Source organism: Hymenobacter cheonanensis, assembly GCF_030581075.1.
Taxonomy (GTDB): domain Bacteria; phylum Bacteroidota; class Bacteroidia; order Cytophagales; family Hymenobacteraceae; genus Hymenobacter.
Window position 1 is genome coordinate 1 of record NZ_JAUQSW010000016.1, and the last position, 57,671, is coordinate 57,671.

Genomic DNA, 57,671 nt, shown 5'->3' on the forward strand with positions numbered 1-57,671 from the left:
TCAACAAAGCGGTAGAGATGCTTCGACAAGCTCAGCATGACAAAAATCGTGTTTTTTACAATTCCCAAACACGCTCTAAGAAGGCTTGGCATCGCTACTTCTTCGAGCGGGGAGCAGCCGGCTTGCGGCAGCCGGCCAGCAAGCCGGCTGCTCCGGCCGCGCGCTACAAGCCAAGTTTTTGGGCGGCGTTGTGCTGGCGCACGTTGTCGAGGCGGGTATAGCGCCGAATCATATCCGTCGTCTTGTGTTTGGTCTGGTTCATAACTTCCGCATCATCAGCGCCGTTGAGCTTGGCAATGGTCACAAACGAGGCGCGTAGCGAGTGGGCGGTATAAGGCGCGCCCAGGCGCAGGCGCACAATCTCGTTCAGGCTAAATGCGCTGAGCCGGCGCCGGCTTAGCCGCTGCCCCTTGTGAAAAGACAGGAACAAGGGCCCGCTCGTGCGTTCGTGCTGGCGCAGCACCTCCAGCCAGTCCTTAACGGCGCGCACCGGGCAGCTGCGCCGGTCGGGGGCAAAGAAGATGGCCTTCTCTTCGGCCTCGCCTTTCTGATTGGTTTTGCTTTTCGGCAGCTCCACCACCAGCCCGTCGTCGTCAAAGCGCAGGTGGGCCAGGTCGAGGCCAGCGAGTTCGTCGCGCCGAAACGCCCCGGCCAGCCCCAGCAGTAGCAAGGCCCGGTCGCGCACGCCGGCCGGCCGCGCCGTGTCGATGCCCTGCACCACGCGCTTGAAATACGCCAGGGTGAAAGCCGGCGCCTGCTTCTGCTTAACGCCTTTCTCGCGGCTGATGCCTTCGAGCAGGGTCCGGAGCTGCCGGTCGTCGGTCGGAGTCGGAAAACCGGCCAGTTGGTGGGCCTTGCTCACGGAGGCGCAGTGGCGCCGAATGGTGGCCACCTTTTTACCGGCCTCGGCCAGCGCCGTCATAAAGGCCGCCAGCGTCAGCACCTCGGCGGGCAGCGGCTCGCGCCCGTGGTCCTGGCACCAAGTGGTGAAGCGGCGCCAGTCGCCGGCGTAGGCGCGCTGGGTGTTGGCCGCGCCTTGCTGCCCGGTGCGCACGTAGCGCGCCCCGGCTTCGGCGTAGTCGTCAATATGGCGGGCGGCGCCGATGCCCTGAGCGGCGGCCCGAATGGGGAGCTTTTCCATAGCAGCGCGGGCGGCAGCCGTAAGCTGCCCAAAGTGCGTGGCAAAAGCCAGCGCGTAAAAGTAAGCTAAAATTACCCTCGATAAGTAAGGATTATCAAGGGTAATCACCAGAAAAAGCAATAAAACATATTTTTGTACAATACTACCGTAAAAGTGCTACGCCTGGCCTGTAAAGTTCTATTTTCAAGCCGCGCTAGTAGCTTCGCTTCCCCACCCGGCCCCGCAGCTGATGCTGCTAGTGAACAGAGAGCCGAAACAGCTGGTAGCTTTTACAGTACAAGCCCCCACTAGTAGCGCCGAGATAGTCTGGCTGAGCAGAGCAGCATGGGGCGGCTCTTTTCTGCACAGCGGCAAAGCCTGCTAAGCCTCCTAACTAAGCCGCGGCCTTGTATTGTGCCCGCCTGCTAAAGGCTGCCATTCCGCAGCGCCCGTTTGCTGCACAGCGGCGGCGGGCCCTGGCCGCCGCTGTGCAGCAAACGGGCGGGGCCCGCCCAACGCCGGCTCATCGTTTAGTAAAGCAGTGGCATAATCTGGGTGGGACATGGCCAAGCTTGCCAGGCGCTTGCCTTTTCCCGGCCGTCTCAGCTGTGACGCCCTGGGCCAAAAGGAGCACCGACTGCGCCCGGCACACCGCTCAAAGCCTGGCCACGACGCCCAAAATACCCCTGAGCTTACCGCGAGCCGGCTTCAATTCTGCCAGCTGCCAGGTACAAGCGCCGGCGCCCTGACTGAAAAGTTACCTACTTAACAAGCACATACTATTGATAATAAAATTTTTAGCTCAAAAAATGTTTACAATGGTAACAATTGTTGCTATGGTAACAAAGGAAAGCATTGTTATAATTGGCGGCATTGTGTTTATTTACGCCATGCAAACAATTGTAATGGCTAACCATAAGGGCGGCACTGGGAAGACTACCAGTTGCCTAAACGTGGCCCATGCCCTGCGAGAACAAGGGCACAGCGTATTGCTATTGGATTGCGATAGCCAGTGCAACCTTACCCAGAGCTTCACGCTGCCCGCCCCCGCCGGCAAACGGCTCGACGCAGTGCTGCTAGGCCAGGCAAGTCTCTCGGATGCGGTGCAGGAAGTGGGAGAAGGGCTGTACCTGTTGCCCGGTTCGCCCGACCTGGCGGAGGCCGAGGAGCGCATTGGCAAGAGGCCAGGGGCCGAGTTTGCCCTGAAGGAGCTGCTCGACGAGGTAGAGGCCATCGACTTTTGCCTGATTGATACGCCGGGCGGCCTGGGTAAGCTAACCTACGCGGCCCTGACGGCAGCCACCGCCGTCTTCATCCCGGCGCAGCCGGAATATTACGGAATCGAAGGCCTGGTGGGCCTGCTCGACGTGTGCCAGCAGGTGCAAAAGCGCCTGAACAAAGGCCTGAAGATTGGGGGGCTGTTTTTTACGCAGTACAACCGCAGCGACCGGCGCCGGGCCCAGAAAGACATGGTGACCCTGCTGGAAACCCACCCCGTGTTTGGCCCGCTGGTTATGCACACCACCATTCGCCCCAACGTGTCGCTGGTAGAAGCCCAGATTGAGAAAGAAAGCATCTATGCCTGGGCCGGTCAATCTGCCGGCGCTCACGACTATACTGCCCTTACCGCCGAAATTCTTACCCGTTTATGAGCACTAAACCCACTTTCGGTAAAAAAGTCCTTTCGTCCATCAACGAGCGAATTGAGCCCGCGCCGGAGCCGGCAGCCGGCAACGCAGAAGAGCCAACCGTTTGGGTATCGTTTACTACGGCAGTAACCCGCGAAACGTACCTCAAGCTGAAGCAGGCTGAGTACTGGCTACCCGGCTTTCTGATGAAGGAGCTAACCGAGGCCGCCCTGGTGAAGGAGCTGGCAGCTCATCCCGAAGCCGATAAGCCCCTGCCGGATGCCTTGCTGCAGAAGCTATTGCGCACCAGTAAAAAGCTGCGGTAGCCATGTGCTTTACGAATAGCTATCCCATAGGGCACAGCTAGCCTGCCACCTGATTTATCAATTATCATTCTATGAGCTAGTTAGCTCAAAATTTAAAATAAATTGCAACAATTGTTAGAATGGTTAGTGTGGTAGTAATTCTTATGATTTATGCTACGCTGACTATTCTAACAATTGTTGGAATTTACGAAATTTTTATTCTTCACAAGAAAGGTGATTTTTGAGCAGGCGGTTTATTTACCCGGTATTTTTCCGGCCTGGCTAGGGTGGGGGGTTAGGCTTCCAGCTGCTTTAGCCGTTGCGCTAAGTCCGCAATCTTGCCCTGGACCTCCGCTACAAATGCCGGGCGGGTTTCATCGGTATACAGCAGCGAGGTCTGAAAAAACGACAGGCTGTTGTGGGCATCCTCCAGCTCGCCCTGCAGCTTGCGGCGCTGGCTGTTCAGCGCCTGGCTTGGCCGGGCCCGGGGCTTAGCCTGCTTTTTCTGGTAAGCGGGCAGCAGATAGCCATCGACCAATGCTTTGAACATTGCGCCGCCCGGTTTTTTTATTTTGCCGGCCTCGGCCTGCGCTTGTATTGTTTGCAGCACAAAGTGCACGTACCCTTCGTCGTAGGTGCCGGCGGCTAGCTTCTCGCGTACCGTTTCCAGGCTTTTTGCCGCTACTCCAGCCGCCAAAAGCTCCGTAGCCCAAGCCTCGGGCAGGGGCAGCAGCTCGGGGAGGGTGGCGCCCGTGGGCGTGAACAGAAAGCGGATTTCCGTGATAACGCGCCCTTGCTTGAGCAGCTCGTAGGTGAAGGGCAAATCGGTTTGCGCCAGTTCCTCCTGGGCCGGGTCGAGCACCCGCGTGCGGAAGTGGTCGAACCGGTCGGCGTACTCATCTTTCAGCCCCAGCACGTGGCGCAGCTCCCCGACGCTGACCGTGCGCTTACCAAAGGCTGCGTACTCGCGCAGCAGCCAGTAGATGCGGTGCGAGGCGGGCCGCTTTATTTTGAGTACCTGGCTTAGCTGGGCCTTGGTAAAGTTATTCTTCAGCTCTAGCAGATAGGGCTTCAGGTGCTCATTGAACACGGCTTCCACCACGCCTTCCCGCTTCAAGTAGTCAATCGCCCCCATCAGCGGGCGGTTTTTGATATCCGGCTCTTTCAGGCGCTCGCCGTTGGGGCCCAGCACTTCCAGCAGCAGGAAGCGGCTGGCCATCTTCTCTGTCATGGCCCGCACTTCTGTGTACACGTTTTTGCTGGTGCTGTCTGCGCACAGCTCCCGCACGGGAATCCGGCACACCGGCAGGGCGGTATCCTCCCGGCCGATGCGGCTAATCATGGCCAGGAAACAGCGCATTTCCAGGGCTGACATGGTAAAGCCAGCGTTTACCATCGCGTTGTGTTGCACTACCAGTGGGTTGGTTGTGGTGGTCAGGTCTTTGGTCATGAGCGCATCAGCAGAGGCCTGGCAAATGTACCGCGCCTACGCCATTCCCCCACAACCAATTTCAACCTGTGGGGGAATAACCCCATTTTTGTGGGGGAATAACCCCCTCCTAACCCCATTTTTGTGGGGGAATGACCCCATTTTTGTGGGGGAATGACCCCATTTTTGTGGGGGTATAACCCCATTTTTGTGGGGAAATGCCCTTGCAGCTATTTGGCAATCAAGGCGTTGCGGCACCCGTAAACTTAGTAAACTAGTTAAAAAAAGTAACTACTGTTTCTTGAGTAGTTTTTTTTCTTTCAGGGGTTAGTCCGTTCGCACGGCACCCATTTTGGCTAAGTAGTGGGGAGGGGGCGGGCGACCCCATTTTTGTGGGGGAATGGCTCAAAATGTGGCCCCATTGGCTGGAAACGCCCTTTTCACATTTCTATTCCCCCACAAAAATGGGGTCGTAAGGGGAGTATTCCCCCACAAAAATGGGGTCAGCACGAGCCCTGGTCTTGTGGGACGGAGGCTAGGGGGGCGCTGCCACCCTGGCTGCCCACCTTGGCGACTGCCCAGGCGTTGTGGCGGGGGCAACCCCATTTTTGTGGGGGTAAGGTCGGTTTGGTTGTTGGTGGGTTATTGCTTGTTGGGTACCAATCATTGTTTACTCAATTAGTTCTATTAGTCAAAAATACAGAATGTGCTAATTCGGGAGTTAACCAGCTAACAATCAGATAGTACAAAATGGTATTTCGCGTAAATTTCAGCGCTTGTGCCATTATAAACTGCTAACCGGAAGGCTAGCGCCAGGTGCTACGTGGTTGTACTTGGCGCACATTGCAAAGGGGGCGGGGCAGCGAGTGGGGGCGGGGGCATGGGAACGCGCGGTTGGGCCGGGTAGCTACCGGGCTGAAAGACCGGCAGGGGCAGGGGCTGGAAGGGACCATAAACATCGGGGCCTGCCGGGCCGGGCAAAAGTTTAGTACACTAACCCCGCTTTGCGCAGGACTAAGCCCTGGTAGCAACGCAGCCGGGCGCGGCCGGCCTGTATATTTCGCCCCGCCTTTTCCCGTTTTCCGGTCCTGCCGGCTTGTATGGAACACCTCTACACCTTTCACCCGGCGCTGGTGCTGCGCACCCCCGCGCGGCCGCTGGCCGGGGCCCCCACCACGGCCGCCGACTGGCTGGCCGATGCCGCGTTTAGGGAAGCCCTCTACCTGGCCTCGCCGCCCCTGCTGGCCGAGGCCGAGCGCTGGCAGCGCGGCGAGCTGCGCGATGCCAAAAAGGAAGCCCGGCTGCTCGCGGCCCTGGGCCGCTACCAGGGCCGGATGCGCAGCCGCTGCACGCCGTTTGGGCTGTTTGCCGGCTGCTCGGTGGTGGGGTGGGGCCCCGAAAGCCGCCTGTGCCTCGACCCCGCCGCTACCACCCGGCATACCCGCCTCGACATGCACTACCTGTGCGCGCTGGCCGCCCGGCTAGCCGCCCAGGAGCCGCTGCGCAGCCGCCTGCGCTACAGGCCCAACTCCAGCCTCTACGACCTGGGGCACGAGCTGCGCTACGTCGAGTACAGCTACGGCGAGGGCCGCCCCCCCGAGGGCGAGCACCAGCTGAGTGCCGTGGAGGCCACCGAGCCCCTGCGCCGGGCCCTGGCGGCCAGCGCCGGTGGGCAGCAGCGCCGGGGGCTGGCCCTGGCGCTGCTTGGCCTGGAGGAAGACGCCGCTAGCCCCGTAGCCGATGCCGACCTGGCAGAGGCCCTGGAATTTGTGGATGCGCTGATTGAGGCGCAGCTCCTGGTGAGCGAGCTGGAGCCCACCGTCACGGGAGCCGAGTTTTTGCCCCACCTGCGCCAGGTGCTGGCCCGCCTCGACGACCCCGCCGCGCCCCATGCCGGCCTGGCGGCAGTGCGGAGCGTGGTAGCCGACGTGAGCGCCCGCCTGGCGGCCCTCGACGCCCACCCCGCCGGCCCCAACCCTACCGCCGCCTACACAGCCATTGAGGCGGCGCTGGCGCCGCTGGCGGTGCCCCTGGAAGCGGGCAAGCTTTTCCAGGCCGACCTGCTGCCCGGTGTGCTGGCCGGCAGCACCCTGGCCACCAGCCAGCAGGCCGCCCTGCTGGCGGCCCTGCGGGTGCTGGGCCACCTTACCCCGGCCACCACCCAGGCCCGGCTGGCCGAGTTCAAGCAGCAGTTTGCGGCCCGCTACGAGGCGCGGGCCGTGCCCCTGCTCGAAGCGCTGGACTCGGAAAGCGGCATCAGCTACTCTGACTACGGCCGCCACGCCTACGCCCCGCTGGTCGAAGACCTGATGCTGCCCGGCGCCGCCAGCCCCGCCCCGGCCCCCCTGCTCACGGCGGCCCAGCAGCTGCTGGCCGGCCGGCTGCGCGCCGCCGAGCAGGCCGGAGACTATGCCATCGACCTGACCCTGGCCGAGGTGCAGCACCTGCCCAGCGTGGCCGATGCCCTGCCGCCGTCCTTCTCGGTGCTGTTTCGGGCACTGGCCGGGGGGCAGCTGCTGCTGGAAAGCGCCGGCGGGGCGAGCGCAGCTAACCTGCTAGGGCGCTTTGCCCACGCCTCGCCGGCCATTGCCGGGGTAGTGCACAGCCTGGCTGCCGCCGAGCAGGCCCACAACCCCGGCGTAGTGCTGGCCGAAATCTGCCACCTGCCGGCCAGCCGGCTCGGCAATATTTTGCTGCGGCCCTGCTTCCGCGACTTCGAGCTGCCCTACCTGGCCCATGCCGCCTGCCCGCCCGCGGGCCGCCTGGCCCTCCAGGACCTTACCCTGCGGCTGCACCGGGGCCAGCTGGAGCTGTGGTGCCGCCGCACCGGCCACCGGGTGGTGCCGCGCCTGAGCGCGGCCCACAACTACACCCAGCAGGCGCTGCCCGTGTACCAGCTGCTGTGCGACCTGCAAACCCAGGGCCTGCAAGCCAGCCTGGGCGTGAGCTGGGAGGCCCTGGCCCCCGAGGCGCGCTTCCGGCCCCGGCTCACGCACCAGGGAGTGGTGCTGCTGGCCGCCAGCTGGCAGCTGGCCGCCGCTGACCTGGCTCCGCTGCTGGCCGCCGGCCCGGGCGGGGCCGCCGAGGCCTGGGCGACCTTTCGCCGGCGCTGGCAGCTGCCGCGCTATTTTACCCTGGCCGAGGCCGACCACGAGCTGCTGATTGATGCCGAGGACCCGGCCGGCGTGCGCGACTGGCTGGCCCTGGTGCGGGCCCGGCCCGGCGTGCTGCTCAAAGAGTTTTTGTTTGACCCCGCCACCTGCCTCGTGCGCGACCCGGCGGGCCGGCCCTACACCAACCAGCTTGTGGCCTCGCTGCTGCGCACGGCGCCCTGCTACCCCGCCGCGGGCGGGGCAGCGCCCCGCCCCGGCGCGCCGCCCGCCGCGGTGCCCCGCTCGTTCGAGCCCGGCTCGGAGTGGCTCTACTACAAGCTCTACTGCGGCCCCAAGGTGGCCGACCGCCTGCTGGCCGAGGCCCTGGCGCCCCTCACCGAGGAGCTGCTGGCCCGGGGCTGGGTTGATAAGTGGTTTTTCATTCGCTACACCGACCCCGACCACCACCTGCGCTTGCGCCTGCACCTGCCCGCCCCCGCCGCCGCCCTGGGCCCGGTAATGCAGGCCGTGAGGGCAGCCCTGGCCCCGTACACGGCCAGCGGGAGCCTCTGGAAAACCCAGACCGACACCTACCAGCGCGAGCTGGAGCGCTACGGCAGCCACACCATCGAGCTGGCCGAAAGCCTGTTTTACTACGACAGCCGCCGGCTGCTGGCCCGCCTCGCCGCCCCTCCTCCCGGCCCTGGCCCCACCGGCTGGCTGGGGGCCGCCCGCGGCATCGACGAGCTGCTCGCTGCCTTCGGCTGCGACCTGCCGCGCCGGCTGGCCCTGCTCACGCAGTGGCGCGCGGCCTTTGCCCACGAGTTTGCCGTCGATAAGCCCCTGCGCCTCCAGCTCGATGCCCGCTACCGCCAGCACCGGGCCGCCCTGCACGCTGCCCTGGCCCCGCCGCCCCCCGCCAGGCCCGAGGCCCTGCCGCTGGCCGGCCTGCTGGCCGAGGTGGCGGGCCAGGTGCTGGCCCGCCACGCCCGCGGCCAGCTCGAAGTAGCTCCCGATGCCCTGCTGGGCCACTACGCGCACATGCTCGTTAACCGGGCCGTGAGCGTGCGGCCCCGCCTGCACGAGCTGCTGGTTTATGATTTTCTGGCCCGCTACTATCAGTCGGCAGCGCGGCGGTAAGCCGGGAGGCTGATTGAAATTTTATTGTACTTTACTCGGCAAGGTCTATGCGCCGGCGACCGCGGCTGGCTGCTCCGCAATGCGCGGCGCCCCACGGCCAACCGATGGCGGGACTCTTGAAATTCTCCTCCCTGCGGCTGGCGCTTACCTCCCGCCGCCACAGCTGGCAGAAGTTGTTTCTTGCAGATTTATCATTGTAAATCAAAAGATTATAGCATTGGTCTAAAGGTCGATAACTAGTTTGCAGCTGTAGTAGTCCGGGGTATTATCCAGGTCCAGGGTGTAGCGGCCGGGGTACACCAGGTCGAGGCGCTGGCGGGTGTTGGCCAGGCCAATGCCGGTGCTTTTTTCCTTGGGGCCGAGGCGCTTTTTATTGTGTGTTTCGAAGGTAAGCTTGCTCTCAACCACGGCCAGGCGAATGCGCAGCGGGTGGGCCGCATCGGTGAGCTCGCCGTGCTTGAAGCAGTTTTCGACAAACGTGATGAGCACCAGCGGAATGATGCGCAAAAAATGGGTGCTGCCCTGCTGCGCAAAATCTACCTGGAGCTTGTTATTAAACCGCAGCTGATTGAGGGCAATGTAATTGTGCAGGTGCTTTACCTCCTGGTCCAGCATCACTTTGCCGTGAATTTCTTCGTGCAGAGCGTAGCGCATGGTTTCGGCCAGCAGCAAAATGCCCTGGGCGGCCGGTTCCGAATGCGGGTATACCTGGGCGTAGAGAAAGTTGAGCGAGTTGAAGAGAAAGTGCGGATTAATCTGGTTTTTGAGAAATGCCAGGTTGGCTTCCATCAGGCTGTGCTCGGCCACGCGCAGGGCTTCTTCCTGGCGGCGCTTCTGCACCTGCATCTGCACGGAGCGGCGCGCAAACCAGTAGCCCGTGCTCAGCATCTGGAAGAACGTGCCGCGGTAAAACGACTGCGCCCAGTAGTAGGCAAGCAGCCCGGTGCGGGAGAGGGGCGTGGCCGGGAGCGGCGTGGTGCCTAGCCCCAGGGCCGGCACCAGGTAGAGGTAAAGGGTGCTGCGCACCAGCGAGTAGGTGGCCAGCAGGGCTAGCGCCGCCAGGGCGTAGCGCCCGTAGCGACGCGACTCGTAGAGGCGGGGAAGCAGCACCAGCCCGTTGAGGTAAAACAGGGCAATGTTGAGCAGGTAGTTGAGCAGCACCGACCCCGCGGAGGGCGCGCTCATGCTTGAGAGCAGAAAAACCGCCTGCTCGTACCCGATAAAGCCCAGCCAGGCCAGCCCGTGCGGCAGCAGCTGGCGCCGCAGGGCGCGATAATCGATAGCCATGCGGCGAAAGTACGCGCCGGCTGGGCCGCCCTGGCCGGCGCGTACTTTCGCCGCAGTGGCCAAAAAGCCAGGTTGGTAGCGCCAATAGCCGGGTTGATGTAACAGACTTGCCGCCGGTGGGGGAGGCTAGTACGTTTGTTTCAGGCAACGCCACTACGGGCTGCGCCACTTCCTAACTCCCTCACCCTCTTCCTTTTTTCCTCCATGAAGAACCTCGCTACCCCCGCCAAGTTCACGCTCACCAAAACGACGGTTACCCGTTTTACCAAGGCTCAGCAACCGGCCGGGATTTTCAATACCATCGACACCTCGGTTGTGCCGACCACCAGCGTCTTTTAAGCTGGCGGGCCGCCCCCGGGCCGGGCGGCCCACGGGTTGCTTGCCGCTGGCCGGGCTGGCTCGCCCCGCCCCACTAGCCCGGCGGGCCGCCCCGCCCCCTGCAACACTACTGCCCCGCCAACGCCACAAGCCGGCCCAGCCACGCGCTGGCCCGGCTTGTGGCGTTGGCGGGGCTTTTGCCGGCGCCCGGCCCGGCCCCGGCGGGCCGCCCGCCCAGGGTGGTAAACCGGCCGTTTTGCCCCCTGGCTGAAAGGACAATTCACGCAGCGCGAGCTGCCTGTGCCGGCGCCTGTAGCCTAAGCGCGAGGGTAGTTGCCGGCGGCTCTGCCAAGGCCTGGAAAGCGCCGGGCGGGCGGCGGCTAAAGCACGCCCAATGCCTGGTTTAGTACGGCAAAACAGCTGGTTCGTGTAAGGGAATGGGCCGGCCCAAGCGCTTGCAACACCTTTGGGCCAGGATGATGGCGGGCCGCCGGGCCGCCGGCCAACACCAAGTGCTTTTGCGGAAGGCCGCCCGGCCCGCGGCGCGGCCGGCCGCCACCCCTCCTTCAGGCTATCACTCACTTTCAGCGCGGGACCGCCCTAAAGTTTAATCCGTCTTATCATGGAAGTTTTCGAGCTTATCAGGCAGCTAAAAAAGGCCGACGTTCACCTGTTTGTCGAGGAGCAGGAGCTGAAAGTAAAGGCCCGGCCCGGCGCGCTGCCGCCCGCGCTGCTAGCCCACCTCAAAACGCACAAGCAGGCGCTGCTGCTGCTACTGCAAGGCGGCCCAGCGGCCGAGGCTATTGCACCGGCGCCCCTGGCCGCCGATTATCCGCTCTCCTACGGGCAGCAGAGCATCTGGACCCTGAGCCAGGATGCGCAGGCCTCGCTGGCCTACCACATGCCCGTGGCCATGCAGCTGCCCGAGGCCGCCCAGGCCGGGCAGCTGCAGCAGGCCATTCAGGACCTGGTAGAGCGGCACAGCAGCCTGAGAACCTCGTTTTTTGAGCAGGCCGATGGCTCGGTCAGGCAGCGCGTAGCGCCGGAGACGCAGTTTCGGCTGCAAGTGCGGGAGGTGCCCGCGCTGTCGGCCGCCACCCTGCCCGGCTACCTGCTGGCAGAAAGCAGGGAGGCTTTTTGCCTGGAGCAGGCCCCGCTGCTGCGCGGCACGCTGCTGCGCGGCAGCGGGGCCTGCTACCTGCTGCTGACCGTGCACCACATTATCTGCGACGGGCTGTCGCTGGATGTGTTGCAGCAGGAGCTGCTGCTTTGCTACGAAGCCCGCCAGCAGGGGCAGGCCCCGGCGCTGCCGGCGCTGAGCCGCAGCTACCAGGATTTTGCCGTGTGGCAGCACGCCAGCCAGCAGCAGGGCCTCTGGCAGGCCGAAGAGCAGTATTGGCAAGCGCTGCTGCAACCCCCGCTGCCCGTAATAGAGCTGAAAAACAACCTGAAGCGCCCCGCCGTGAAAACCTTCGCCGGCGAGCGCCTGCGGGTAGAGCTGCCGGGGCCGGTGCGCACCGCCCTGCTGGCCCGCTGCGCGCAGCAGCAGGTGTCGCTGTTTGCGGGGCTGCTAGCCGGCCTGCAAGCGCTCATCTTCCGCTACACCCAGAAAACCGACACGGTTTTGGGTACCGTTACCTCGGGCCGGTCGGTGGAGGCGCTGCAGCACCTGGTGGGCATGTTCATCAACACCCTGCCCCTGCGGCTGCGCTTCGAGCCGGCGGCCACGTTCGAGCAGCTGCTCGCGGCCCAGCAGCAGGCCCTGCAAGATGCCCTGGCCCACCAGGCCCTGCCCTTCCAGAAAATGGTGGAGCTGGCCGGGGGCCAGCGCGACCTGAGCCGCTCCGCCCTTTTCGATATTATGGTGATTTTCAACGAGCACACGCCGGAAAATCAGCCCACGGCGGCGGGCGCCTACCGCTTGCTGCAAGCCGACCTGCGCACGACCAGCCAGTTTGACCTCACTATTGCGTTTGAGGCCCAGCCCAGCGGCCTGGCGGCTACGCTCGAATTCAACACGGCCATCTACGACCGCGCGTTCATCGGCCGCCTGTGGGAGCACTTTGTGCAGCTGCTGGCTACGCTGCTGGCTTCCCCGGGCGACGGCATTGCCAGCTGCAACTACCTGCCGCCCACCGAGCGCCGGCAGCAGCTGCAGGTCTTCAACGACTTGCAGGCCTACTACCAGCCCGAGGTCACGGTTCTCGACCTCATCGAGCAAGCCGCGGCGGCCAACGCCCACAAAATAGCCCTCATTGGCCCGGCCGCGCAGCTCACCTTCCGGCAGGTGTGGCAGGAAGTCGCCACGCTGTCGGCGCACCTGCGCACCCTTGTGGGGCCGGGCCAGGTAGTTGGCGTGCAGCTCACGCGCACCGAGTGGCTGCCCATTGCCCTGCTGGCCGTGCTGCACAGCGGGGCCGCTTACCTGCCCCTCGACCTGGCTTACCCGCAGGAGCGCATCGACTACATTCTGCAAGACAGCGGCTGCGACCTGCTCATTACCGACGCCTGGCTGGCCGCCTACCAGCAGCAGGCGCCCCCGGTGCCCGGCGCGGCGCCCGCGCCCCCGGTGCCCGGCGGGGCAGCCCTGGCCTACATCATCTACACGTCGGGCTCCACGGGCAAGCCCAAAGGCGTGATGATTTCGCACCAGAACATGGCCCTGTTCGTGCAGTGGGCGCTGGATGAGTTTGCCAATTCGCCGTTCGAGCTGGTGTACGCCGTTACGTCGCACTGCTTCGACCTCTCCGTATTCGAATTTTTCTTTAGCCTGGCCGCCGGCAAAACGGTGCGCATACTGCCCTCCGGCCTGCACATTGCCGAGGCCATTGCCGCCGACCGGGGCGTGCTCCTCAATACCGTGCCGTCGGTGGTGCAGCACCTGCTCAAGGACGCCACCTTTCCCTGGCAGCACGTGGCCGTGCTCAACATGGCCGGGGAGGCCGTGCCCCAGCACTTCAAGAACGCGCTGGATTACCGCGCCATCGAGGTGCGCAACCTGTACGGGCCTTCCGAAACCACCACCTACAGCACCTGCTACCGCTTCTCCGACCAGGAGGAAAGCATCACCATCGGCCGGCCCATTCGCAACACGCGGGTGTACGTGCTCGACGAGTTTCAGCAGCTCGTGCCCACCGGCCTCGACGGGGAGCTTTACATTGCCGGGGCCGGCGTGACGCTGGGCTACAAGGGCAAGGCCGCCCTGACGCAGGAGCGCTACCTGCCCGATTTGCTTCAGCCGGGGCAGAAAATGTACAAGACCGGCGACCTGGGCCACTGGAACTCGGCTGGCCAGCTCGTGTACACCGGGCGCAAGGATGACCAGGTGAAGCTCCGCGGCTTCCGCATCGAGCTGGGCGAGATTGAAAACGCGCTGGAGCGGGTAGCCGGGGTAAGCAAAGCCGTGGTGCAGGTGCGCCAGGCGGCCGGCCAGGAGGCCCGGCTGGTGGCCTACGTGGCCACAACCCAGGCCATTGCCGAGGAGCACCTGCGGCACCAGCTCGGGCAGCACCTGCCCGCCTACATGCTGCCCGATGCCTACGTGGCCCTGCCGGCGCTGCCCCTCACACCTAATGGCAAGGTAGACAAAGCCGCCCTGCCCTGGGAGGAAAGCTACCTGGCGCCCGCCCGGCCGGCCGCCGTGGCCCCGCGCACCCCCCCCGAAGCGCAGCTCCACGCCTTGTGGCGCGAAGTGCTAGGGGAGGAGCGCCCGTTTGGAGTGGCCGACAATTTCTTCGAGATAGGCGGCAACAGCCTCCACGCGGCCCGGCTGTACTCGCTGCTGAAGCAGCGCCTGGGCCTGCAAACGGGCATTCGGTTTGTACTGGAAAACACCACGATTGCCGCGCAGGCGGCCCGGCTCGCCGACTACGCGCCGCACCAGGAAGCGGCCATTCCGCTAGCCCCGGCCCAGCCTACGTACGCGGTAAGCAGCTTCCAGGCGCACCTGTGGCTGCTGAGCAAAAACGCGGAAGCCGCCCAGGCCTACCACGTGCCGGGGGGCATGCACCTGCTGGGCCCGCTGGATGTGCCGGCGCTGCGCCAGGCCTTCGGCCTGCTGCTGGAGCGGCACGAGCTGCTGCGCTCGGTCTTCGAAGAGGCGGCCACGGGCGAGGTGCGCCAGCGGGTGCTGCCGCCAGGGCAGGCGGCGTTCGGGCTGCCCGTGGTGGTGGCCGAAGCCGGCCCCGCCCTGGAGGCCCTGCTGCGGCAGAATGAGCAGGCGCCGTTCGCGCTCAGCACCGACCTGCCCATTCGCGCTACGCTGGTGCGCCTGGCGCCCGACCATCACTGCCTGCTCTACTGCCTGCACCACATTGTGTGCGATGGCTGGGCGCTCAAGCTCCTGGAAAAGGAAGTGATGCAGGCCTACCTGCACCTGCAAGGGCTAGCCGCGCCGGCCCTGCCGGCGCTGCCTATCCAGTACAAAGACTACATTCACTGGCAGAGCCAGCAGGATTTCAGCAAGCCGGAAGCCTACTGGAAAGCCAAGCTAGCCGCCCCGCTGCCCCTGCTGGAGCTGCCGCTGGATACCCAGCGGCCCAAGCAGAAAACCTACCGGGGCCGCAGCGCCACCCACACCCTGGCGGCCGCCACCGTGCAGCAGCTAAAGGCGGCTGTGCTGGCCGCCAATACCACCGTCTTTACGGGGCTGCTGGCTACCCTCAACCTGCTGCTGTGGCGCTACAGTGGCCAGTCGGACCAGGTGCTGGGGGTGGCCGTAGCCGGGCGGGAGCATGCGCAGCTTCAGGACCAGATTGGGCCTTACCTCAATACGCTGCCCCTGCGCAGCCAGGTGCGGGGCACCGACACGTTTGCCCAGGTGCTGGCCCAGGTGCGCCAAACCCTGCTGGAGGCCTACGAGCACCAGCACTACGCTTTTTCGCAGATTGTGGACCTAGTGGCCGCCCCGCTCGAAAGGGGGCGCTCCCCCTTGTTCGACGTGCTGGTGGTGTACCAGAACCAGGCCAGCGCGGGCATCGGCGGCCCGGCGGCCGGCCTCGCCCCGGCCGGCCTAACGGTGGTGCCGCTGCCGGAGCGCAGCTTCAGCGCTAGCCCGCTGGATATGACGTTCATCTTCCAGGATGCACCCCAGGGCATTGAGCTGCGGGCCGAGTACAACGCCGATTTGTATTCGGAAGCCTACATGCAGCGCCTGCTGGCCAACTACGCGCACCTGCTGCAGGCCCTGGCCCAGCAGCCCGGGCAAGCCATTGCCAGCCAAGACTTTATTGCGCCCGCTGAGCGCCACTGGCTGGCCGAAACCGTTAACCACGACAGCCGGCCCTACCCCCACGCGTCGCTGGTGGCGCTGTTTGAGGCCCAGGCCGCGGCCACCCCGGCCCACACGGCCCTTGTTGCGGGCGCCAGCCGGCTCACCTACCACACGCTCAACCAGCACGCCAATCAGTTTGCCAATTACCTGCGGCACCGGCACGCCGTGCGCCCCGGCACCAACGTGTGCCTGCAAATGCACCGCTCCGGGCAGCTGCTGGTTGCCATGCTGGGCATCCTGAAAGCGGGCTGCGCCTACGTGCCCATCGACCACAGCTACCCCACCGAGCGCAAGCAGTACATTCTGGCCGACAGCGCCTGTGCCCTAACCGTGGACGATGCGTGCTTCGGCGATTTCCTGGCCGGGCAGGCGCAGTACGACCCCCAAAATCTGGCCCTGCCCATCGCGCCCGAGCAGCTGTGCTACGTCATTTACACGTCGGGCTCCACGGGCAACCCCAAAGGCGTAATGGTGCGGCACCGCAACGTGGTGCCCCTGGTGAAGAATACCAGCTACCTCACCATTCAGCCCACCGACGTAGTCTTGCAGTGGTCGAATTTTGCCTTCGACGGGGCCGTTTTCGACATCTTCGGGGCTCTGCTCAACGGCGCCACGCTGGTGCTGCTGGCCGGCAGCGAAGTGGCTTCCATCGATGCCATCAAGGCCCGCATCCACGAGCATCAGGTTACGGTCCTGTTCATCACAACGGCCTTGTTCAACCTGATTGTCGATGCCGACATCACCACCTTCCAGCCCTTGCGCAAGCTGCTTTTCGGGGGCGAGCTTGTGTCGAAGCACCACGTGCGCCGGGCCGTGGACTACCTGGGCCGGGGGCGCCTGCTGCACGTGTACGGCCCCACCGAAACCACGGTGTACGCCACTTTCCACGCCGTAGAGGAAGTGCTGGAGGCCGACCTGACCGTGCCCATCGGCATCCCGCTCACCAACGACGCGGTTTACATCCTCGACGAGGCCCTGCAACTGCTGCCGCGCGGCGCCAGCGGGGAAATTTGCCTCGGCGGCGCCGGCGTGAGCCAGGGCTACCTGAACGACGCCGACAAAACGGCCGCCAAATTTGTGCCCAATCCTTTCAGGGCCGGGGAGCTGCTTTACCGCACCGGCGATTTGGGCCGCTGGCAGGAAAACGGGGCCGTGGCCTTCATGGGCCGCATCGACTTCCAGGTAAAAATCCGGGGGCACCGGGTAGAGCTGGCCGAGATAGAATACTACCTGAGCCTCTGGGACGAAATTACCGACGGGGTAGTGCGGCTGAACGAAGATGCGCAGGGCGATAAGTACTTGTGCGCCTACGTGGTAGGGGCCATTCGGGACGAGCAGGCGCTGCGCGCCTACCTGCTGCAAACCCTGCCCGACTACATGGTGCCCACCTGCTTTGTCTCGCTGGACAAGCTGCCCATCAATGCCAATGGCAAGGTAGACCGGCAGGCCCTGCCCATTCCCGCTAGCACCAGCCCGGGCCCCAAGGCCCCCCGCGTGGCGCCCCGCACCAGCCTGGAGCAGCAGCTCTGGCACCTCTGGGAAAAAGTGCTGGGCAAAAACGACTTCGGCATCACGGAAAAGTTTGCGGAGCTGGGCGGCCACAGCCTCAAAGCCAGCCGCTTGCTGGCCGAAATCCGCAAGACGCTGCAAGTGAACGTGGCCCTGGCCCAGCTGCTGAACTCCTCCATCGAGGAGCAGGCGGCCCAGCTGGCCCGCGCCGAAAAAATGGCTTTCCAGCCCATTGCCCGCGCGCCCCGGCAGCCCAGCTATCCGCTCAGCACGCAGCAGCTAGGCCTGTTTGCCGCCCACTGGCAGCACAGCGGCAGCGAGTACCTCATCAGCGGCGGCATGTCGCTCGGGGGCGAGCTTGAGCCGGAGCACTTCCGCCAGGCGGCCGCCCTGCTGCTGGACCAGCACGATATTCTCCGCACGGTGTACCGCCCCGATGCCACCGGCGAAATTCGCCAGTGGGTGCTGCCCTCCATTACGGTGGCGCAGGTGTGGGCCTACCACGATTTGTCGGGCCTGGCGGCGCCGGCCGAGGCAATGGCCCAGTACTGCCAGGCCATCGGGCCGACGGTGCTGGACTTGCAGGCCGGCCCACTCTTCAAGCTGGTGCTCTTCAAGCAGGCCCCCAACAAGTATGCCCTCATGTATTTCCTGCACCACATCGTCAGCGACGGGTGGGGGCTGGATGTGCTGCGCGAAGAGCTGCTGAGCGCCTACCTGCTGCGCCTGCAGGGCCAGCCGGCGCAGCACAGCGAGCTTCAGTACAAGGACTACGCTACCTGGCAGCAGCAGGAGCTAGGGGCCGGCTCGCTGCTGCGCTACGAGCAGTACTGGCGCGACCAGTTTCGGCGCGAGCCCGAGTTCCTGACCCTGCCCTTCGTGGCGGCCCCCGACGCCCTGGCCGCCGCGGCCGCCGAAACCGGCGTGGTAACCGCCGCCGTGGCGGCCCCGCTGCTGCCGGGCATGCGGCGGCTGGCCGCCGCCACCAACAGCAGCGTGTTCTCGGTGGCCCTCACCGGCCTCAATCTGCTGCTGCATTCCTACACGGCCCAGCACGACATTACCATTCGCAGCCCCTTTGCCGGGCGCCAGCACGCCGACCTGGACCGCGTTATCGGCTGCTTTGCCGATTCTGTGCTGCTCAGAACCTACCTGCACAGCCACCACTCCCTGCAGCAGCTGCTGCAAGAGGTGCATGCCGTGGTAGCCGATACCTACCAGTACCAGTTCTACCCAACCACGATGCTGCACGAGCTGCTTCAGCAGCTGCACGGGATTGACATGAGCGATTTGACCCGGGTCTCCATCAACTATCTGAACCTGAACAGCCGCGATAGTCGGCGCGAGAATACGGCCTTAAGTACCGCGCAACTGGAGATTGGTGTATTGCCGGAACAGAACACGAAAAGCAAGTACGATATTAACATCATATTTAACGAGGACCAGGAAAACCTGGTGTTGCACGTAGAATATAATACCAGTAAAACCGATTCGGCAATTGCCCGGGAGCTGCACAGCCGGCTGCAGGAAATCATTCAAAAGCTGATTGAATCACCCACCATGCTGCTCGCCGATTTTGCCGCTGCCTACCAGCATTCGGCGCTGCCGGCCCTGCACGAACTGGCTATGCAGGAAGTAGATGACCAGTTCTAGCCCCCTTTCCGCGCTCGGAGCCGCCCGCAAACGGAGGCCGCGCCCGGGGCCCGGCGGCCGCCGTTTGCGGGCGGCATAAGGTGGCACACAAGGCAGCTGCGGTAATTATACCGCTTTCACTAAAACAGCTTGTTTTTATTGAAAAAATAATTCCCCCTGCTAATTACCTGGGTTTCCTCCCACGAATTACCTGTTAATTTTTAGCCTACTTCTTCCTTTACAGGACAGTACTACATGAAGCAGATTATCCACACCCTCTTTGAACAGCAGGCCCTGGCTTCGCCGGCCCGCATTGCCATCAGGCACGGCGGCCAAACGGTGAGCTACGGCCAGCTGCACCAGCAAGTAAACGCCATTGCCGGGGCCTGCTTGCAGGTAGCGCCCACGCAGCGCGGCGTAGTGCTGGTGCTGCTGCCCAAGCAGCCCGCCGTGGTGGCCACGCTGCTAGGCGTGTTTAAGGCGGGCAAGGTGTACCTGCCGGTGAGCTGGCAGCTGGGCGACAACACCTGGTGCAAAATCTGGCAAGACATCAAACCCCAGCTTATTGTGACGCTGGCCACCGAGCTGCCCCGCCTGGAGGCGCTGCTGCACCGGCTGCAAGCCGAGGCCCCGGCCCACCTGCTGGCCCTGGATGCTGGCGGGCAGCTGGCGTACTACACCTGGCGGCAGGGGCACTACCACCGGCAGGAGCTGGTGCTGGCCCAGGCGCCCGCCTGCGAAGTGGCCATTGCCCCCGACGATACCTGCTACCTGTTTTTCAGCTCCGGCACTACCGGCACGCCCAAGGTTATCGAGGGCATGCAAAAAAGCCTGAGCCACTTCATCCACTGGATTACCAAGGAGTTTGGCTACACCGAAAACTTTCGCATCGCGCAGTTGGCGGCCCTGACCTTCGATGCCTCCCTGCGCGACATGCTGGCGCCGCTGATAACCGGGGGCACGCTCTGCATTCCGCCGGCCGACAGTATGAGCAACATCGGGGGCCTGCTGCACTGGCTGCGGGAGGAGCGCATTACCCTGCTGTGCACCGTACCGTCGGTGTTCCGGGCAATGATGCAGGAAATTGAGGAGGGCGGCCCGGAAACCTATGCGCTGCCGAGCCTGCGCTTTTGCCTGCTGGCCGGCGAAACGCTTTATAACAAAGACGTTTACCGCTGGCAGAAGAGCATCGGCACCGGCACGGAACTCGTAAACCTGTACGGCACCACGGAGAGCACCATGCTCAAGTCGTTTCACCGGATTGGCCACGCCTCGGGCAAAATGTCGGGCCGGGTGAGTGTGGGCAAGCCCATTTCCAATACCCTGATTCTGCTGCTCAACGGCGACGGCAAGCTGTGCGCGGTGGGGGAGGAGGGGGATGTGTACATCAAGACGCCCTTCCTGACCAAAGGCTACTACAACGACCCCCAGGCCACCGCCAAAATCTACGTTCCGAACCCCCTGACCCAGAAGCCTACGGACCTCGTGTATAAAACCGGGGACGTGGCCACGTACCTGCCCGACGGCACCATTGCCCTCATCGGCCGCAAAGACGGGCAAATCAAGCTGCGCGGTATCCGCCTTGATTTGGCGGGCGTGGAGGCCGGCATGCTGCAGCACAAAAGCGTAGAGCAGGTGAAGTGCCGGGTGCTGGAAACCGCCGCCGGCGACCAGTACCTGGTGGGCTACTACAGCGCCCACGCCCCGCTCGACGAGCCCGCGCTGCGCACCTACTGCCAGGAGCGCCTCAATGCCTACGAAGTGCCGGACTACCTCGTGTACCTGGAGCGCTTTCCCATCAACGGGCACGGCAAGGTCGACCTGGCGGCCCTGCCCAACCCGCTGGCGGCAGCCGGGGCCGGGGCCGCGCCGGTAGCCGAAACGCTGACGCCCACCGAGCAGCAGCTGCAACGCCTCTGGCAGCAGCTGCTGCAGGTAGAAAACGTCGGCGCCACCGACAACTTCTTCAAAATAGGAGGCAATAGCCTGAAAGCCATCCAGCTAGGGGCCAGCATTACGCGCACCATGCACCTGGAGCTGGGCGTCGACGGCATCCGGCAGCTGTTTAAGGCGCCCACGCTGAGCAAGTTTGCCGCGTACCTGGACGAGCTGCTGGCCCGGCGCCCCAGCCTGGCCCCCATTCGGCCCGCCGCGCCCCGGCCGGCCTACCCCTTATCCTTTGCCCAGCAGCAAATCTGGTTTGGCAGCCAGGCCCAGGCCGGCCAGTCGGCCTACAACATGGCCCAGGCTTACCACCTGCGCGGCCCCCTGCGCCCCGACCTGCTGGCGCAGGCGCTGCACGCCGTGGTGGCGCGCCACGAAGCCCTGCGCACCTCGTTTCACGCCGCCGATGGCCAGCTAACCCAGCGGGTACATGCCCCCGCCGACGTGCCGGCGGCCTTCCGGTTCGCAGATGTCAGCACCGCCGAAAACCCCGTGCAAGCGGCCGAAGCCCTCATTGCGCAGCTCAGCGACACGGCCTTTGAGCTTACCCAGCCGGCCCTGCTCCAGCTCCTGCTCCTTGAGCTAGGCCCCCAGGAATACGTGCTGGGCTTTGTGATGCACCACATCGTGGGCGATAGCTGGTCGGGGCAGATTTTGATTTCGGAGCTGCTGGACGCCTACAAGCACTTGCAGGCCGGGGCCGCCTGGGCGAAGGCCCCGCTGGCCATTCACTACAAAGACTACGCCGTGGATGAGCAGCAGCGCGGGCAGGGCGAGCGCTGGCAGCAGCTCCAGGCGTTCTGGCAGGGCCACCTGGGCCGCAGGCTGCCCGTGCTGGCCTTGCCCACCGACTGGCCCCGCAGCGAGCAACAAACGACCGCCGGCAGCCGCTACGAGTTTGAGCTGGCCCCCGCCCTGCTGCTAACGCTTAAGCAAGTGGCCGCCGCGCACGAAATAAGCCTGTTTGCCCTGCTGCTGAGCGCCTACTACCTCGTGCTCAACCGCTACTCGGCCGATGAGGAAATTGTGGTGGGCGTGCCCGTGGCGGTGCGCAACCGCAGCGAGCTGGTCAATCAGATAGGAGTGTACGTGAACACGCTGGCCCTGAAAGTGCGCGTAGACGAGGCCCAGCCCCTGAAAGCGTTTCTGGCCCAGGTGCAGCAGGTGCTGCTCGAGGGGTATGCCCACCAGGAGTATCCCTTCCAGGAAGTGGTGCGGCACTACGCCCCCGCCCGCGATGCCAGGCACGGCCCCGTCTTCGATGTGGCCATCAACATGCTGACCAGCGCGCAGCAAGCCGTGACGTCGAGCGTGGACTCGCTGCGGATAGCGGACTGGGACCAGGTGCACACGCAGAGCAAGTTTGACCTGACGCTCTACGTCTACGACGACCCGGCGCCGGGCACCAGGCCCTTTATCGAGTACAAAACGTCGCTCTTCAAGCCGCAGTACATCGAGCGCTTTGCCGAGCGGCTCGTGGGTTTGCTGGGCCGCTTTGCCGCCCACCCGGAGCAGCCGCTCAGCAAGCTGCTTGCCGAGCGCGTAGCCCTGCCGGCGCTGAAAAAGCCCAGCCTGCGCCCCGCGCTGGCAGAGTAAGGCGCGGGGCTGGCCGGCCCCCGGCAGCCAACAGCCCGCAACTAGAATGCCCCGGCGCGAAGCCGGGAAAGTGGGCGCCCCTGAGGGCGCCCCCGGGGCCAGCCGCCCCGGGCCGCAGAACGGCTTATCCATTTTGGAATTCACTCAACAACTTAAGTAAACAGGAGATAATGAGCACTCATTTACCACTCTCTTATCATCAGGAGCGTCTTTGGTTTATCGACACCTTCGAAAAAGGGAAATTATACGAGGCTAGCCCTGTTTACCACAACCTGCCGCTGCTGCTGAAAATCGACGGCCGCCTCGACCCCCAGCGCCTGCAAGCGGCCCTCGCCTACCTGGTGGCCCGGCACGAGGTGCTGCGGTGCGAGCTGCTGCCGGGCAATGTGCCGGCCCTTGTGCTGGCGCCCCCCCGCCCGGTGCCGCTGGAGCAGCGCCCGCTGCCCGCGGCGGCGGCCGGCCTGGCGGCGGCCCTGCGGCCCTACGTGCAGCAGGCCTTCGACCTGCAAAGCGGGGTAATGCACCGCCCCACGCTTTTTACCGATGGGCAGGCGCAGCACTACCTGCTGTGGGTGTTTCACCACTTCGTGGCCGACCGCTTTTCGCTGCACACGCTGTTTGAGGAGCTTACCACGGTGTACCAGCAGCTGGAGCAGGGCGGCGCCCCGGCCCTGGCCCCGCTGGAGCTGCAATACACGAACTACGCCCGCTGGCAAAAGGAATTTCCGGAAGAAACCGTGGAGGCGCTGCTCCTCTACTGGAAGCACAGGCTCAAAGGCAACGTGCAAGCCCTGGAAATAGCCACCGACGCTCCCCGTGACCACATCCACCTCTACGACGGCGATACCCATGCCTTTCGGGTGCCGGCGCCCCTGGCCCGGCAGCTGCACGCCATCGGGGCCGCGCAGGGCCACTCCGGCAAGCAGGTGCTAATGACGGCCTTTCTGGTGCTGCTGCACCATTACTCGGGCCTGGCTGAGGTGGTAATCGGCACCTTTGGCGATAACCACAGCCAGCACCTAGGGGCCGCCGCCGGCCCGGCCGACAACCTGCTGGTGCTCCGCAACTGCCTGGATATGAGCGTGCGCTTCGACGAGCTGCTGCACCAGGTGGCGGGCCAGCTGGAGGAGGCCCTGGCTTACCAGGACCTGCCCTTCGAGCAGCTCTGCACGCTGCTGAACCCGGCCAAAGACATGAGCCGCACGGCGTTTTTTGATGTGCTCTTCCACTACGAAGCGGCCAGCGCCCCCCGGCAGACTGCCGGGGCCACCTGGGCGTATCAGGAAACCAACTCTGGCTTAGGCAAATACGACCTCAACCTGCTGTTTAAGGAAGACGCGGACGGCCTGGGCGGCTACCTCACCTTCAACAAGCGGTACTTCGACGCAACCACCATTGCCGCCTTCTGCGAGAACCTGCTCTACTGGCTAGCCCAGCTGGGCGGGGCCCTGGAGCTGCCCCTGGCCCAGATTCCTTACCTGGCCCCGGCCCAGGAAGCGCAGCTGGCCCGGGCGCTCGATTTCACGGCGGTGGCCTTCCCCGCGGCCGAAACCCTCGTCAGCCTATTTGCCCGGCAGGCCCAGGCCGTGCCCACCAATACGGCCGTCGTCTTTGCCGAGGAGCACACCACCTATGCGGAGCTGCACGCCTACAGCAGCCAGTTTGCGGCGTACCTGCAAGCGCACCACCAGGTGCAGAACGAAGACTTCGTGTCGGTGTGCCTGCCCCGCTCGGGGCACCTGCTCGGGGTGCTGCTGGGCATTTTGAAAGCCGGCGGCTGCTACATTCCCGTAGACCCGGGCTACCCCCGCGAGCGCATCGACTACATCGTGGCCGACTCGCGCAGCCGGGTGCTCGTGAACCAGCAGGTGCTGGAGGAGTTTCTGGCCCTGCGGGCGCAGCTGCCCCCCACCGAAAGCCCCGTGGCCATCGCGCCGGCGCAGCGGGCCTACGTCATCTACACCTCGGGCACTACGGGCCGGCCCAAGGGCGTGGAGGTGTCGCACCGCAACGTGGTGCGCCTGCTCTTCAACGAGCAGAACCTCTTCGACTTCAACAGCCAGGACGTGTGGACGATGTTTCACTCGTACTGCTTCGACTTTTCGGTGTGGGAGATGTACGGGGCCCTGCTCTACGGGGGCCGGCTGGTGGTGGTGCCCGAAATGGTGGCCAAGGACACGGAGCTGTTCTGGCAGCTGCTGGCCGAGCAGCGCGTCACGGTGCTCAACCAAACGCCTTCGGCCTTCTACCGGCTGATTCAGGCCGATGCCAGCCAGGCGCAAACCGCCCTCGCGGCCCTGCGCTACGTCATCTTTGGCGGCGAGGCGCTAGCCCCTTACCAGCTGAAGGGCTGGGCCGAGAAGTACCCCGCCACGCGGCTCATCAACATGTACGGCATCACGGAAACCACCGTGCACGTTACCTACAAGCAAATCAACCAGCCCGAGATTGAGAGCGGCATCAGCAACATCGGCAAGCCCATTCCTACGCTGGGCTGCTACATCCTGAGCCAGCAGCAGCAGCCGGTGCCGCGCGGGGTAGTGGGCGAGCTGTACGTGGCCGGGGAGGGGGTAGCCGCCGGCTACCTCAACCAGGCGCAGCTAACGGCCCAGCGCTTTGTGGAGCTGCCCGTGGCCCCCGGCCAGCGCCTGTACCGCTCCGGCGACCTGGCCCGCATCACGCTTAGCGGCGACCTGGAATACCTGGGCCGCATCGATAACCAGGTGAAAATCCGGGGGCACCGCATCGAGCTGGGCGAGCTGGAGAACAACCTGCTCAAGCACGAGCAGGTGGAAACGGCCGTGGTGGTGGCCCTCAGGGACGAAGACCAGGACAACTTTTTGGTGGCCTATTACACCAGCGCGGAGGTTCTCAGCGCCAGGGAGCTGAAGCTCTACATTCAGCTGCAGGTGCCCCCCTACATGGTGCCGGCCTACTTTGTGCGCGTGCCGGTTATCCCCCTGACCTTCAACGGGAAGGTAGACCGCAGCAAGCTGCCCAACCCGAAGGCGTACGTCGAAGACGAAACCACGCTGTACGTGGCCGCCCGCAACGCGGTGGAGCAAGAGCTGGTGGCAATCTGGCAGGAGCTGCTGGGCCTGCCCAAGGTCAGCGTTAAGGACAACTTCTTTGACCTGGGCGGGCACAGCCTCAAGGCTACCCAGCTGCTGGCGCGCATCAGCGAGCGGCTGGGGGCTAGCCTGCGCCTGAGTGATATTTTCGCGCACCCCATTCTGGAGGAGCTGGCCCAGATTCTGGGGCTGCAAACGGCGGCTCCTACCTCGTGGGTAGTGCTGCCCAAGAGTGCGGAGCGGGCCTGCTACCCCCTGTCGGCCGCCCAAAAAAGGCTGTGGGTGCTCCAGCAGATGCAGCAAGACGCCACCGCCTACAACATGTCGAGCGCCTACCTGCTGCCAACCCTGCTAAACCCGGTGCTGCTGGCCGAGGCCCTGGCGCAGCTGCTGGCGCGGCACGAGATGCTGCGCACCGTGTTTCGCAAAGACGCGCAGGAGCAGGTGCAGCAGTGGGTGCTGCCGGCGCTGGAAATCCAGCAGGTATTTACCCACCACCCCGAGGCCCTGCCGCTGGCCGAGATTGCGGCCCGCTTCCGCGCCGAGGCCCTGCAGCCCTTTGACCTGGCCAGCGCCCCGCTCCTGAAAATCGCGCTCTACCAAACCGACGAGGCGCAGTGCGTGCTGGGTTACGCAATGCACCACATCATCAGCGACGGCTGGTCGATGAACGTGTTTTTCACCGAGCTGCTAGCCCTCTACCAGGGGCAGCAGCAGCGGCAGGCCGTGCCGCTGGCGCCCCTGCCATTTCAGTACAAGGACTACGCCGTGTGGCAGCACGAGCAGCTGGCGCAGGGCGCCCTGGCCACGCAGGGCGCGTACTGGCAGGAGCAGTTTCGCCCCGGCTGGCCCCGCCTCGACCTGGGCCGCCAGCTGCCCCGGCCCGCCGTCAAAACCTTCGCCGGCACCCTGGCCGAGTTTACCATTCCGGCCCCGCAGCTGCAAGCGCTCGAACACCTTTGCCATCGCCTGGGCGGGTCCGTATTCATGGGCCTGTTCACGCTGGTAAACGCCCTCATTGCCTGCCACACCACCCTAACCGACGTGGTGCTGGGGGTGCCCACGGCCGGCCGCGAGTTTGCCGGCGTGGAGCAGCAGCTTGGCTGCTACATCAACACACTGGCCCTGCGCACCCGCTTTAGCCTGGATGATACGCTGGCGCAGCTTTTTGAAACCGTGAAGCACAGCGTGCTGGCCGGCTTCGAAAACCAAAGCTACCCGTTCGACAAACTGGTGGAGGACCTGAAGCTGAAGCGCGACGTCAGCCGCTCGCCGCTGTTCGACATCATGGTGGTGCTGCAAAACACCCAGGACGTGCACGTGGCGGCCGGCGCCGACCCCGATGCCCTGCCGGAGCTAGGGGCCAGGCCGCTCGCTTACACCGGCGACAGCAGCAAGTTCGACCTTACCTGGTTTTTTGTAGAAACCGAGCACAAGGAGCTGCTGCTGCGCCTGGAGTACAACACCGACCTCTACGAGGCGGCCACTATTGCGCAGCTGGCCCGGCACTTCATGGCCCTGCTGCACCTGTTTTTGGAGCAGCGCAGCGAGCCCCTGCGCCTGCTAGGGCTGTGCCCGCCGGCCGAGCTGGCCCTGGCCCAGGCCAAAGCGGCCCCGCTGGAATACGCCGGCCTGTTCGCGGCGGCCGAGCTTCCCGCCGAGCGCTTTGAGGCCGCCGTGGGCCCCAAAGAAACCCGGCTGCTAGCCGTTTGGCAGGAAGTGCTGGCGGTGGATACCATCGGCCGGACCGACGACTTTTTTGCGCTGGGCGGCGATTCCATCAAAGCTATCCAGCTGGTTGCCAAGCTCAAAAAGCACCAGCTGCATCTGAGCGTAGCCGAGGCCATGCAGCACACCACCCTGCACCAGATGGCGGCCGTGCTGCGCGAAGAGCAGGTCGTAATCGAAGAAGAAACCGTGAGCGGCCCGGTGCCCCTGAGCCCCATTCAGCAGTATTTCTTCTCGGCCGTGGCTACCGCGCCCGCGCACTACAACCAGTCGGTGGTGCTGCACAGCCCCACGCCCGTCGACCTCAACCAGCTCACGGCGGTGCTGCATACCCTGGCCGAGCGCCACGACATGCTGCGCGCCGTGTATTACCAGGAAAACGGGACCTGGCTGCAGGAAGTACGCACCCACCCCGACGTGGCCCTGGAGGTGCACAGCTTCCGCGACGTGGCCCTGGCCGAAAACCTGGCCACCGTGGAAAGCATCTCCGACAAAGCCCAGGCCAGCTTCGACCTGCAAGCCGGCCCCCTGTTTAAGGGCGTGCTCTACCAGCACCAGGACCAGGACACCCTGCTGCTGTGCGCGCACCACCTGGTTGTGGATGGCGTTTCCTGGCGCATTCTGCTCGAAGATTTTGAGGCGCTTTACACGGACGCGCAGGCCGCCCGCGCGCCGCAGCCCCTGCCCCGCACGCACTCGTACCGCAAGTGGGTGCAGCACTTGCAGGCCCTGGCCGACTCGGCGCTGCTGCAAGGGGCTAGCGCCCGCTGGCAGGCCGTGGAGCACCAACTCAGCCGCCTGCCCAAGGATGAGCCGCAGGCCCCGAACCGGGAGCAGGATGCCGTGCAGCTGCACGTGCAGCTGACGGCCGCCCAAACCCAGGCCCTCACCCAGGCCGCGCACCGCGTGCTGAAGGCCGACGTGCAGGACCTGCTCGTGGCCGCCCTCGGCCAGGGCCTGCATGCGTGCTTCGGGGTAGCCCAGCTGGGCCTGATGATGGAAAGCCACGGCCGCAACAGCGTGCTGGCGCTGGATTTGAGCCGCACGGTCGGCTGGTTCACGGCCATGTTTCCGGTGCTGCTGCCCCGCTGCCAGCCCGACGCGCTGCTCTACCTGATGGAAGTGAAGGAAGCCATTCGCGAGTACGTGGGCGTAGGCAGCCACTACGGCATCTGGCGCTACCTGGCGGCCGACAAGCCCGCCCCCGCGCCGGCCGCCGAGGTGTGCTTCAACTACCTGGGGCAGTTTCAGGCCGCTTCTACGGAGGGCAAATCCTCCTTTACCCTCTCCACGGAAGGCAAGGGCACCGAGCGCAATGCGCAGCAGCAGCGCCTGTTTGCCCTCGACGCTACGGCCGCCATTGCCGGCCAGGAGCTGCAGCTTTCGCTGCGCTACAGCGCCGGCCAGTACCAGCCGGCCACCATGCAGCGCCTGCTGGCGCAGTGGCACGAACAGCTGCTGCTACTGGTGGCAGCCTGCGAGGCGGCCGAAACAAAATTCCTGACTGCCAGCGACGTAACCGCTGCTAAAGTAGAGCTGCCCGCCTTGCTGAAGCTGCAAAAGGAATGGGTGCTGGAGGAGGTATATCCGCTAAGCCCCATGCAGCAAAGCTTTTACTATTACCACGCCCGCTACCCCACTTCCACGGCGTATTTCGAGCAAACCCGCTACCGCCTGAAAGGGGCGTTGCAGCCGGCCCTGGTGGCGGAGGCCCTGCAAGCGCTGGCCCGCCGCCACGGCGTTATGCGAACCATTTTCAGGGATGACCTGGGCGCGGAGGTGCTCCAGGCGGTGCTGGCCGACCGCCTGCCGGAAGGATGCTTCGTTGACTTGCTGGACGAGGAGGCCCACGAGCCTATCCTGGACCACTACGCCGAGCAGGACCGGGCGCGGGGCTTCGACCTGCGGCGCGAGCTGCCCCTGCGCTGGCGCCTGTTTCGCCTGCAGGCCGACGTGTTCGAGCTGGTCTTCAGCTACCACCACATTATTATGGACGGCTGGTGCATGCCCTTGATTATGCACGAGTTTCAGGCCATGTACACGGCCGCGAGCACGCAGGCCCCGGCCGCCCTGCGCACGCCCCCCGCCTACGTCGACTACATTAAGTGGCTGGCGACCTACCCCGTGGCGGAAGGCAAAGAATACTGGCGCCAGTACCTGTCTGGCTACGTGGGCACCGCTAGCCTGGGCCGCGAGGAAGAAGCCCACGAGCTGGTGCGGGATTTGGCCACGGCCGAAATTACCGTGGCCGGCGAGCAGCTGGCCCGCTTGCAGCACGCCACCCGCGAGGCCGGCACCACCCTCAACGAGCTGATGCAGGCCCTGTGGAGCGTGTACCTGGGCAGCAAAAGCCAGCGCAACGACGTGGTGTTCGGCACCGTGGTATCGGGCCGCCCGGCCGAGCTACCGGAGGTAGAGTCGATGGTGGGGCTGTTCATCAACACGATTCCCGTGCGGGTGCGCTTCCAGCGCCAGGAACCCCTGAGCCGCGTGCTGAGCCGGGTGCGCGCCCACGCCATTGCCTCCCTGCCCTACCACTACACGCCCCTCAGCGACATGCCGCACGTGCGCTCCTCGCAGGCGCTGTTCGACCACGTGCTGGTGTTTCGCAACTACCCCATGGCCGAAGCCGAAACCGCGCCCTGGGAGCTGCTGCACGTGAAGTCTTACGAGCCCAACAACCTCGACTTCTCCCTCCACGTGCTCCCCACCCCCGGGGCGCTCACCATTCGCTTCGTGTACCTGCCCGGCAAGTTTGCCCAGGCCGACATCGGGCAAATGCGGGACGCCTTTGCCGGCATGATAGCCCAGTTTTGCCAGCAGCCCGGCCTCAGCGTGGCCGACCTTCAGGAAGCCCTTGAGGCCCAGCGCCATGCGCAGCGCAAGTCCAGCGTCAAGCAGCGCCTGGTGGCGCTGAAGAAATAGCAAAATCCAGCCGCCGGCCAGTGGGTAAGCGCCCTGCCGCGCCCACAAAAATACCTGTATGTATCTGCTTCAGTAAAACCATCCTTTGCAAAGACAAGGGCAAAACCACTCCTAAACATGCGTACCCGAGAACTCATAGGTGGGCTTAGCAAAGCCAAAACGGTGCAGGCCCAGTTGCTGAACCTGCACGAGAATGTGGTGCAGGAGTCCTGCCTGCCAGAACCCAAGGCGCCGATAGTGCTGAGCTGCACCATGCCGGGCGTGGACCTGGGCGGCTGGATGCAGGAAAACAAGCCGCTGGTGGCCCGCTACCTCCACCAGTACGGCGGCATCCTCTTCCGCAACTTTGGGGTAGACACGGTGGCCGGCTTCAAAAACTTTGTGGACCAGCTGGAACTCAACACGCTGGAGTACAAGCTGCGGTCTTCGCCCCGGCACGAAGTGGGCGATAAAATCTACCACACCACCACCCACCCGGCCGACCAGACCATCAACATGCACAGCGAGTCGTCGTATGCCAGCTCCTGGCCCATGCGGGTTATCTTTTGCTGCGTGACGCCGGCGGCCGAGCAGGGCGAAACCCCGGTTGCCGACACGCGCCAGGTGCTGGCCAACCTCAGCCCCGCCCTGCGGGCCAAGTTTGAGCAGCTCGGCGTGCGGTACACCCGCAACCTGTCGCCGCAGCTAGGGCTGCCCTGGCAGGAGGTGTTTCAAACTACCGACAAGGCCGAGGCCGAGGCCATCTGCCGGCAGAGCAACATGGAGTTTGAGTGGCAGGGGGAGGAGAAGCTGGTGACGCGCTGGCGGAAAAAGGCCATCTACCGCCACCCGGAAACGGGCGAGCAAACCTGGTTCAACCACGCCTTCTTCTTCAACAAGTATACCCTCGACGAAGACCTGCTGGCCATCCTGGGCCAGGACAACCTGCCGTTTGATACCTGCTTCGGCGATGGCTCCGAAATCAGCCGGGCCGAAGCGGAGGAAATCGGCCGGGCCTACCAGCAGGCGCTGGTGGTTTTTCCCTGGAAAAAAGGCGACGTCCTGTTCCTGGATAACATGCTCATGGCGCACGGCCGCATGCCCTTTAAAGGCGCCCGGCAGATTCTGGTGTCCTTGCTGGAGCCGATGGAAGACTAGGCCCGCCGGGCCAGGCTTCTTGCCGCTGTACTATTTCGCTGCGCCGCGTTGCGCGCCCAGCGCCGCCCGCCTTGAAACGCGGCTGAATACCAGGCTTACCGCCTGACGGCCCGGGTGGGGGCGGCGCACCGCTCCTGCGCGGGCCCGGTGCCGGGCCCGCAGGCGCCCTGGCGGCCCGGCCCGTGCGCAGCAGCACCGGGCCCGGCCGCCAGCCACCAAGCCGCAAGGCATTTGCAGTAAGCCACTTGCATTTTGGGTCATACCCCCGGCAGGAGCAGGTGCTCCGTCCTTTTCCCATACTTACCAGAACCGACATGGAAAATAATACGCTCACCCTTCAGGGATATTCATTATCGCCGGCGCAGGCCAGAATCTGGGACAGCATCAGTACGGTGCCCCACGCCGGGGTATGGGCCACCGCCGAGATTAACGGCCCTATTGCGGCCGATAAAATACAAGAAATACTGCGGCAGGTGGTGCGGCGCCACAACAGTCTGGCCATGCACTTCAACCGCTCTGCGGCCCTGCACTACCCCTTGCAGCAAGCGCGGGAAGAGGCGGCGCTTGCGTGCACCACCTACGACTGGCAGCTTGCTGACGCGGCCACGCAGCAGCAGCAGCTGGCGGCCCTGCAAGCCACCTGGGCGGCGCCGCTGGCGCTCAACGAACCGTTGCAGGTGGCCATTATCAGGCTGGGGCCGGCGCAAACGCTTGTGTGGGTGCAGGCGCATCCGCTACGGGCCGATGCCGCCAGCGTGCACCAGCTGCTGCGCGAGGTAGCCGCCCTGGCCAATGGCACCGACCTGGCCGCCGAAGACGATACGCTGCCCTATGAAAACTACGCCTCGTGGCAGCAGGACCTGCTGGGGCAGGCCGAGGAAGAGGCGCTGGCCTACTGGAAGCAGTACCGTAGCCACCTCTTCCGCAAGCCGCTGGTGCCCTTCGAGCAGAAGGCCGCCGCCGCGGGGCCGGTCATGGAGCGCCGCCGGGTGGCGGTAGCGCCGGCCGTGTGCCGGCAGCTCCGGCAGCAGTGCGCTGCCCACCACGTGCCGGTGCGCACCATGCTGCTGTCGCTGTTTGCCCGGTTCCTGTACTCGTTTGAGCGGCCCGAGCATTTCGTTATTGGCTTACAGCGCTTTAACCGCCTCTACGACGAGCTGAAGAACGCCGTGGGCGCCATGAGCAAAACCGTGCCGCTGCTGGTGAGCGCCGCCGACCTGGCCCCCGCTGCCAACCACCCCGCGCTGCTGGAGCGGCAGGAAGAAGAGCTGATGGACTGGGAAGACTTCTTCAGTTTTGCCCACGCCGGCAAGGAGAAAACCGACGGCTATTCCTACGGCTTCAACTTTCTGCCGGCCACGGCTTTCCAGCCGATGGGCCGCGACATTACGGTGACGCTCACGGACCTGCACGTGGTATCGGAGGCCCACGCTCTGCAATTGGTAGTGCTGGAGCAGGAGGAGCAGCTCGTGTTCGACTTCTACTACGCTACCAACGCCTACACCCCCCACACCATTGGCCTGGTGGCCGAGCAGTGGGGCACGTTTCTGCGCCGCAAGCTGGCCCTGTCGCCCGATGACCAGCTAGCCCTCTGCACCTCGGGCAGCCCGGAGCTGGCGGCGGCCATCAAGCCCCAAACCGTGCTGGAGCTGTTTCAGGAGCAGGTAGCCGGCAACCCCGGCGCGCCCGCCCTGGTCTACAAAGACCTGACGATGAGCTATGAGCAGCTCGATGCGGCCAGCAACCAGCTAGCCCACGTGCTGCGGCAGCGCTACGGCGTTGGGCCGGGCAGCCACGTGGCGCTGCTGCTCAACCGCAGCCAGTGGCTGCCCGTGAGCATCCTGGCCGTGCTGAAGGCCGGGGCCGCCTACGTGCCCATCGATACGGCTTACCCCGACAGCCGCATCAGCCAGATTGTGGAGAGCGGCGACTGCAAGCTGGTGCTGTCTGAGGCCGCCGTGTGGCGCCAGAAGCAGCAGCTGTGCAGCCTCACGGCCCTGCTGCTGGAGGCCGACGTGCTGGCCGGGGCGCCGGCCGGGCCGCTGCCCCTGCCGGCCCTCACGGACCTGGCCTACATCATTTTCACCTCCGGCTCTACGGGCCGGCCCAAGGGCGTGATGATTCGGCACGACAGCCTCACGAACTACGTGCAGTGGAGCAACAACTACTACTTCGCCCCCGGCGAGCGGGGCAACTGGGCCCTGTTTACGTCCATCGCCTTCGACCTGACCGTGACGGCCATCTACACCTCGCTGTGCCGGGGCCAGGTGCTCTTCATCAGCGAGGCCGAAAAATCCATCCTGAGTATCCTGGAAGAAGCCGTGAGCGCCGAGGCGGGGCTGCCCATCGACATCCTCAAGCTCACGCCCTCGCATGTGGCCATGCTCAAAAGCCTGCCGCTCACGCGCACCAACGTCAAGAAAGTTATCCTGGGCGGGGAAGCGCTGGAATGGGACCACATCCATACCCTGCGCAGGCTGAACCCCGACATCGAGATTTACAACGAGTACGGCCCCACCGAAGCTACCGTGGGCTGCGTGGTGCAAAAGGTGACCTTGCAGGATGAGCGCATCTTCATCGGGGAGCCCATTGCCAACACCACGGTGTGCGTGCTGGACGAGCAGCTGGAGTGCGTGGGCAACAGCTGCATCGGGGAGCTTTACATCGGCGGCGACTGCCTGGCCACGGGCTACCTGCACCAGCCCGAGCTAACGGCCAAAAGCTTCGTGACCCTGCCCTGGGACCCCCAGCACCGCACCTGGTACAAAACCGGCGACCTGGTGCGCCAGAACGCGCAGGGCATTTTTGACTACCTGGGCCGGGCCGATAAGCAGGTCAAAATCCGGGGCTACCGCATCGAGCCGGGCGAGATACAGGCCCTGCTGCTCGAACTACCCGAAATTTCGAATGCCCTGGTGGGCGTGCTCAAGCACGAGCAGGAAAGCTACCTGGTGGCGTACCTGCAAACGGAGGAAGTGCTGGCGGTGGCCCGCGTGCGCGGCTACCTGGCCGAGCGGCTGCCGGCCTACATGCTGCCCATGCAGTGGCTGCAAGTAAAGGCCTTCCCGCTGACGCCCAACGGGAAAGTTGATGAAAAAGCCCTGGCCCAGCTTGCCAAAGAGCAAAAGCAGGCCGAAGAGCGCCCCTACGTAGCCCCGGCTACGGTGCTGGAGGCGGAGCTGCAAAAAATCTGGGAAGCGGTGCTGAAGCAAGCCCCCATCAGCACGCAGGAAAGCTTCTTCTCGCTGGGCGGCAACAGCCTGAATTTCTCGCAGCTTATCCTGCGCGTGAACCAGGCTTTTGGCAAAAAGGTGAGCTTCAGCGAGCTGTTTGACCACGCCACCATCGCGCAGCAGGCCGCGTTCCTGCTCCAGGCCCGGCCCGAGGCGGCTAGCCAGCCCCTGCGCGTGGCCCCGGCCCAGGCAAGCTTCCCCCCGACGCCCGCCCAGTACAGCATCTGGAAGGCCTGCCAGTCGGCCGAGAGCAACATCGCCTACAACATGCCCTTCGTGCTCAAGCTCACCGGCGACCTGGACCGGGCCGCGTTCGAGGGGGCCGTGGCGGCCGTAGTGGCCCGGCACGAGAGCCTGCGCACCGTGTTTCGCAAAAACGCCGACTGGACCGTGAGCCAGCAGGTGCTGCCTGCCCCGGCCCTGGCGGAGCTGCTGACCACGGCCGACCTGCGGGCCGCCAACCTGAGCCCGGAAGCCGTGCAGGCCAGGGTGCTGGCCGAAATCCGCACGCCGTTTGACTTGGCCGCCGGCCCGCTGATGCGGCTTCAGCTGTGGCAGCTCGCGGCCCAGGAGCACGTGCTGGTGTACACGCTGCACCACATCATCGGCGATGGCTGGTCGATGCAGGTGCTCTTCGACGAGCTTATGCAGGCCTATAACGCCCTGGCGGCCGGCCAGCCCCTGCGCCTGCCCCCGCTGCCGGCCCAGTACCGAGACTACGAGGCCTGGCTAAGGGCTAGCCTCAGCGGCGAAAACGGCCAGCGCCTGGCGCAGTACTGGCTCGGCCAGTTTGAAGACGCGGTGCCGGTTCTGGACCTCGCCACCGATTTTCCCCGCCCCGAGCGCAAGGCCTACCAGGGCAAAACGCTCACCACCGACATCGCGCAGGCCGACTACCAGGCCCTGAGCCAGCTGAGCGCGGAGCAGGAAGGCACCCTGTTCATGACCTTGCTGCTGATTACCAACGTGCTGCTCCACAAGTACACGGGGCAAGCCGACCTCGTTATCGGCACCCCGATTGCCGGGCGCGAGCACCTGGACCTGGAAAGCCAGATTGGGCTGTACGTGAACACGCTGGCCCTGCGCACCAGGCTGGCGGGCCAGCCCACGGTGGCCGCGCTCTACCAGCAGGTAAAGCAGCAGGTACTAGCCGCTTATAGCCACCAGCTCTATCCCTTCGACACGCTGCTCCAGCAGCTCAACCGGCCGCTGCAGCCCGGCCGCTCACCGCTGTTTGATGTGATGGTGGTGCTGCAAAACATTGAGAGCCAGCAGCCCCCAACGCAGCCGGCCGGCCTGGCCGTTTCGCGCTTCGGCGCCGACCCGGCGAGCAGCAAGTACGACCTGTGCTTCTTCTTCGTCGAAGAGCCGGGCGCCATCCGGGTGCACCTGGAATACGATACGGCGCTGTTTCGGGAAGAAACCGTGCGCACCCTGCTCGACAATTTCCGGCACGTGGCCAGCCAGCTGGCCCAGGCCGCCGGCCTGGCCGACGTCGGTCTGCTAGCCTCGGCTACGGAGGCCGAAGAGAGCGACCTGTTCCTGGCCCAGATGCTCGAAATGTAGCGCCCCCTGGCCCGAGCCCGGCGCCTAAGCGCCTGGCCCGCAAAACAATATACCTACCTCATCCACCTCACCGAGCGTAAAAGACATGTGCGGGATAACCGGAATTTTTAGCCAGGATAAGCAACACGTTGTCCCGGAAGACATTATCGTCAAGATGACCCGGGCGATAAGCCACCGCGGCCCCGATGGGACGACCATTCACAAAGAGCCGTACTGGGGCTTCGGGTTCAACCGCCTCAGCATCATTGACCTGGCGGGCGGCACGCAGCCGTTTTACAGCGCCGACAAGCAAATTATCCTGATTTGCAACGGCGAAATCTTCAACTTCAAGGAGCTTCGCAGCGAGTACATCGGCAAGGGCTACAAGTTTGCCTCCGAGTGCGATGTGGAAGTCATCATCCCGCTCTACCAGGAGTATGGGTACCGGCTCTTCGAGCGGCTGGTGGGGCAGTTTGCCTTTGCCCTGTACGACAAGCGCGCCGACACGCTGCTGCTGGCCCGCGACCACTTCGGCGTGTGCCCGCTCTTTTATACCGAGCAGCACGGCCACCTGGTGTTCGCCTCCGAAATCAAGGCCATCCTGGAGGTGCCCTTCGTGGAGCGGAAAATCAACATGACGGGCCTGGACCAGGTGTTTTCCTTTCCGGGGTGGGTGAGCCCGGTGACCATGTTCAAGGGCATTCACAGCCTGCGGGCCGGCAACTACCTCGTACTGAAGAACAACGTGTGCACCGAGCACACCTACTGGGATGCCGACTTTCCGCAGGATGGTGAGTACGACCTGGGCCGCTCCGAAAAGTACTACGCCGAGACGCTGGAGGAAAAGCTGCTCAAGTCGGTGGCGTACCGGGTGCACGCCGATGTGCCGGTGGGCTTCTACCTCAGCGGCGGGCTCGACTCGTCGCTGATTGGGTCCATCATGAAGAAAACCCACCCCGCTACCGCCTTCAAGTCCTTCGCCGTCACTTTTCCGCACCACGACCACAGCCAGATTGACGAGAGCGTTTTTCAGCGCACGATGGCTTCGCACCTGGGCAGCGCGCACCACGAGATAGCGTTTGACTGGCAAAATATCTCCCAGCTGCTGCGCAAAACGGTGTACTACGGCGAAACGGCCCTGAAGGAAACCTACAACACCTGCTCGATGGCACTCTCCTCCTGCGTGCGCGACCAGGGCATTAAGGTGGTGCTGTCGGGAGAAGGGGCCGACGAGCTGTTTGGCGGGTACGTGGGCTACCGGCTCGATGCGGTGGGCAACCGGGCTAGCCCCGACGACGACCTGGCGGCCCTGCTGGAAGGGCAGATGCACGAGCAGCTGTGGGGCGACAGCCGCTTTTTCTACGAGAAAAACCACGCGGCTTTCCGCACCGACAAGCAGGACATCTATTCTGACGCGGTAAACCACCGCTTCGAGGAAATTGACTGCCTGCGCAATTTCCCCATCAACAAGCAGCAGCTCGCCGGGCGCAACAGCTTTCACAAGCGCTCTTACCTGGACCTGAAGCTGCGGCTGGCCGACCACCTCATCTCGGACCACTGCGACCGGATGTGCTTTGCTAATTCCGTGGAGGGGCGCTACCCTTTCCTGGACGTCGAGCTGTTCGAGTTCATCAAAACCATCCCGCCCCAGTACCAGATGCAGGGCCTGGCCGAGAAGCATTTGCTCCGCAAAGTGGCGGAGCGGTACGTGCCCCACGAGATAGCGCACCGGCAGAAGTTCGGCTTTGTAGCGCCCGGCAGCTGCCAGCTGATTCAGAACAAGGACGAGATGGTGATGGACCTGCTGAGCTACGACCAGATTAAGCGGCAGGGCTATTTCAACCCGGTAGTTATCGAGCGGCTGAAAAAGATGTACAGCCGCCCCGGCTTCAGGCTCAACATGCCCTTCGACAGCGACCTGCTGATTGTGGTAATCACTTTTAACCTGCTGCTGGACGTGTTTAACATGCCTAGCTACAACTAGCTGCGCGGCTGAAAGCCTGGCCCTCGGCCTAGCGGGGGCACCCCCGCCGGCGGGGGCCGCCGCCCGCGCTCCTCCAACTAAACATCCACATACTATTATCCTAACAAAATGCAAAAGAAGAAAGTAGGCATCATTGGCGGTATGGGTGCGCGGGCAGGGATGCTGCTGCTGAAGCACGTGATTGAAAAATCGCCGGCCAAAACCGACCAGGAGTTTCTCGAAATCGTGCTGCACAGCAACTCGGTCATTCCCGACCGCACCCGGGCCATCCTGTACAACGAGCCTTCGCCGCTGCCGGAGCTGCTGCGCTCGGTGGCCCTGCTCAACGCGCAGGGCGTAGACCTGATTGTATCGGCCTGTGTAACATCGTATTACTACTACGAGGCGATGCAGCTTCACTCCCGGGCGCAGCTGCTGCACCCGGTGCGGCTGGTGGCCCGGCACATCCTGAACACCTACGGCCGCCGGGCGCGGGTGGGCATCCTGGCCACCAGCGGCACCATCCAGACGGGCCTGTTTCAGGACGTGCTGGCCCGGGAAGAAATCTCCTACGTGGTGCTGCCCCCGGCCTTGCAGGAAGACGGCTTTATGCAATCCGTGTACATGGAAAACGGGCTGAAATCGGCCGTGATTTGCCAGAACGCCAAGGACCGCTTTTTTGCCTGCATCCACTACCTGAAGGAGCAGGGCGTCGACGTCATCATCGGCGGCTGCACGGAGGTCGCCATCATGGCCGATGAGGTGGGGCCCGCCACCCCCTTGATTAACGTGCTCGAAGTACTGGCCCAGGAAGTGGTGAACCAGAGCTACCAGGAAGAGCTGGTGCCCAGCGCCGCCTACTAGCCCCCGCGCGCCGCTGCTACCCGCCTGGCCGCGCCCCCATCCTACTCTTTTTCTTGATTATTCCACGAAATGAAAAACCTAGTTTACAAGCAGTTCGAAGACATGGCAGCGCAGTACCCAACGGCCGAAGCAATTCGGTTTGGGGGCCGGCCGATGTCTTATGAGGCGTTGAATACCTACGCCAACCGCCTGGCGGCGCTGCTGGCCGCCGTGGAGCCGGCGCCGGCCATCATCAAAGTGCTTATGCCGGCCAGCTCCTACCTGGTGGCGGCGCTGCTAGGGGTGTTTAAGGCGGGCCACGTGTACCTGCCCGTCGATTTGCAGTTTGCCGAGCAACGGATTCAGCAGCTATTCGAGGAAACCCCCAACGCCAGCGTGCTGCTGCACCAGGACTGGCTGCCCGGGTGGGAGGCGCTGGCCGCCAGGCTAGGCCTGCAAGCAGGCAAGCTGCTGATTCTGAATGAAAGCCAGGGCATTACCGTGGTAGAGCAGGGCCGGCAGGCAGTGCACCGGTGGGAAGACCTGCCAGCCGGGAACCCGGCCGGCGAGCAGGACCCGGAAGCGGCCAGCTACCTCTTCTACACGTCGGGCTCGACGGGCCGGGCCAAGGCCATTGTGGGGATGCACAAAAGCCTGGCGCACTTCATCGGGTGGGAAGCCAGGGAGTTTGGGGCCGGCCCCGGCATGCGAGTGAGCCAGCTGATTCAGTTCACGTTCGATGCTTCCCTGCGCGACATCTTTCTGCCGCTGTGCACGGGCGGCACGCTCTGCATTCCGGAGGCGGAAACCCGCGGCAACCTGGCCCGGCTGGTAGAGTGGATTGACGCGGAAAAGATTCAGCTCCTGCACGGCGTTCCCTCGCTGTTTCAGCAGCTCACCAAAACGGCCCAGCAGGCTGAGCCCAAGCCGCGGTTTGCGGCCTTGCAGTACGTGCTGCTGGCCGGCGAGGCGCTGTATGCCAAGGACATCCACCGCTGGCGCGAGGTGTTTGGCACCCGCATCGAGGTAGTGAACCTGTACGGGGCCACGGAAACCACGATGATTAAAACCTTTCACCGGATTGCGGAAGTGCCCGAGGCCCCCGGCCAGGTACTATCGGTGGGCAAGCCCATCGACAACACGTTTATCCTGGTGCTCAACCAGGGCAAGCTCTGCCGGATTGGCGAGATTGGCGAGGTGTACATCAAAACGCCCTTTAGTACCAAGGGCTACTATAATAACCCGGGCCTGACCCAGCAGGTATTCGTGCAAAACCCGCTCATTCAGGACCGGGCCGATATCATCTACAAGACCGGCGACATGGGCCGGTACGCGGCCGACCGCTCCCTGGAAATTCTGGGCCGGCAAGACCGACAGGTGAAGGTGAACGGGGTGCGCATCGAGCTTAACGAGATTGAGCAGGCCCTGCTAGCCGTGGCCGAGGTGGAGGAGACAGTAGCCAAAACCATCAAGGATGCGGAGGGCAAATTGCAGCTGGTGTGCTACTACACGGCCCCGGCGGCCATCGCCGACCTGCGCGAGCAGCTGGCGACGCGCCTGAACGCCTACATGCTGCCGACGTTTCTGGTGCACCTGCCGGAATTTCCGCTCAACAGCAACGGCAAAATCGACAAGGCCGCCCTGCCCTCGCCCGAGGAAGTGCTGCTGGGCAGCGAGTTTGAGCTGCCTCACGAAGGGCTGGAAACGGAGCTGGCGGCTATCTGGAAAGCAGAGCTGGGCCTGAAGGCAATCAGCCGGGACTTGTCGTTCTACCACATGGGCGGCAACTCGCTGAAGGCAATGAAGATAGCCGGCGACATTCAGCGGCACCTCAACGTAGAGCTTAAGCTCATGGATATTTTTCTGTATCCGACCATTGCCAAGCTAGCCGCCTTTATTGCCGAGCAGGCCCCGGCCGCCGCGCCGGCCATAGGCGCCGCGCCGCAGCTGGCCTCTTACCCCCTCACGCACACCCAAAAGCGCCTCTGGGTAATCAGCAACCTGGAAACGGCCTCCGTGGCCTACCACATGCCGATTGCCTACACCCTGACCGGCGGGGTAAACGTGGAGGCCCTGGGCCAGGCCTTTCACACGGTGCTGGCCCGCCACGAAAGCCTGCGCACCGTGTTTCGGCAGGTTGAGGGCGACGTGCGCCAGGTAGTGCTGCCCTGGCACCCCGGGCTTTTTGCCTTGCAGCAGGAAGCGGTGCCGGCCGGCGCGGGCCCCGACGCCCTGCGCCAGCAGATGCAGCGCTTCCAGGATGCGCCCATGGATTTGGCCCACGAGCTGCCCATTCGGGCCAGGCTGCTGGTAGTGTCGCCCACCGAAGCCGTGCTGCTGGCCGTGGTGCACCACATTGTGTTCGACGGGTGGTCGACCACGCTGCTGCTGCAAGAGCTGCTGGCGAGCTACCAGGCGCTGGCCCAGGGCCAGCAGCCGGCCCTGCCGCCCCTGCCGGTGCAGTACAAAGACTACGCCGTGTGGCAGCAGGAGCAGCTGCAAGCCCCCGCCATGCAGGCCAGCGAGGCCTTCTGGAAAGCGCAGTTTGCGGAGCAGCCCCCCGTGCTGGAGCTGCCCTTGGACAAGCCCCGGCCCCTGGCCCGCACCTACGCCGGCAGCCTCCACGAGCACCTCATTTCCGGCGCCACGCTGGCGCAGTTTAAGGCGCTGTGCCTGCACGAGGCGGGCACGCTCTTCAACGGCCTGACCACGGCCCTGAACGTGCTGCTGGCCCGCTACTCCGGGCAAACCGACATTGTGGTGGGAACCCCGGTAGCCAACCGCGAAAAAGCTGAGCTTCAATCCGTAATCGGCTTCTTCGCCAATACCATTGCCCTGCGCAACCGCTTCGACGGGCAGGATACGTTTCAGCAGCTTTTTGCCCGGGTAAAGCACAACACGACCCAGGCGCTGCAACATGCCGACTACCCCTTCGACCGGCTGGTGGAGCAGCTAGCCACCCCGCGCGAGGTGAGCCGCTCCCCGCTCTTCGACGTGGCTCTGATTCTGCACAAGGCCGCCGGGGCCGACCAGGCTAGCCCTGTGCCGGCCGCCGCAACCACCGAGGCCCACGAAGCGGCCGAATTGAATGGCTACAGCAAGTTTGACCTGACGTTCTCGTTCCGCGAGGTGGCCGACGGCCTGCTCCTGAAGCTGGAATACAACACCGACCTGTTTGGGGCCGCCCGCGTGGCCCGGCTGTGCGCCCAGGTAGAGGAGCTGCTTCGCCAGGCGGCCGCCGCGCCCGGCACCAGCATTCAGGCCATCGACTTCATTCCGGCCGCCGAAAAGCAGCTCCTGCGCCAGTTCTCCCGGGCCGACGCGCTGCGCCCCCTGCCCAGCGGGGCCGGCAGCCTTGTGCGCCTGTTCAAAGAGCAGGCCGCGCTTTACCCTACCAAGGCGGCGGTTTGTGCCGTGGCCACCGATGCCCAGCTCACCTACGAGCAGCTGGATAAGCAGTCGGATTACCTGGCGGCCTACCTCGCGCACCGGGCGGGCGTTCGGGCCGGGGCCAGGATTGGCATCAGCACCCGGCGCGACCAGTGGGCCATTGTGGCCATGCTCGGGGTGCTCAAGGCCGGGGCCGTGTACGTGTTCCTGGAGCCGTCTTTGCCGGCGCAGCGCCTGCGCTACATCTGCGAGCACGCGGCCCTGCCGCTGGTGCTCACGGCTGGCCCGGCCGCCGCCTTTGCGGCCCCCGCCGGGCTAGCCGTGGTGGCGCTGGAGGAGGCCGTGCAGCCCAATGCCTACGCCCTGCCCGAGGCGGCGGCCAGCGACCTGGCTTACATCTGCTACACGTCGGGCTCGACGGGCGTGCCCAAGGGCGTGCTCATCCGGCAAGACGCCGTGGTCAACATGGTGGACAGCGTTCCGGGCGTGGCCATTACCCCGCCGGACAGCCTGCTGAACCTGTGCTCCTTTGCATTCGACGGGTCCGTTTTCGACATCTACGGGGCCCTGCTGAAGGGCGCCACGCTCGTTATCATGGACGAAAGCCAGGTGAAGGACCTCTTCGCCTACGAAGCGGTGCTGGCCCGGTATGCCATCACGGTCAGCTTTATGCCCACGGCCCTTTTCAACGTGCTGGTAGACATTGGTTTTGAAGGCTTGGGCCAGCTGCGCCACCTGCTGATTGGGGGCGAAGCGGCTTCGGCCAAGCACATCAGCGCCTTTGTGCAGCGGTTTGGGGCGGGCAGCCTGCTGAATATGTATGGCCCCACGGAAAACACGGTGTACGCCACGGCCTACCAGGTAGCGGCGCACCTGCCCTACGCCACCACGCCCATCGGTAAGCCAACCAAAAACGTGGTGGCCTACCTGCGCGACAGCCACGGGATGCCGGTGCCCATCGGCGGCGTGGGGGAGCTGTGGCTCGCCGGCGCGGGCCTGGCCCAGGAATACTACCGCAACGAGCCACTCAATCAGGAGCGCTTTGGCCTCGATGCGCCTACGCAGCAGCGCGTTTACCGCACCGGCGACCTGTGCAAGTGGAGCGAGGATGGGCAGCTGCTGTTCAGCGGCCGCAAGGATAACATGCTAAAAATCAGAGGATTTTTGGTGGAAACAGAAGAGATTGTGGCCGCCGCCCTCGCCCACCCCGCCGTGCAGGAGGCGCACGTGCTCTACAAGGAAGTGGCGGGCGCGCCCGCCCTGGTGCTGTACCTGGTCCTCACCCACGAGCTGCCCGACCAGACGCTCCTCAGCTTCCTGGGCACCCGGCTGCCGGGCTACATGCTGCCGCAGTACCTGGTGCGCGTGGCGGCGATGCCGCTGAACAACAACGGCAAGGTAGACCGGCCGGCCCTGAGCGCGCTGCCCCTGGGCCAGGCCACCACCGAGCTGGCCGTGGCCGCCGAAACCCCGACCGAAAAGCTGCTGGAAGCGTGCTGGAAAACGCTGCTCCGCAAAGAGCACATCAGCACCACCAGCAATTTCTACGCCCTGGGCGGCGACTCCATCAAGATTATCCAGCTCGTGTCCATGCTTCGCCAGCAGGGCTACCGGCTGAACATCAAGGACTTTATGGAGGCCCCTACCATTGCCGGCGCGGCCGCCCGGCTGGTGGCCGCGCCGCGGGCCGAAGCCGCGGTGGAATACACGGGCCAGGCCGGGCTGTCGGCCATTCAGCTACGCTACGTGGCGCTGGTAAACGAGCCTTGCCTGCACCATTTCAACCAGTCGGTGAAGCTAATCCGGCCGGGCGGCTTTGATGCCGAAGCCGTGCGCGTGATTCTGGCAAAGCTGCTAGCCCACCACGAAGGGCTGCGGGCGCAGTTCCAACAGGGCGCGGACGGCCGCTGGCAGCAGGTTATTGCGGCGGCCAGCCCCCGCTTTGCCGTGCCCGTCATCGACCTGCGTGCGGAGCCGGCGCCCGAGCAGGCGTTTGCCCGGCAGGCCACGGCCCTGCAGCAGAGCATGAGCCTGGAGCGGGGCGAGCTGCTGAAGGCCGCCATTTTCAGGCAGCCTACGGAAGACGTGCTGCTGCTGGCCATCCATCACCTGGTGGTAGACGGGGTTTCCTGGCGCATTCTATTCGAAGATTTTGGGGTGTTGTATGCCCAGTACGAAGCCGGCAGCCCGCTGGAGCTGCCCGCCACGAGCACGGCGCTGCTGCGCACCGCCGCCTGGCAGCAGGCCTATGCCCACTCGGCAGAGCTGGCCGCGGAGCTGCCCTACTGGCAGCAGGTAGTGAGCGGTCCGCAAGCTACGCTGCCGGTAAGCTGCCCGCAGGGGGCTAACCACGTCAGCGACAGCGCGGCTATCTCCTTCAAGATAGCGGCCCAGCAAACCGCCGTGCTTCAGACAACGGCCGCCCAGGCGCCGCAGCTCGACGTTAACGCGCTGCTGCTGGCGGCCCTGGGGCTAGCCTGCCACCGCCATTTTGGGATGCCCAACGTGCCCGTGCACCTGGAGGGCCACGGCCGCGAGGAGGTGGGCGGGGCGCCCGACCTGAGCCGCGTCATCGGCTGGTTTACGAGCGTTTTCCCGGTTGTGCTACCCGAGCCGGGCACCCAGCCCGCGCTGGCCTACGTGCAGCAGGTGCAGCGGGTGCTGCAGGCGGTGCCCCACAAGGGCCTGGGCTACGGCATGCTGAAATACGTGGCCCAGGATGCCGTGCTGGCGCAGGCCCCGCCGCCGGCCATCTGCTTCAATTACCTGGGGCAGTTCGACAGCCATATCGCCACGCCGCAAACCCAGGACATTCGCCTGGCGCTCGGCGAGAAAGGGGCCGAAGTGCACCCCCTGATGCCCCGGTTTCACGAAATCGAGTTTTCGGGGCTGCTCTCGGAAGATGAGCTGCACTTGTCCATCCAGTACAGCCAGGCGCGCTATGGGCACGAGGAGATGCAGGCCCTGGTGGCGCACTTCCTGGCGGCCACAACGGCCATTGTGGAAGAGCTGGCCCGGCAGGGGGGGCAGCAGCTCACGCCGCTGTCCTACAACCAGCAAAATTTCTTCTCGCCCTACCGGGTAGTAGGGGAGTTCTCCGAGATTGGGCCCGTACCGTACCCTTCCTTCCATAAGCAGGCCCTGGAAACCGCCCTGGATGCGCTTCAGCAGCGCCATGAGCTGCTGCGCACCACCTTTGTGCCCAACGGCGGTGGGCTGCCCTACATGCAATTGCAGCCCCACGCCGAAGTCCCCATTCAGTGGCTGGACTGCCGGGCGCAGCCCGCCGGGCGCCGGGCAAGCCTGCTGCAGGAAGCGCAGCGGCAGGCCCGCCAACAGATTACGCTGCAAGCTCCGTGGGTAGTGCGGGTGCTGCGCTTTGCGGGCGAAGACGAGCTGCTCATCGTCCTTTCTCACCTGGTTTTCGATGGCTACTCGCAGGGGGTGCTGCAAGAAGAGCTGACGCAGCTCTACCGGGCGGCCCTGCAAGGCACCGTAGCCGCCCCGGCGCCCCCGGCTGCCCCCCAGTACCGGGCCTTTGTGGAGGCCCAGCAGGGCTATGTCGGCAGCGCCGAAGGCGGGCGGGCGCTTGCCTACTGGAAAAAGCAGCTGGCCGGCGCCGACCTCACGGCCCGCCCCGTGGCGGCTCAAACGCTTAAGGTATCGACGTTTGTGACGGGCCGGGCGCTGCAAGACTTCGAGCAGTGGCTGGCCAGCCAGCAGCTCATGCCGCTGGCGGTGCTCATGGGAGTGTGCCGGCGCGTGTACCACCAGCTCAGCGGGCAGGAAGCGGTGGCGGTAGCAGTGCCCGTGTCGCTGCGAGCCCACGATGTGTACCGCACGGTAGACAATCAGCAGGCCATAGGCTTCTACTCCAACATCCTCCTCAACCGCTGCGCCTGGAGCAGCCGCGACACACTCACCGACCAGCTAAACGCGGTGCAGGATAGCCTGGTGGCTGATTTTGAGCACTACCAGTATCCCTACGATAAGCTCCTGCACGAGCTGCAGGCCGCGCCCGGCTTCTACCCGGAAGTGGGCCTCAACTACCAGAACCACAGCGCCCTTCGCCAGGCGGCGATAGACGGCAGCAGCCAGCCCGCGCCCCAGGTGCTACCCGAAGCGTGCCGCGCCACGTGGTGGATTGACGTCTTCCACTTCGATAATGCCTTGCAAATCAACATGCTGTTCGGGGCCGACGACTGCTCGGCCGAGCGGGCGGAGGAAATAGCCGGCTGGTTTAAAGCCGAGCTGGACTATGCCGTGCAGGCCACCGGCGCCCCGGTGCTGCACTAGCGCGCCCGCCAGGCCCCATTCTTAAAAAATTTATTCCCAACCCCATGAATCTCCTGAAAGGACATCTCGGAAAATACATCTTATTCGTGGCCCTGGGCATCCTGGCCGCGGCCGGCAACACGGCCATCATCTTCATCATCAACCAGATAATCAGTAAGTCTATCCAGGGCATCAGCACGGCCAACAAGGAGTATGCTTACCTGTTTGCGGGCAGCCTGGTCCTGTTTTTTGTGAGCCGCTGGATAGTTTCTCGGAGCATGATTGCCTTCATGCTGAAGATTTTACGCCAGGTACGCATGGAAGTAGTGGAGATGGTGCTTACCTCGGCCTACCACCCGCTGCTTAAAAACAAGGAGCGCATTTACACGGCGCTCACCCGCGACACGAACAACGTCGTCAACGCTTCCGTCAATGTCATTGACCTGATGACGAACTTTATCATCATCCTGCTGTGCTGCGGCTACATGGCGTTTCTTTCGTGGAAGCTGCTAGCCTGCACCTGCGTCCTGATGGCCTTTACGGTGCTGATTTACACGCTGAGCGAGAAAAAGGCAATGGCCTTCTTCGACAAGGCCATGTCCATCGAGGATGGGTTTGTGCGCCACCTCAACGAAATTCTGGTGGGCTTCAAGGAAATCAAGCTGGCGCGCGCAAAGGGCGTCGACATCGTGAACCGGCACATGTACCCGTCGGTGGAAGCGTCTTCGGCCTACAATAAAAAAGCGTTGGTTTACCACCTCAACAACCGGGTAATCGGGCAGATTGCCTTTTACGTGTTCATTGGCTCGCTTCTCCTGTTCCTCGGCGACTGGCTTTCCGTCAGCAGCCCGGTTATCATCAATTTCATCTTTGTGTTGATGTACATCTGGGGGCCCATCGAGTCGGTCGTGCTCATGGTGCCGGGCCTGGCGCAGGCCCACGTGTCCCTGACCCGGCTAAGCTCCCTGAAAGAGTCGCTGCGCGAGAAAGACGTGGAAGGCGAGGCCGCCGCCGCGCTCCCGCCGTTCGACAGCCTCAAGCTCTACGACATTTCCTACCAGTACGCCACGGAGGAAGACACGCACTTCAGCGTGGGGCCCAACGATTTTTTCCTGCACCGGGGGGAAGTGGTGTTCGTGTACGGCGGCAATGGCAGCGGTAAAACCACGTTTATCAACGTATTAGTGGGGTTGTTCGTGCGCGAAAAAGGGCAGGTGTACCTCAACGGCGAGGTGCTGGAGGAGCGCAGCTTTGCCGCCTACCGGGGCTTGTTTGCGCCCGTGTTCAGCGACTTTCACCTGTTCGAAGAATTTTACGGGGTAGCGCACATCGACGAAGCAAAAGCACTCGAATACCTCACCGTATTTGAACTCGACAAGAAGGTGGAGATAAGGGATAATAAGCTGACAACCGTCAACTTATCAACCGGCCAGAAAAAGCGGCTAGCCCTGGTTTGCGCCATGCTGGAGCGCAAGCCCATCCTGATTCTGGACGAGTTTGCGGCCGACCAGGACCCTTATTTCCGCAAGAAGTTCTACACCGAGATTCTGGACTATCTGAAGGAGGAAGGCTTCTCAGTCGTGGCCATCACGCACGACGACAACTATTATCAGTACGCTGATAAATTGTACAAAATGAATTATGGCAAGCTCGAAAGCGTGACCAGGGAAGAGGCCCTTAGTGTAGCCTAGCCCCCCGCCCCGCAGTGGGGCGGCGCGTGGCCCGCTGCGGGGCCACGGGTGCCGTAGCGGGCCTAGCCCCACCTGCCCGCTGCCGCAGGCGGCACCGGGTTGGCCGCCCGCAGCCAACCCGGTGCCACCCGGCCGCCCCAAGATTGTGTCCAACCGGCCCTTGCCGGCTCACCACCAAGCATTTTTTCCCATGAATATCATTGCCCTGCCGTTCGCTGGCGGCTCCAGCCTTTCTTACCAGTCGCTCAAGCGATACTTCTCCAAGTCCTGCCCTGTTGAGGTGCTGGAATACAGCGGCAGAGGCTCCCGCGCTACCGGCACGCTACTCACAAGCATGCAGGCGGTTGTGGATGACCTGTTCCCGGTTTTAGTACAAAAAGTAAGCTCCGGGGCCGACTACGTGCTCTACGGCCACAGCATGGGGGCCCTGGTAGGGCTGATGCTCTGCCGCAAGCTGCACGAGCAGCGCCAGCCCTTGCCCAGCCGGCTGATTGTATCTGGCAAGGCGGGCCCCGCGTCTCGGCACACGCGCGACGTTATTCTGCACAAAATCGGCAAGGATGACTTCTGGAACGAGGTGTTCAGTATTGGCGGCACTCCGCAGGAGCTAAACGAGTCTCAGGACTTCCGCGAGTATTTCGAACCCATACTACGCGCTGATTTTCAGGTAGTAGAAACGTTTTCCTACGAAAAATCGGCCCCGCTGCCCATTCCCATCCAGGTGCTGTATGGCGATAGCGAGGGCCTGGAGGTAGCGGTAATCGAGCAGTGGCAGCAGGAGTCTGTATTTCCAATCAGCTACCGGGCACTGCCCGGCAACCACTTCTTCATCTTTGACAATGCCAGAACCGTTGCCTCGGTGATTGAAGCCGGGGAGATGGCGTAGCTGCCCGCGGCGGCCACGCTAGGCCAGGCAATTGCCTGGGCCACAAGCCTGGCCAGGCAGTAAGGAAGTCGTAGACAGGCTCTTACCCACAGGCCAGCTCCGGGCCTGGCTCCTGAAGCCGCCCGCAGGTTACGCGGCCGTCCTGGCAGCGCACAAAATCAATTCCGGGTTGCCCTAAGTACCAAGGCTCTTAGCAAAGGCCGCTGCAAAGCGGCAATTGCACGAACCATTGTCCTTTTAATTTCCACATTATACCGCCACCCAAAATGATAAAGGTCCTGTACTCGTGCTTTGAGCAGAAACTCACAGATAGGGAACTCAGCACCTACCTAGCCTTATTTCCAGCCAGTATCAGAACCAGGATTCTCAGGTTTCAGCGGTGGCAGGATGTGCAGGCGTGCCTGTATGGCAAGCTGCTGCTGCGCAAAGGCCTGGAAGAATTCGGGGTTACCTGTGATTTGGGGAAGTTGCAGTACACTTCCTACAGCCGGCCCTACATCGACAAGGACATCGACTTTAACATATCACACTCTGGCCATTACGTGACCTGCGCACTAAGCGATTTCTCCAAAGTAGGCATCGACATTGAGCATGTTAGCCCCATCGCAATCGAAGATTTCAAATGCTACATGCTGCCCGATGAATGGAATAAAATCACTGGGTCAACAAACAAATACTATGACTTCTATACTTACTGGACCCAAAAAGAGTCCATCGTAAAAGCGGACGGCAGAGGCTTGGTTATTCCGCTGGAGGAAATTATAGTCAGGAATAATGAGGCGAAAATAGCGAATACTACGTGGTACTTAAAAAAGCTGAAGCTAGCCGAAGACTACGTGGTGCACCTGGCTTCGGATGCAGCAGGCATCGACCCCATCGTATGCAAGGTCGAGCTGTGATAATTACTGAATTTCAGCACCTTATGCCCAGGTCGACCACCCTGCCGCGCTACCGCGCCCCTAGCCAGCCTGCTTACCTCAGCCCTGCCAGCCGGCCAGCCTGCCATGACTTCCCGGGATAGCGAGAGATACCGTCGGCTCGCAGCCGGAGTACTGGCGCACCATGAAGAGGTGTGCGCGCCGGCAGGGGTGAGCATTGGGTTAATCAGGCGCAAAAACGTTTTTTTCTTCTCTCACGGCTCGTTGCACAATGATGGCGGGCGCGCAATCAATCAGGACTCCGTATTTGAGATAGGCTCCGTTACGAAAACATTTACTGCCTTGCTGATAAGCCTGGCAATAAGCCGAAACATTATTGCGCCTGATGCTTTCATCGACAACCTGCTGCCGGCTTCGGCCCAGCTGAACAGTGCTTTACGGAATAAAATAAGGGTAACCGACCTGGCTTCGCATCAGGCAGGGCTGCCCACTTTGGCAGATGACCAGTACCTGGCCTCGCTGCTGAGGCTAAATGCGCGGCAGCCGTTTGCGGCGGTCGATACGCGCTATATCCAGCAGGTATTGAGCAGCACGGACTGCGTAACTGACTATGGCAGCTACCATTACAGCAACTTTTCTTACGCGCTGCTAGGCCTTATTGTGGAGCAGTGCACCGGGTTGCAGTACGAAAGCGCGCTCGCAGCGCAGCTAACGGGCCCGCTCTCAATGGCCAGGACCACGCTGGCCAGCCCCCTGGCTGCTAACCAGGCCGGCGGCTTTACCCGGCAGGGCGCCGTGGCGGAGCGGCTGATAGCGAATAAAATAGCGCCGGCCGGCGGCCTGTGCTCCACCGCGGCAGATTTACTGAAATACGTAACCGCTCAACTTAACCCGGGTGATACTTGGCTTGGCAAAGCAATTGAGCTTAGTCACCAGGCATTTTGCGTAGCCAATGGGTTTGAAGTCGGATTAGGTTGGAACAGCATCAGCGATGGGGCGCGCCACTATTTTGAAAAAACAGGGGATACTTTTGGTAATTCTTCGTTGGTGCGCTTCGATAAGCAAAATAAAATCGGCATCGTGGTTTTGTCGAATCAGCAGAATAGCTCCTTAGTAGCGGAAATAGCTGACGAATTGTATTGCGCCTTGCTATAAGCGCGGTAAATCACCTGCCATACAGTGGGCCACCCGGCGGGGAAATGCAGGCTACTCATCGCAGGGCCAGGGGCCTGGCCCAGGCGCCAGGCCGCCCCGCGTCTGCCCGGGTAATTCCTGGCCTGGCGGGCACGGCAGCTGCCCGGGCCGCGCCTCATGCGGCTGCGGTTTCGGCCGGGGGCTTCGCCTTGGCGCCGGGGCGCGGGGGGCAAATAGCCAGCGGCCAGGGTGCCCTCCCAAGGCTGTCTGCTGCTTATAAAATCAGCCCGCTGCTCTTCAGCAAATCGCTAGGCACCCGAATAACCCTGCTTAGTACTGTGAATAAGCCGCTTGGTGTAAAAAACCCCCGGGTGTCCTTTTCATAGTTCACCTTTGAACAATCAATAACAGGGGCACCGCTTTTTACGGGCAGCACGCTAGTGAGAACAGGCTTCCAGCTCCCGGCAATTGGGGGCAGTGCCCGGGGGTTGCCGAAGCTGATAGCCGCTGCATTGCCCTGGCGGCCGGCGGCACATGCGCCAGCAATTGGTTTCCGGACGCATTACGCGCAGCACAGGCAAAGGGGCTTCTTTTAAAAAATCACGCTAAAGACTGTAAATCGATGAACTCAATCATTAAGCTTCGGTTACTGCTTATCCTGTTGCTGCTGAATATGGCGCCGGCTTTCGCGCAGCGCACAAGCAGTATCACCGGCAAGGTAGTGGATGGCAAGGCGCCCATCCCGTATGCCAACATTGTGTTGTTTGCCGATGCTACCAAGCAGCGGCAGGTGCAGGTAGCGGCTACGGACGAGGAGGGCAAATTCGTGCTTCCAAACATAGCACCTACTACGTATACCCTCGTTGTATCCTTTATTGGCTACCAGGGATACGAAAAGGCAATTACCGTGACGGAAAAGCCGCTGGCCCTGGGCGACATAGCCTTGCAGCTAAATAGCAAGGCCCTGGACGAAGTTACCGTGACGGGCCAGCGCAGCAACGTCGAGTTTCACATCGACAAAGAGGTCGTCAATTTTACGCCCGAAATGCTGGCTGGCGCTACCTCGGCCTCCGACGTACTGGCCAAGGTGCCGCAAATAACCCTGGACGCGACCGGCCAGGTAAAGCTGCGGGGCGATGCCGGCGTGCGCGTGCTCATTGATGGCAAGCCCACCATTCTGAGCGCCTCCGACGTGCTGGCTACCCTGCCCGCCGGCAAGCTAAAGAAAGTAGAGATTATTACCTCGCCCTCCGCCAAGTATGACCCGGAAGGCGCCGCCGGCATTCTCAACATCATCACCCAGCAGGAGAACAAAGCCGCCACGGAGGCCCTGGTAACCATTGGCCTGGGCCTAAACAAAAAGTACAGCGGCCTGGCCAAGCTGGACTACAACGTTGGTAAGTGGAGTAACTACGCTTCGCTCAACTTCCGCCACGAGGACCGCCCCACCCAGACCTACCGGGAGTACTACCTCGATAATGCCCTGCAGTTTACGTCGCTCTACAAGGAAGCCGAGATAGAGAAATTTACCAATGCGGAAATTGGCACGGACTATAAGATTGACTCCCTCTCTACGGCGTCGCTGAGCTACCAGTATTCCTTGCTGGACCGCAATACGCCCTCTACCTATCGCCAGGACGAGCAGTCGCTGCCGAATACGGGCAGCGGCAACGTGCTGTTTACCACCAGTGAAAACAAGGTGCGCGCCGGGTATACCCGCTCCGCCAAACGGAACACTTTCGGGGCTGATTTTCTCTACGCCTGGGGCGCGGTAGATATTAACTCCAATAACATCCTGCGCAACCAGAATAATGCCGTGCTGAGCAGCTACTCGCTGGCTAATACCATTGGGTACTATTTCCTGGATTATGATTTGACGTACAGCCGCGCCCTGAATCAGTACTGGAAGCTTGACCTGGGCTACTCCGGCGAGGAGGTGCACTTCAGCAATGATTTTACCAGCCTGACCAATAATGTGTACAACGCGGTAAACTATAAGTATAAGGAAAGCATCCAGGCGGTTTTTTCCCTGCTGTCCTACGCCAAAGGGGCCTACAAGGCGCAGGTAGGCCTGCGGCTGGAAAACGCCCTGCAGGAAATCAGCAGCATTCCTACCAGCCCCTACGTCAACGCGTACCCTAGCCTTACCCTGGAGCGGAAGCTCGACGATTCCAAGTCGATTGCGCTGAACTTCAGCCGGCGTATCTCGCGCCCCGACCCGTTCCAGTTTGCGCCGTTTGTGCGCTACGACAACGTGAACCAGCGCAGCCAGGGCAACCCGCTACTGAAGCCGGCCTACTCAAACAACGTCGAGCTGAATTACCTGTACGCCAACGAGCATTTCAACCTGAAATCATCCGTGTTTCTGCGCAACAGCCAGAACGTGATTAATAAGATTATCCGGCAGGATGGCGACCTGACTACCATCACCTTCGACAACATTGCCCACGTCAATACCCTCGGCGCCAGCCTGAGCGGCGAAACGAACCTGCTCACGTGGTGGAAGCTAAACGGGGGCGCCGAGGTATTCTACAATAATATTTCGGATGACCAGTACACGTATGGCCGCCGCGAGAGTGTGTACGGGGTGCTGAAGCTCAATTCCATTTGGACGCTTAAGAACAACCTGAAGCTGCAGGTGAACAGCAACTACACCACCACCACCTACGAGGCCCAGCGGCAACTGCTCCCCTTCTACACCGCCGGCATCACCGCTAGCGTGACCACCCTGAAAAAGCGGGGCAACGTCTCCTTCCGCATCGACAACCTGGTGTACAGCGGCAGCCGCAGCTGGATTAACGCGCAGCCCTACCTCATCTGGGAGCGCTACGAGGCCCAGAACCCGATTTACCGGCTGAGCTTTTCCTACAAGCTCTAGCGCGCTGCCGCGGGCGCCCGCCGGCCGCACCCGGTGCCGGCGGGCGCCCGCGGCACCGGGTTTCTGCTGCCCAATGCCATCCTTACGGGCGTGCGCCCCCCCCGGCCGGCAGCGCGCCGGCCTAGTCCCGAATTTTTACTTGTCTTGCTGTCTTTCACTGCCTTCCCGCAATAACATGGAGCTTAAGCGACCTTCCGTCACGCAGCAGCTTATCTGGGCCGACCAGGCGTTCAACCGTACCTCGCCCAAGTATAATATCGGCGGCTATGCCCTGCTGCAAGGGCCCCTGCGCCCCGCCATCTATGAGGCCGCGATTGCCGAGGTTCTGAAAAGCCAGGAGGTGTACGCGTCTGTTTTTCAGGAAGTAGACGGGGAGCTGTTTTACGCGATACGGGAGGCGGCCGCGGGCTTTGAGCTGGAGCTGCTGGATTTTTCGGCCGAGCCCGACCCCACATCCGCTGCCAACGCGTGGATGGACCAGGAGTTCGGCGTGGCTTTCCAACCGGATAACACCCACCTGTTCACGTTCAAGCTGCTGAAAATTGATGCCCGGACGCACCTGTGGTATGCCAAAATTCACCACCTGATTGGCGATGGCTGGTCGTTCAGCCTGCTGCTGAATGCCATCGCCTTCCACTACAAAAACCTGCTGGAAACGGGCGTCACGGAGGCCAGGCACTATTCCTACGCGCACTACATCCAGGACGACGCGGCCTACTACCAGTCGCAGCAGGCCGAAGACGACCGGGCGTACTGGGTGCAGCAGTTTCAGGGGTATTCGGGGCTGCTGCAGCAGCAAAGCACGGTGAGCTACGCCCAGAAAGCGCAAAGCAAAACCCTGGCGCTGCCCAAGGAAACGTGCGCCCTGTTGAAAGCAACGGCCGACCGCCACGGCGTTTCGCTGTTTCAGCTCATCATCGGGAGCCTGCTTTTGTACTTTGGCAAAACCAGGCAGCAGCCCACCATTTCCTTCGGGATGCCCGTGCTCAACCGCACCAATAAGCTGTTTAAGCAAACGGCCGGCGTATTCATGAATCTGCTCGCCGTGCGCTTCTCGCTGGAGGAAGACGCTTCGCTGGCCGAGCTGCTGGGCGGGGTGAAGCAAAAGATGCGGGAAGCGCTCCGCCACCAGCGCTACCAGTACGGCAACCTGGTAAAGGACTTGGCCCGGCCGGGCGAGCGGGCCGGCCTGTACGACATTCGCATCTCCTACGAGGAATTCAACTTTACGTCCTCCATCGGCGATTTGGCTTCCAATGCCTACGCGCTGTCTAATTACTGGGAGGAAGACCCGCTTTCCATTTACGTGCGCGGCTACCACGACGATGGGTTTGACATCCGCTTCGTGTACAACCAGCAGTACTTCACGGCGGCAGAGATAGACTTGCTGAGCAGCCGGCTGCAAACCATTCTGCAGGCCTTCGGCACCCACGCCGACGCGCCCGCCCGCCAGATTAGCCTAGTGGATGCCCAGGAGCAGCAGCTGCTCGAAACCGCGGCGGTGGGCCCGGTGCTGCCCCGGGCGCAGGCCTCCTTTCTGGCGCTGTGGCAGGCTAGCGTGGCCACCCACGCCGCCCGCATTGCCCTGTCCGGCCCGGGCCGGTCCCTGACCTACGCGCAGCTGAACGAGCGGGCCGGCGCCGTGGCCTACGAGCTTACCCGGCGCGGCCTGGGGCCGGGCGACACCGTAGCCCTGCTGCTGGAGCGCTCCGAGTGGATGGTGGTTGGGATGCTGGCCAGCATGCTGGCGGGCGTCACCTACGTGCCCCTGGACCCGGCCTACCCGGAAGCGCTGCTGCGCTACATGCTGGAAAACGCCGAGTGTAAGCTCCTGCTCACCAGCGCGCAGCGGCCCATCGCCTGGCCGCCGCCCATCGACTGCCTGTCGCTGGAAGACTATGCGCCCGCGCCGGCCGGCCAGCGCGGGCCGCTGCCGGCGCCGGGCATCAGCGCCGACACCCCTTGCTACATCATCTACACCTCCGGCTCAACGGGGAACCCGAAGGGAGTGCTTATCTCCCACGGGGCTTTGGCCGACTATGCGCTCAGCTTCCAGGCGTACTTCCAGGTAACGGCCCAGGACGTAGTGCTGCAACAGGCCTCCATCAGCTTCGACACGTCGGTGGAGGAGATTTTCCCGGTGCTGGCCGCCGGGGGCCGGCTGCACATCCTGCCCAATCCGAAGGACCTGGACGCGCTGCGGGCGGCGCTGCAGGCCGAGCACGTTACCTTGCTCAGCACCAACCCCTACGTTATTGCCTACCTCAACGCAGGGGTGCTCCCCGCGTCGCTGCGGGTGCTCATCAGCGGCGGCGATGTGCTGAAGCCGGAGTACATCACCCACCTGCTGGCCCAGCCGGTGGCCCTGTACAATACCTACGGCCCCACCGAAAGCACCGTGTGCGCCACCTACCACAAAGTGGAGTGCCTGGAACAGAATATTCCCATTGGCAAGCCATTCAGCAACCGGGAGGTATACGTGCTGAGTGAAACCTTGCAGCAGCAGCCGGTGGGCCTCGATGGGGAGCTGTACCTTGGGGGCGCGGGCCTGGCCCTGGGCTATTACAACCAGCCGGAGCTTACCAGCCAGAAGTTTATCCCGCACCCCTTCCGGCCCGGCCAGCGGGTTTACCGCACCGGCGACGTGGGCTGCCTGCGGCCAGATGGCAGCATCCTGTTCAAGGGCCGGGCCGACAATCAGCTCAGCTACCGGGGCTATCGCCTGGAGGCCCAGTACATTGAGGCGGCCATCAGTGCGCAGCACGCGGGGCTCGACAGCCTGGTTGCCGTGCGGCACTTGCAGGGGCACCCCGTGCTGGTCGCCTTTGTGCAGCACGCCACCCCCCTGCCCTACACGCTCGCCGACTGGCGCCGCCTGCTGGGTAGCCAGCTGCCGGCCCACATGATTCCGGAAGTGTGGGTGCAGGTAGCTGCTTTTCCGCTCTTGCCCAACGGCAAAGTCGACCGCAAGGCGCTGCCCGAAATCCACGCGGATATGCTGGCGGTGGAGGCCCGACCCAAAACCGCCCCGCAAAACGCAGTGGAAGAGCGCCTGTGCCAGATTTGGGCTCAGATTCTGAACCAACCCGCCGTCGGCACCTCCGATTCGTTTTTCGAGCTAGGGGGCCACAGCCTCAACGTTATTCAGCTGCTGGGCCGGCTCCGCACCGAATTTCAGGTATCGCTGCAATTAAAGGACGTCTTTACCCATGCCACCATCGGGCAGCTAGCCCTGCTGCTGACGCCGACGCACCCGCAGCCCGCCGCGCAGCTAATTGCGCCGGGCCGCGCGCCGGCCGCCCGCTTTCCGCTCACGCACGCCCAAAAGCGCATGTGGCTGGTCAGCCAGACCGAGGAAGCCTCGCGCGCCTACCACATTGCGGGGGCCCTGGCGCTGAAAGGCGAGGTGAGCCGCGCCTGGGCCGCCGAAACCCTCGGCGCGATGGTGAGCCGGCACGAAGCCCTGCGCACTGTTTTCCAGGAAGATAGCGCGGGCGAGCTGTATCAGCAGGTGCTGCCTTTGGAGGAAGTGACCGACGCCTTTTTCACGTACTACGAGCTGGCCGGCGAGGCCGCCTTGCCGGCCTTGCTGCGGGAGGTCGTCTACGGGGCGTTTGACCTGGCAACGGGCCCGCTGCTCCGCGTTGCCCTAGTAAAAACAGCCCCCGCCGAGTACCTGCTCGTGTACGTGATGCACCACATCATCAGCGATGGCTGGTCGATGGAGGTGCTGTTCAAAGAGTTTATGGCGGGCTACGGCGCGCGCGCCACCGGGCAGCCCGCTGCGCTGCCCCCGCTGCCCATTCAGTTTCGCGACTACGT

At 63.5% G+C, this 57,671-nt stretch carries 21 protein-coding genes (1 of these 21 running past the window's edge); 18 read left to right on the plus strand and 3 right to left on the minus strand.

What is annotated here, in order from left to right; translation table 11 throughout:
- Nucleotides 1-163: 163 nt before the first annotated feature.
- The gene (locus Q5H89_RS22030; RefSeq protein WP_305021496.1) at nucleotides 164-1,141 is read right to left on the minus strand and encodes a site-specific integrase; all 978 of its coding nucleotides are present in this window, start codon (nucleotides 1,139-1,141) and stop codon (nucleotides 164-166) included.
- 869 nt (nucleotides 1,142-2,010) lie between these two features.
- On the opposite strand from Q5H89_RS22030, the gene Q5H89_RS22035 reads away from it, so the two are divergent.
- On the plus strand, nucleotides 2,011-2,772 hold the full coding sequence (locus tag Q5H89_RS22035) for a ParA family protein (protein WP_305021497.1): 762 nt from the start codon (nucleotides 2,011-2,013) through the stop codon (nucleotides 2,770-2,772).
- Nucleotides 2,769-3,074: a hypothetical protein gene (locus Q5H89_RS22040; protein WP_305021498.1), complete on the plus strand. Its 306-nt coding sequence runs from the start codon at nucleotides 2,769-2,771 to the stop codon at nucleotides 3,072-3,074. Before Q5H89_RS22035 ends, Q5H89_RS22040 begins: the two co-directional genes overlap by 4 nt.
- Before the next feature lie 274 nt (nucleotides 3,075-3,348).
- Here Q5H89_RS22040 and Q5H89_RS22045 read toward each other — a convergent pair whose 3' ends face one another.
- Nucleotides 3,349-4,503: a replication initiation protein gene (locus Q5H89_RS22045; RefSeq protein WP_305021499.1), complete on the minus strand. Its 1,155-nt coding sequence runs from the start codon at nucleotides 4,501-4,503 to the stop codon at nucleotides 3,349-3,351.
- Between the two features lie 1,079 nt (nucleotides 4,504-5,582).
- Between Q5H89_RS22045 and Q5H89_RS22050 the strand changes: the two genes are divergently transcribed.
- The gene (locus Q5H89_RS22050) at nucleotides 5,583-8,714 is read left to right on the plus strand and encodes a lantibiotic dehydratase (RefSeq protein ID WP_305021500.1); all 3,132 of its coding nucleotides are present in this window, start codon (nucleotides 5,583-5,585) and stop codon (nucleotides 8,712-8,714) included.
- Between the two features lie 222 nt (nucleotides 8,715-8,936).
- On the opposite strand, the gene Q5H89_RS22055 is transcribed toward Q5H89_RS22050, so the two are convergent.
- Nucleotides 8,937-10,001, minus strand: a complete 1,065-nt coding sequence (locus tag Q5H89_RS22055) for a sensor histidine kinase (RefSeq protein WP_305021501.1) — start codon at nucleotides 9,999-10,001, stop codon at nucleotides 8,937-8,939.
- Between the two features lie 204 nt (nucleotides 10,002-10,205).
- On the opposite strand from Q5H89_RS22055, the gene Q5H89_RS22060 reads away from it, so the two are divergent.
- The 15 genes from Q5H89_RS22060 to Q5H89_RS22130 form a co-directional block, all read left to right on the plus strand.
- A complete protein-coding gene (locus tag Q5H89_RS22060; protein WP_305021502.1) occupies nucleotides 10,206-10,340 on the plus strand; it encodes a hypothetical protein in 135 nt (44 codons plus the stop codon).
- A 601-nt stretch (nucleotides 10,341-10,941) separates the two neighbouring features.
- On the plus strand, nucleotides 10,942-18,753 hold the full coding sequence (locus Q5H89_RS22065) for a non-ribosomal peptide synthetase (RefSeq protein WP_305021503.1): 7,812 nt from the start codon (nucleotides 10,942-10,944) through the stop codon (nucleotides 18,751-18,753).
- 234 nt (nucleotides 18,754-18,987) lie between these two features.
- On the plus strand, nucleotides 18,988-22,272 hold the full coding sequence (locus Q5H89_RS22070) for a condensation domain-containing protein (RefSeq protein ID WP_305021504.1): 3,285 nt from the start codon (nucleotides 18,988-18,990) through the stop codon (nucleotides 22,270-22,272).
- Between the two features lie 170 nt (nucleotides 22,273-22,442).
- Complete coding sequence (locus tag Q5H89_RS22075; RefSeq protein WP_305021505.1) at nucleotides 22,443-29,996, plus strand: non-ribosomal peptide synthetase; 7,554 nt, start codon at nucleotides 22,443-22,445, stop codon at nucleotides 29,994-29,996.
- 117 nt (nucleotides 29,997-30,113) lie between these two features.
- Complete coding sequence (locus Q5H89_RS22080) at nucleotides 30,114-31,133, plus strand: TauD/TfdA family dioxygenase (RefSeq protein ID WP_305021506.1); 1,020 nt, start codon at nucleotides 30,114-30,116, stop codon at nucleotides 31,131-31,133.
- A gap of 314 nt (nucleotides 31,134-31,447) precedes the next feature.
- Complete coding sequence (locus Q5H89_RS22085; RefSeq protein ID WP_305021507.1) at nucleotides 31,448-35,932, plus strand: amino acid adenylation domain-containing protein; 4,485 nt, start codon at nucleotides 31,448-31,450, stop codon at nucleotides 35,930-35,932.
- A gap of 85 nt (nucleotides 35,933-36,017) precedes the next feature.
- Nucleotides 36,018-37,895: an asparagine synthase (glutamine-hydrolyzing) gene (gene asnB, locus Q5H89_RS22090; RefSeq protein WP_305021508.1), complete on the plus strand. Its 1,878-nt coding sequence runs from the start codon at nucleotides 36,018-36,020 to the stop codon at nucleotides 37,893-37,895.
- A gap of 108 nt (nucleotides 37,896-38,003) precedes the next feature.
- Nucleotides 38,004-38,738, plus strand: coding sequence for an aspartate/glutamate racemase family protein (locus Q5H89_RS22095; RefSeq protein ID WP_305021509.1), 735 nt, complete (start codon nucleotides 38,004-38,006; stop codon nucleotides 38,736-38,738).
- Nucleotides 38,739-38,807: 69 nt separating this feature from the next.
- A complete protein-coding gene (locus Q5H89_RS22100) occupies nucleotides 38,808-46,403 on the plus strand; it encodes a non-ribosomal peptide synthetase (RefSeq protein WP_305021510.1) in 7,596 nt (2,531 codons plus the stop codon).
- A gap of 44 nt (nucleotides 46,404-46,447) precedes the next feature.
- Nucleotides 46,448-48,073 carry a cyclic peptide export ABC transporter gene (locus Q5H89_RS22105; RefSeq protein WP_305021511.1) on the plus strand — a complete coding sequence of 542 codons (1,626 nt, stop codon included), beginning with the start codon at nucleotides 46,448-46,450 and terminating at the stop codon, nucleotides 48,071-48,073.
- A gap of 190 nt (nucleotides 48,074-48,263) precedes the next feature.
- Nucleotides 48,264-48,959, plus strand: coding sequence for a thioesterase II family protein (locus tag Q5H89_RS22110; protein WP_305021512.1), 696 nt, complete (start codon nucleotides 48,264-48,266; stop codon nucleotides 48,957-48,959).
- 266 nt (nucleotides 48,960-49,225) lie between these two features.
- Nucleotides 49,226-49,858 (plus strand): 4'-phosphopantetheinyl transferase family protein, encoded by a 633-nt coding sequence (locus tag Q5H89_RS22115; RefSeq protein ID WP_305021513.1) that lies wholly within the window; start codon nucleotides 49,226-49,228, stop codon nucleotides 49,856-49,858.
- A gap of 105 nt (nucleotides 49,859-49,963) precedes the next feature.
- Complete coding sequence (locus Q5H89_RS22120) at nucleotides 49,964-50,992, plus strand: serine hydrolase domain-containing protein (protein ID WP_305021514.1); 1,029 nt, start codon at nucleotides 49,964-49,966, stop codon at nucleotides 50,990-50,992.
- 652 nt (nucleotides 50,993-51,644) lie between these two features.
- Nucleotides 51,645-53,849, plus strand: a complete 2,205-nt coding sequence (locus Q5H89_RS22125; protein WP_305021515.1) for an outer membrane beta-barrel family protein — start codon at nucleotides 51,645-51,647, stop codon at nucleotides 53,847-53,849.
- A gap of 175 nt (nucleotides 53,850-54,024) precedes the next feature.
- Nucleotides 54,025-57,671, plus strand: the 5' portion of a protein-coding gene (locus tag Q5H89_RS22130; RefSeq protein ID WP_305021516.1) for a non-ribosomal peptide synthetase. 2,614 nt of this gene lie beyond the right edge of the window; 3,647 of the gene's 6,261 nt are visible here — the first part of the coding sequence; it begins with the start codon at nucleotides 54,025-54,027; the stop codon falls past the right edge of the window.

Coding starts and splice junctions, on each gene's coding strand:
- Q5H89_RS22030 (WP_305021496.1), bottom strand. CDS start 1,141: ATGGAAAAGCTCCCCATTCGGGCCGCCGCTCAGGGCATCGGCGCCGCC.
- Q5H89_RS22035 (WP_305021497.1), top strand. CDS start 2,011: ATGCAAACAATTGTAATGGCTAACCATAAGGGCGGCACTGGGAAGACT.
- Q5H89_RS22040 (WP_305021498.1), top strand. CDS start 2,769: ATGAGCACTAAACCCACTTTCGGTAAAAAAGTCCTTTCGTCCATCAAC.
- Q5H89_RS22045 (WP_305021499.1), bottom strand. CDS start 4,503: ATGACCAAAGACCTGACCACCACAACCAACCCACTGGTAGTGCAACAC.
- Q5H89_RS22050 (WP_305021500.1), top strand. CDS start 5,583: ATGGAACACCTCTACACCTTTCACCCGGCGCTGGTGCTGCGCACCCCC.
- Q5H89_RS22055 (WP_305021501.1), bottom strand. CDS start 10,001: ATGGCTATCGATTATCGCGCCCTGCGGCGCCAGCTGCTGCCGCACGGG.
- Q5H89_RS22060 (WP_305021502.1), top strand. CDS start 10,206: ATGAAGAACCTCGCTACCCCCGCCAAGTTCACGCTCACCAAAACGACG.
- Q5H89_RS22065 (WP_305021503.1), top strand. CDS start 10,942: ATGGAAGTTTTCGAGCTTATCAGGCAGCTAAAAAAGGCCGACGTTCAC.
- Q5H89_RS22070 (WP_305021504.1), top strand. CDS start 18,988: ATGAAGCAGATTATCCACACCCTCTTTGAACAGCAGGCCCTGGCTTCG.
- Q5H89_RS22075 (WP_305021505.1), top strand. CDS start 22,443: ATGAGCACTCATTTACCACTCTCTTATCATCAGGAGCGTCTTTGGTTT.
- Q5H89_RS22080 (WP_305021506.1), top strand. CDS start 30,114: ATGCGTACCCGAGAACTCATAGGTGGGCTTAGCAAAGCCAAAACGGTG.
- Q5H89_RS22085 (WP_305021507.1), top strand. CDS start 31,448: ATGGAAAATAATACGCTCACCCTTCAGGGATATTCATTATCGCCGGCG.
- asnB (WP_305021508.1), top strand. CDS start 36,018: ATGTGCGGGATAACCGGAATTTTTAGCCAGGATAAGCAACACGTTGTC.
- Q5H89_RS22095 (WP_305021509.1), top strand. CDS start 38,004: ATGCAAAAGAAGAAAGTAGGCATCATTGGCGGTATGGGTGCGCGGGCA.
- Q5H89_RS22100 (WP_305021510.1), top strand. CDS start 38,808: ATGAAAAACCTAGTTTACAAGCAGTTCGAAGACATGGCAGCGCAGTAC.
- Q5H89_RS22105 (WP_305021511.1), top strand. CDS start 46,448: ATGAATCTCCTGAAAGGACATCTCGGAAAATACATCTTATTCGTGGCC.
- Q5H89_RS22110 (WP_305021512.1), top strand. CDS start 48,264: ATGAATATCATTGCCCTGCCGTTCGCTGGCGGCTCCAGCCTTTCTTAC.
- Q5H89_RS22115 (WP_305021513.1), top strand. CDS start 49,226: ATGATAAAGGTCCTGTACTCGTGCTTTGAGCAGAAACTCACAGATAGG.
- Q5H89_RS22120 (WP_305021514.1), top strand. CDS start 49,964: ATGACTTCCCGGGATAGCGAGAGATACCGTCGGCTCGCAGCCGGAGTA.
- Q5H89_RS22125 (WP_305021515.1), top strand. CDS start 51,645: ATGGCGCCGGCTTTCGCGCAGCGCACAAGCAGTATCACCGGCAAGGTA.